The organism is Streptomyces griseoruber (assembly GCF_001514205.1).
In the GTDB taxonomy this organism is placed as follows: Bacteria; Actinomycetota; Actinomycetes; order Streptomycetales; family Streptomycetaceae; genus Streptomyces; species Streptomyces griseoruber.
In genome coordinates this window covers 1-56,839 of record NZ_KQ948777.1, presented here as the reverse complement: position 1 = coordinate 56,839, position 56,839 = coordinate 1, and the positions used below count along the sequence as shown (strand labels likewise).

Here is a 56,839-nt window from a genome sequence, read left to right as displayed (position 1 = left end):
GACCGGATGTCGCATCTCTTCGGCGAGTTGGCCGATCAGTCCTGCTGTGCGGGCCAGCAGCGCGAAGCCGCGCAACAGCGGGATGGGCAGGTCGAGGTCGGCCAGTGCGGCTCCGCACACCCCGGCGCCGTTCAGCGGCAGGGTCCTGCCCAGGACCTGAGGGTGCGTCCGGCCGATCGCGGCGAAGAGGGACAGGTGGGGGCCGAACTGTTTCTCCTCTGCGGCGATCTCCAGGAGCCGGGGGGTGCGCGGGTCGCCGTCCTTGTGGACGTGATGGCCCAGGCCGGGTACAAAACGCCCGGCCGCCCGCTGCGCGCGGACCGTTTCGAGGGCGAGCGCATCCCACTCGGCCTCGTTGCCCGGCAGTGGGCCGTGGCGGCGTTCCAGTACGTCGTGCAGAAAGGTCCCGGTGTCCTCGGTGACCCCGAGGAAGCGGGAGCCACCGCCCAGCAGTCCGGCGGCGAGCGCGCCCTGCACCGAGTCCGGCGCCGACAGATAGGTGAGGCGGGTGACGATCGCGGTAGGGGTGAAGCCGTGATCGGCGAGCGCGGCCAGTACGGCCTCGAAGACCCGTACCTGGCCGGGGGCGGGGCGGCGCTGGGTGGCGAGCCAGTAGGCGAGTTCACCGAAGCCGACCTCGCCCATGACGTCGCGGGCCAGGTCCTGGCCGAGCAGCGTGATCGAGGTGAGGGAGGAGGCGCCCAGCGCCGTGGGGTAGGAAGCGGGCTCGTCAGCCATGGACGCCCCCCTGCGCCGCGTGCGCGCCTCGTGGTGTCGCGAGCCACTTGCGCAGTTCGGGTCCGTGCTCGTCGAGTTCGGGAGGCGGTAGCTCGTAACGGGCCGGGGTCGTCGAGAACGTGATCGGGTGACGTGCCATGGGCACGGCCCGCTCGCCCTCGCCCACCTCGACGACCGGGTCGAGTCCGAAGCGCTCCGCCAGGGCGAATCCCCCGTCGATCGTGTTGATCGGCGCGGCCGGCACCCCCGCCGCGACGAGCGCGTCGAACCATTCGGCTGCGCCGCGCGTGGCCAGCCGCTCCACCAGCAGCGGCCGCAGTTCCGCGCGGCGGGCGGTGCGGTCCTTGTTGCGCGCGAATCGAGGGTCGTCGGCCGTCCCGGGAATGCCGAGGACCTCGCACAGGCGCCGGAACTGCCCGTCGTTGGCGGCGGCGACGATCAGGTCGCGGTCCGCGGTGGGAAAGGGCTCGTAGGGGAAGACGCTCGGGTGGGCGTTGCCCATCCGATAGGGCACGGTGCCGCCGGCCACGTAGGCGGAGCTGTGGTTGACGAGGCCGGACAGCGCCGAGGACAGCAGATTGACCTCGACGTGCTGACCCCGGCCGGTCGCGTCACGGTGCCGCAGCGCCGCGAGGATGCCGATGGCGGCGTGGTTGCCGGCCATGACGTCGAAGACGGAGATGCCGGCCCGGTAGGGCTCGCCGTCCGGATCTCCCGTGAGACTCATCAGGCCCGATATCGCCTGGACCATCAGGTCGTAGCCGGGCACATGACGCCCGGCTCCGGAGCCGAAGCCGCTGATCGAGGCGTAGACCACGCCGGGGTTCGCGGCCTCGACAGCACAGAAGTCGAGGCCGTACTTGGCGAGCGTGCCCGGCTTGAAGTTCTCGATCACGACGTCCGCCCGGTGCGCCAGCTCACGGGCCGCCGCGGCGTCCTCCTCGGCGCGCAGGTCGAGCGCGATGGAGCGCTTGTTGCGGTTGACGCCGAGGTAGTACGTCGACGTCTCGCCCCGGGTCGGCGGCATCCACGTCCTGGTCTCGTCACCGCTGGGCGACTCGACCTTGACCACCTCGGCACCGAGGTCCGCCAGCAGCATGGTCGCGTACGGGCCTGCCAGCACCCGGGAGAAGTCGGCGACCAGCAGTCCCGACAGTGGTCCGGCGCCCTGGCCCGATACCGCCGATCGTGCGGGCATCTCCATGAAACCCTCCCTCCGACCGCACTGCGGACATCTGTCCGCTGGATCGGAATTGTGGCATGGCGGACCCCTCGCGGCACAGGGCACGGAGCAACTTCACGGCCGGCCCGGGCGCCCCACGGGCAGCGGGGGCGGGTCAGGGCCGCGTGATGGCCATCGCGTGCGGGACGGCGGCCAGCCGGGCGAAGTCACCGCTGATGTCACCCGCCACCTGCAGAACGAGCGGCAGGTGGTCGTCCAGCAGCGTGCGCACCGAGGTCTCGGCGGCATGGACGTTGACGTTCACAGCCGCGATCACACGGCCCTCCCCGTCGCGCAGGGGTACGGCGACGGAGCGGATGCCCAGCGCCAGATCCTCGTCGGCCAGCGCCCAGCCGCGGGCCCGCACCTCGCGCAGGGCCGCGTTCCGCTCGTCCGGGCCGGGCTGCCACCGCGGGGCGAGCCCGGAACGGGTCGGAATCGCCAGCGTCCTTTCCAGTTCCTCCGGCTCCAGCGCCGCCAGCAGCACCTTGCCCAACGAGGTCTGCAGCGCCGGGAAGCGGGTGCCGATCTGCACCGCGAGGGTCACGATCTTCGGAACGGCAACGCGTGCGACGTAGACGATGTCGCTGCCGTCGAGCTGCGCGACCGAGCAGGACTCACGCGTGCGGGCCACCAGGCGCTCCATGTGCGGCCGGGCAATGTCCCACAGTCCCAGCGAGCCGATGTACGCCGTGCCGAGGTCGAGCACACGAGGGGTCAGCGCAAAGCCCTTGTCGGAGCTCCGCACGTAACCGAGTTCTTCGAGCGTCAGCAGGATCCGCCGCGCCGTCGGCCGGGCGAGACCGGTCGCCGCCGCCACCTCTGACAGCGACATCACCGGCCGCTGCGGGGCGAAGGCGGTGATGACCTCCAGTCCTCTGGCCAGCGCTTCGATGAAATCAGGCCCGGTGCCCGTACGCGGCATCTGCTGTGCCCCTCGGTCGCTCCACTGATGGGTGTCCAGGTTACTGCCGTCTGTCCGCACTCCGGCTCCTCCTCCGGCAGCGGGCCGCCCTTGGCGCGATCGACCTTCCCGAAGGCTTGACGCCGGGAGCCGCAGGGAAGAAGGTATCGACCAGTGACCGCACAGCGGACAGATGTCCGCCAATTCACCCCCAGCGACCTTCGCGTCAAGGGAACTCAAAGGAGAGTCGACGATGACTCAGCTTTCCTCCGCTTCCTCAGCCTCCTCTTCTGAAGTCGCCTCCTCTTCTGAAGTCGCTTCCGCGACGCTGCCGTCGCGGCTGCACCACAACGCCTACGTCACTCGTGACCAGGAGGCGACCCGGGCCTTCTACGAGGACCTCATCGGCCTGCCTCTCATCGCGACCTGGAAGGAGTCGGACGAACTCTTCGGCGCGGTCCGCACGTACTGCCACACCTTCTACGGCCTCGGCGACGGCAGCGCCCTCGCCTTCTTCCAGTTCGCCGACCCCGAGGACCAGAAGCAGTTCGGTCCCGAGATGCCCCACTCGCCGTTCCAGCACATCGCACTCAAGGTCACCGAGGAGGTGCAGAACGCGATCGCCGAGCGGCTGAGGACGGCCGGCTGGCGGCCCGACGAGACCTACGTCCTGGAGCACGGCTACTGCCGCTCCCTCTACACCAGCGATCCCAACGGCCTGCTCCTCGAATTCACCCACGACGCCCCCGGCATCCACGAGAGCGACGCGGACCGCCGACGCACCGCCCACACCGACCTCGCGTCCTGGCTCAAGGGCGAGCACACCAGCAACAACACCTACCGCTGACCCCGCCTGTCGATCAGAACCCCCTCGGGCCGGCAGTCCCCCGCGGTCCGGTCCAGGCCGTCCAGCAGGTCGAACTGCGGCCCGGTCCACGGGAGCCGGATCCAGGCCGGCACGGTCGCAGGGTCTCGAGGAGGAGCAACAGCCCTGCGCCGCCGTTCATGACGGCCTTACAGCCGAGCAGGTCCAGACCCGGGCGAGGAACTCGGCACGGCGAACGGCGAGATGCCCTGCACGCCCGCCGGCCCGCCGACCCGCCCGCCCGCCCGCCCGCCCGCCCGCCCGCCCGCCGGGGATTCTTGGCGAGCACCAGGGGGACGATGTTCTCGCTGAGTTCGTGGTCGCCGGCGGAGATCCACATCAGCGAGGAGCCGGCCTGCGGCTCGGAGAGGCACATGGTGCCGAAGAAGCGGCCCTCGCCATGGGCCGCGCGCAGGCGTCGATCTGCTCCTTGCTGCCGTGCGCCTGGAGCAGGCTGGCGTCGCCGACGGTGAGGAACGGATACGCGGCGGTGCCGACGCTGGCGGCCCGGAACCAGGCCATGCAGGCGTTGGCGACCACGGTGGTCAGCTGCCGCCCACCGACCGCGTAGTCCAGGGCGGCGCCGGTCAGCCCGGCCTCCCTCACCAGGAGTCCGTACAGCGGATCCGCGGGGAGCGGCTGTCGGTCGCCACTGCCTTCGCAGCTCCCTCAGTGCAGCCCGAGACACCGCACCCCCGCCCAAGACGGCCGGTGTGCTCCGTCGAGGAGCCACGCCGCGCGTTCAGCCCCCTCCCCCGCAGCCCGGGCAGATTTCGGCTCCTGTGCATCAGATCACCGGCCAGGCGCGGTCCCTGGCAGACAAGTCGCGCTCCAGGTTGGGTAAAGGGAGCTGAGAGGACCAGTGCAAGGCGTACCACCGTCTCGGGGAAGGTCGTCACCATGTTCGACAGGATCCACAAGGCCGGTGCGAGGCTCTTCGGCGCGCGGAGCACACCGTCGCCCGACGGCCCCGGCGGGTCGCGGCCCGCCGCCGGGAAGGGCTCCGCCACCGCGAAACGCCCGCACAACCTGTTCGAGGCGGCCGCCGTGTACGTCTCCGCCCACGCGGAGGACGACCAGGACCGGATCGACGAGGCGGCGGGCTGGGTGTCGCCGGAGGCGCTGTCCTTCGGGGTCAACGAACTCGCCTGCCGTGCCGTCGTCGCCCTCGCGCGGGAGCGCGACGAGTCACCCGGGACCGTGGCGCGGGCGCTGCTGGGGCTGCCGGCCGTGTGACAGGTCGGTGAAGAGTGGCCGTTTCGCCCCGTCAGGTCGGAAAACTGCAGCTCCGGGTGTGCCGGGGAGTCGTGACAAGCGCCTTCCCGCCGCACTAGGGTGCGCGCCGTTGGACCAACGGATGGGGAGGCTGGGATGGCCGGGACGGACGAGGACACCGTCGCCGCCGCGGACGACGCGCTCTATGTGCTCACGGCGGCGCTGCTGACGCCTGCGAAGTTCCCGGCGGTACTCGGGGACGACTACCCGGAGGCCTGTGCGGCGCTCGGTCTCGCGCCGCTGGCCGACGGGTACGGCCTGGTGCTGGGCCAGGACGGCGAGGGCGCGCGGTGGACGGTCGTCATCGACGACGTGTCGCTGGTGGCGGTCGCCATCGCGTCGTGGGACTGCGGCATGGAGTACGAGCTGTCGCCCGACGAGCGCACGGTGGTCGCGGCACTGCCGGGCTGGCCTCTGGACGTCGCCGTCGCGGCGCCCGGTGTGCCCGCACCGCACGATCCCGCCCCGGAGATCGCGAACGGCCCCGCGCTGACCCCGCCGGACACGTCCGCGTGGGGTCCGGCCCAGCGGCGTCTGGGGGCTGACGAGATCGCGGTCCAGTGGAACCTGTGGCGGGATCAGATAGACGACGCCGCCTTCACGACGGAGGTCGTCGAGGCGGGGCCCGCCGAGGACTCCGGCCGGGTGGACGCGGAGGCCGGGGCGGACCCTGTCGGGAAGGACGGCGGCCCGGGCGCAGACGGCGGCACCGCCGGTGACGCGGGCGGGACCGAGGCGGCGCAGACACCGTCGGCGGGGCGCGGCGACATCCGGCGGGTGCTGGCCGAGGCCCGTGCCTATGTGGAGACTCCTCCGCCGCCGGGTCGGGTACGGTCGTCGTTCGCGCCGGGCGACGCGCGCACGCTGCGCGCCGACGGTCCGGGCTGGTCGCTCGTGGCCAGGACCGACGACATCGCGTTCCTCCTGCTGGACGCGCGGCCCGGCGAGGTGCTCCCGGTCGGCCGGGGACCGGAACTGCCGGGGCTCCTGGAGGCGCTGGACAAGATGGCCGTACGCCCCTTCTGAGGCGGTACGAGGACCGCGGCGAGGCTGCTCGGGGCATCACGCCCCGCCCGTCCCTCGGGGAGGGGCGCCCACTGCGGTCCTCGTGCCCAGTGATGGCCTCAGTGATTCCTCGGTGGCTCTCTCAGCGGCCGAGCTCCTTGCGGGAGACGCGGCGCAGCCTGCGCCGCTGTGCGGGATCCAGCGTGAGGTAGGCCGCCGCCGGAACCCCCAGCACGATCAGCAGAGCCGCCCACCAGGGCAGCCAGATCAACAGCAGAATCCCGACCGCCACACCTCCGGCGGCGATCTTCGCGTTCCTCGACATGTGCGTCGCCTCCTTCGCGGCCCCTGCCGCTCTCTGTCATGAAAACGGGTCCGGGCCGCGCGCGGTTCCGGAACCGACCCTGAAACGTCCCTGAGCTCCACCCCGAGGCAGCCCTGAGAATGCTGTACCCTCGGCGACCCCGACTCGGCTAGTCAAACTTGAGAAGTACGCTCATCGCTGCGCAGAGGGTTCCCGTGGAAACAGTGTCCGAGATCTCCGAACTGGCCGGGTGCCACACCGTGTTCGTGCCCGCCGTCCCGGCCCGCACCGGTGCCGTCGCCTTCTGGCGGCCCGACCGGGGCCGTCTCCCCTGCCTCCCCGCCCTCTCCTCCCGCCCCTCCCTCGCCTCGGCGGCCGTCGAGGATCTGCCGGTCGTCCGGCCCACCGATGCCGGGGTGGCACTCACACGCGTGCGTGCCGTCCTGATACCGGTGCGGGAGGCCCTGCCGGTTCTCACACACGCGCGTGTCGCCCAGGATGGCCACCGGGCGGCCGTGTTCTGGGGCGCGGCGTCGCTGCTGGCGCTGCGGTTCGTGGCGCGGGGGCTGCTGCTGCCCGGCCTCTCCCCGGACGACCACGACGCCTGGAGGGTCGGCCCGCTCGGGCCGGACGACGTCGAGGCCGTCCGCCGGCTGGCCGCCTCCATGCCTCCCGAGGCGCACGCCGTGCCCGTCGACGCCGCCACGCCCCTGCGGCTGCCGGATCCGGAGGGGCTGCTGCGGGCCTTCCTGGACGCGGTCGCCGACGCGCTGCCCCGCTCGCCCGCGGCACCGCTCGTGACCGGCGGACCGGCCTACGCGGCCCCTGAGCCACGGCGGCTGCCGGAGCTGCGTCCCTGGGCCGACGACGTCGCCGCGGGCCACGACGCGGGCGTCCGGCTCTCGCTGCGGATCGAGGTGTCCGGGATCGAGCCCGGCGAGTCGGAGCCGGCCCACGCGGAATCCGAGCCGGCCCACGCGGAATCGGAGCCGGTGCCCGACGAGGCCGCGGCACGGTTCCGGGCCGTGCCCCAGGTGCACAGCGTCAGCGATCCCGCGCTCGTCGTGGACGTCGCCGAGATCTGGGGCGGAGCGGGGGCCGTGAAGGGACGCTTCGGTCCACGCGCGCGCAGGGACGCACTGCTCGCGCTGCGCCGCGCGGCCCGGGCCTGGCCCGCGCTCACACCGCTGCTGTCGGCCACCGTCCCGGACGCCGTCGGTCTCCTCGAGGAGGAGGTCGCCGAACTGCTCGGGGAGGGGTCGCGGGCGCTGGCGGCGGCGGGGGTCGAGGTGCACTGGCCGAGGGGGCTGACGCCCGCCCTGACCGCCCGCGCGGTGGTCGGTCCGCCGGAGGACGGCACGGAGCGGGACAGCTTCGGCCCGGACGCCCCCTCGTTCCTGTCGGCGGACGCCCTGCTGTCGTTCACCTGGTCGTTCGCGGTGGGCGACCGGCGGCTCACACGCGAGGAGCTGGACCGGCTCGCCGAGGCCAACCGGCCCCTCGTCCGGCTGCGTGACCGGTGGGTCCTGATCGACCCGCAGGAAGCGCGCCGCGCCCGCGCGCACCAGGACGGCAAGGTGACGCCCGTCGAGGCGCTGGGCGCCGCGCTCGCGGGCTCCACGGAGGTGGACGGCCGGGTGGTCGAGGTACGGTCCACGGGGTGGCTCGCGGGCCTGCGGGAGCGGTTGACGGACCCCGGGGCGCAGGAGCCGGTGGAGCAGCCCGCCGCGCTGGACGCGACGCTGCGCGACTACCAGCGGCGCGGCCTGGACTGGCTGGCGCGGAACACCTCGCTGGGGCTCGGCTGCTGTCTGGCCGACGACATGGGGCTGGGCAAGACCATCACACTGATCAGCCTTCATCTGCACCGCCGGACGGACGCCTCGGCGGCCGGTCCGACCCTGGTGGTCTGCCCGACGTCCCTGATGGGCAACTGGCAGCGGGAGATCGAACGGTTCGCTCCGGGCACGCCGGTGCGCCGGTTCCACGGGCCGCGGCGCGAGCTGGACGCCCTGGCGGACGGGGAGTTCGTGCTGACCACCTACGGCACCCTGAGGCTGGACGCGGACCGGCTCGGCGAGGTGCCGTGGGGCCTGGTCGTGGCGGACGAGGCGCAGCATGTGAAGAACCCGTACTCGGCGACCGCACGGGCGCTGCGCACCATCGGGGCACGCGCGCGCGTGGCGCTGACGGGCACGCCGGTGGAGAACAACCTGTCGGAGCTGTGGGCGATCCTGGACTGGACGACACCGGGTCTGCTGGGCCGGCTGGGCACGTTCCGCAGGCGGTACGCGCGCGAGGTGGAGGGCGGCGGGGACCCGGCCGCGGCGGAGCGGCTGTCCCGGCTCGTGGCGCCCTTCCTGCTGCGCCGGCGCAAGTCGGACCCGGGGATCGCGCCGGAGCTGCCGCCCAAGACCGAGACCGACCGCCCGGTCGCGCTCAGCAGGGAGCAGACGGGCCTGTACGAGGCGGTGGTGCGCGAGACGCTGGCGGCGATCGCCGACACCGACGACATGGCGCGGCGCGGGCTGATCGTGAAGCTCCTGACCGGCCTCAAACAGATCTGCAACCATCCGGCGCAGTACCTCAAGGAGGAGCGTCCGGGGCCTGCCGGGCGCTCCGGGAAGCTGGAACTGCTGGACGAGCTCCTGGAGACGATCCTCTCCGAGGGGGCGGGCGTCCTGGTGTTCACGCAGTACGTGCGCATGGCGCGGCTGCTGGAGCGGCATCTGGCGGCACGCGGCGTGCCGACGCAGTTCCTGCACGGCGGGACGCCCGTGGCCGAGCGCGAGGCGATGGTGGGGCGGTTCCAGGACGGGGAGGTCCCCGTGTTCCTGCTGTCGTTGAAGGCGGCCGGGACCGGCCTCAACCTCACGCGCGCGGAGCACGTCGTGCACTACGACCGCTGGTGGAACCCGGCCGTGGAGGCGCAGGCGACCGACCGGGCGTACCGCATCGGGCAGACGCGGCCGGTGCAGGTCCACCGGCTGATCGCCGAGGGCACGATCGAGGACCGCATCGCGGACATGCTGCGCCGCAAGCAGGGCCTGGCCGACGCCGTGCTGGGCTCCGGCGAGGCGGCGTTCACGGAGCTGACGGACACCGAACTGGCGGAACTGGTCGAGCTGCGCGGGGGCACGCGATGAAGGCACACGAAGACGATCTGGAGCGTACGTTCGCGGCGTTGCCCGCCGCGCGCGGGAAGGGCTTCGCGCAGAGCTGGTGGGGCCGGGCGTGGCTGGCCGCGCTGGAGGACGGCGCGCTGGACTTGGAGCAGGTGCGGACGGGGCGCAGGCTGGCGCGGGCGGGTGCCGTGGGAGCGGTGTCGGTGCGGCCGGGGCGCATCACGGCCGTCGTACGGGGGCGCGACCGCACGGCGCATCGGGCCGATGTGACGCTCGAGGAGCTTTCGGACACGGAGTGGGACCGTTTCCTGGATCTGGCGGCGGAGCGGTCGGGGCATGTGGCCGCGCTCCTCGACCGCGAGATGCCGCCGCATCTGGTGGAGGACGCGGAGACGGCCGGTGTCGCCCTGCTGCCGGGGCTCGGCGAGTTGGAGGCCGCGTGCGACTGCGGGGCCTGGGACCACTGCGGTCACACCGCCGCGCTCTGCTATCAGGTGGCGCGGCTGCTCGACCAGGATCCGTTCGTCCTGCTGCTGATCAGGGGACGCGCCGAGCGGGCCGTACTGGACGATCTCCAGGCCCGTGGCGCGGCCGCTCCCGTCACGGCGGAACCCGCCCGGCCGGAGGGGGTGGACGCGGCCGAGGCGTATGCGGCGGGGGATGTGCTGCCGGCGTTGCCCGCCCTGCCCGAGGTTCCTTCGGAGCCGGGCGTTCCGCCCTCGCTGGACACGGACGTCCCGTCGCCGCACGGGGTGGAGCCGGCTGCTCTGCGGATCCTGGCCGCCCGGACGGCCGCAGCCGCCCGTCTGCACCTCGCGGAGGCCCTGCGCGAGGGAGCGGGATCGCCGCCCCCGGCGGAGCGGTTGACGGCCGCTCAGGACGCGGTGCGGCTGGCCGCGGGAGAGGCCGGCGAGACGGGGAGCGACGCGGTGGGCGAACGGCTCGGTGCCGGATCGGGGCGGGGCCGGGAGCAGTTGGCGCGGGCCGTACGGGCCTGGCGGTACGGCGGTGTGGCGGCCCTGTCGGTGCTGGAGGAGGAATGGACCGTGGACGGCGAGGCGCTGGCACGCGCGCGGGCGGCGCTGGAGTCGGCCTGGGAGGAGGACGAGCGGCCGCCGCTGCGGGCGCGGGGCAACCGGTGGACGGTGGTCGGGGAGTCGGGCCAGTTGCGCCTGGGGCGGGACGGTCGCTGGTGGCCGTATCGCAAGGAGGGTGGGCGCTGGACGCCGGCCGGGATCGCGGCGCGGGACCCGGCGACGGCCCTGGCCGCGGCACGGTCGGACGATGAGGGCGAGGAAGCGCTTTCCCGAACTCGCAGGGGGTGAGGCGTCGGCCCGCCGGGCGGCCGACGCCCCGTGTTCACCGGAACGTCGTGCCCCGTTCGGCGGACGGGCCAACTCTGGCCGCTGTCACCGAACTTGCACTTCAGGAGGCTTGATGTCCCCGCACTCCACCGGCCGGCGCCGCGTCCACCGTTCCGTCGCGGCGGGTGTGCCGCTCGCTGTGCTGGCCGCGCTCGTCCTGGCCGGTCCGGCGGCCGCGGACACCGCGTCCGGGCGGGCGCACGTGACACGGACCGCCACGCTCGGCGACCTCCCGCTCGGGGCGTTCAGCAACGGTCTGCTGCCGGGCACGGTGGACGACGACCGGGGTGTGGACCTCGGCGGCATCGGCAGCGACATCTACCCGACGGGCCGCAGGGGCGAGTTCTGGACGATCACGGACCGCGGACCCAACGGCCAGATCAAGATCGACGGGAAGAAGCGCCGAACGTTCCCGGTTCCCGGTTTCGATCCCGCGATCGTACGGATCCGGGTGAGTGGCGACACGGTGACGGTGCTGGACGCCATCCCGGTCACCACCTCCTCCGGGATGCCCGTCACCGGCCTGTCGAACCAGGAGGGCCGCGACGAGGCGCCGTACTCCTACGACGCGCGGACGCCGCTGGCGTACAACCCGAACGGGCTGGACACCGAGGGGATCGTGCGGGCGGCGGACGGGAGTTTCTGGCTCGTCGACGAGTACGGCCCCTCGCTGGTGCACGTCTCCGCGCGCGGGACGGTGCTGACCCGCTATGTACCCGAGGGGCTGAACCTCACGGGCGCGGACTACCCGGTGGTGGAGGCGCTGCCCTCGGTGCTGCTGCACCGCAAGATCAACCGTGGCTTCGAGGGGCTCGCCCAGCTCCCCGGCGGGGACCTCGTGCTGGCCGTGCAGAGCCCTCTGTCGCTGCCCGACACGGACGCCGGGGAGGGCTCGCTCACCACCCGGCTGCTGCGTTTCTCGCCCAGGAAGAAGGCGGTCACCGCCGAGTACGCGTACCGCTTCGACCCGGTCGACGTGGTCGACCCGAGCGAGGACGACACCTCCGAGCTGAAGATCTCCTCGGTGGTCGCGGTGGGTGGCGACCGGCTGCTGGTCGAGGAGCGGACGGACAACGCCGCGCGGTTGCAGGTGGTGCGCCTGACGCTCGGCACGAACATCCTGGGCGGCCGCTGGGACGACGACACGACCTCGCCGTCGCTGGAGCAGCTGGCCGACCCGGCGGCCTCGGGGGTCCCGGTGCTCGCCAAGCGGCTGGTGGTCGACCTGGGCAAGGTCGAAGGGGTGCCCGGGAAGATCGAGGGCGTCGCGCGCGTGGACCACGACACGCTCGCCCTGATCAACGACAACGACTTCGGGATGACGGACGGCGCGGGCGCCTTCGACGCACAGGGCCGGCTGGTGGACAGCGGCATCGAGACGACCGTGACCTACGTGCGGCTGCCGCGGGGCATCTGACGCCGTACGCGCGCGTGGGGTCTCGTACGCCTCCACGCGCGCGTGAAGGCTCAGGGCAACAGCGCCGTCAGGGACGGGAGCAGCGAGTCCAGGTCGCTCGGCAGCTCCGTCGGCAGGGTGCTCGGGAGCTGGGACGGCAGCTCGCTCGGCAGCGTGCTGGGCAGTTCCACCGGGAGGCTGATCGAGGGGGCGGGCGTGGTGCCGGTCCCGCCGGTCGGCTTGTCGTCCGGTGAGTCGTCGCCGGACGAGGCCATCAGGACGACGACGAGCACGGCACCGGCGGCGACGAGCAGCACGAGCACCGCGATGAGCGGGTTGCGGCGCCGTCGGGGGCCGCCGGGGCCGTAGCCGGGGGCGGGCGGTCCGAAGCCGCCGTGCGGCGGCGTGTCGCCCGGCGGGCCGGGCGGGTGGGGCGGTACGGGTGGCGTGGCCATACGTCCAGCCTCCCCGCGAACGGGACCGGGAACGACCTCCGCACGGAAGTTGATACCGGCTCATGCCGTGGAGGGCATGATTCCGGCGTATTCCGTGCGGAGGTCCGGTCCTGGGGCGCGTCAGCCGCGGGCACCCAGCAGGTGGTCCATCGCGAGCTGGTCGAGGCGCTCGAAGGCCATGCCGCGGGCGGCGGCCGCGTCGGCGTCGAAGTCCTCGAACGCGGTGCGGTCGGCGAGCAGGCTCTGCAGACCGTCGGCGGCGGTCGCCTGGGCCAGCTCGTCGAGGCGGGAGGCGCGCAGGGCCTCCTGGACCTCCGGGTCGGCGCGGAACGCGGCCGCGCGCTCCTTGAGGATCAGGTAGTTGCGCATGCAGCCCGCGGCCGAGGCCCACACGCCGTCGAGGTCCTCGGTGCGCGGCGGCTTGAAGTCGAAGTGCTTCGGGCCCGCGTAGCCGGCGCTCTCCAGCAGGTCGACCAGCCAGAACGCGGAGCGCAGGTCGCCGGCGCCGAAGCGCAGGTCCTGGTCGTACTTGATGCCGGACTGGCCGTTGAGGTCGATGTGGAAGAGCTTGCCCGCCCACAGCGCCTGTGCGATGCCGTGCGGGAAGTTCAGCCCCGCCATCTGCTCGTGGCCGACCTCCGGGTTGACGCCGTACAGCTCCGGGCGCTCCAGGCGGTCGATGAACGCGAGCGCGTGGCCGACGGTGGGCAGCAGGATGTCGCCGCGCGGCTCGTTCGGCTTGGGCTCGAGCGCGAACTTCAGGTCGTAGCCCTGGGAGGTGACGTACTCGCCGAGGAGGTCGAAGGCCTCCTTCATGCGGTCGAGGGCGACGCGCACGTCCTTGGCGGCACCGGACTCCGCGCCCTCACGGCCGCCCCAGGCGACGTAGATCTTCGCGCCGAGCTCGGCGGCCAGGTCGATGTTGCGGATCGTCTTGCGCAGGGCGTAGCGGCGCACGTCGCGGTCGTTCGCGGTGAACGCGCCGTCCTTGAAGACGGGATGCGTGAAGAGGTTGGTGGTGGCCATCGGCACGGTCATGCCGGTGGTGTCCAGGGCCTGGCGGAAGCGCTTGATGTGCTCCTCGCGCTCGCTGTCGGAGGACCCGAACGGGATCAGGTCGTCGTCGTGGAAGGTCACGCCGTAGGCGCCCAGCTCGGCCAGGCGCGTAACCGTCTCGACCGGGTCGAGGGCGCGCCGCGTGGCGTCGCCGAACGGGTCCCTTCCCTGCCAGCCGACGGTCCACAGGCCGAAGGTGAACCTGTCGTCAGGGGTGGGCTGGTAGCTCATTGCCGCGGCTCCTTGCTGTGCAGATGGTCGTGCGGTCGGTGGCGAACTATTTCGTCATGGCCGTTTACAAATTAGTATGCGGACGCATCTCTGGGAAGACAGATCCCGCAGAGCCGCGGAAAAACTTGAGGGAGAACCCGATGTCAGCAGCCGAGGGTCCGCTCGTCGTCGGTGTGGACTCGTCCACCCAGTCCACGAAGGCGCTGGTCGTCGACGCGGGCACCGGCGAGATCGTCGCGAGCGGCCAGGCGCCGCACACGGTCTCCGCCGGGGCCGGCCGCGAGAGCGACCCGCGTCAGTGGTGGGACGCGCTGCACGAGGCGCTGCGCCAGTGCGGTGAGGCGGCGCGCGAGGCCGCCGCGGTGTCGATCGGCGGGCAGCAGCACGGGCTGGTCACGCTGGACGAGCACGGCGAGCCGGTGCGGCCCGCGCTGCTGTGGAACGACGTGCGGTCGGCCCCCCAGGCCCGGCGGCTGACCGAGGAGCTGGGCGGCGCGAAGTTCTGGGCCGAGCGCACCGGATCCGTCCCGGCCGCGTCCTTCACGGTCACGAAGTGGGCGTGGCTCGCCGAGAACGAGCCGGAGGCGCTGCGTGCCACCAAGGCGGTACGGCTCCCCCACGACTACCTGACCGAGCGCCTCACCGGCGAGGGCACGACCGACCGCGGCGACGCCTCCGGCACCGGCTGGTGGGCGTCGGCGACGGAGGGGTACGACGAGGAGATCCTCGCGCGCGTGGGCCTCGATCCGGCGCTGCTGCCCCGCGTGGTGCGGCCCGGCGAGATCGCGGGCACCGTGCGCGACACCCATGGCCTGCCGTTCGCCAAGGGCACGCTGGTCGCCGGGGGCACCGGCGACAACGCGGCTGCCGCGCTGGGCCTCGGGCTGCGTCCGGGCACTCCGGTGCTGAGCCTCGGCACGTCCGGCACGGTGTACGCGGTGTCGAAGCACCGGCCGGCCGACCCGACCGGCACGGTGGCGGGCTTCGCGGACGCGCACGGCGACTGGCTGCCGCTGGCCTGCACCCTGAACTGCACGCTCGCCGTGGACCGCCTCGCGGCCCTGCTGGGCCTGGACCGGGAGGCCGTGGAGCCCACCGCCGACCTCACGCTCCTGCCCTACCTGGACGGCGAGCGCACCCCGAACCTGCCGAACGCCTCGGGTCTGCTGCACGGTCTGCGCCACGACACCACCGCCGGGCAGCTGCTGCAGGCCGCCTACGACGGTGCCGTGCACTCGCTGCTCGGCGCGCTCGACCTGGTCCTCGACGAGGACGCGGACCCGTCGGCTCCGCTGCTGCTGATCGGCGGCGGCGCGCGGGGCACGGCCTGGCAGCAGACCGTACGGCGGCTGTCGGGGCGGCCGGTGCAGATCCCCGAGGCCAAGGAGCTCGTCGCGCTGGGCGCGGCGGCACAGGCGGCCGGGCTGCTGACCGGCGAGGACCCGGCCGCGGTCGCCCGCCGCTGGAACACCGCGCGCGGCCCGGTCCTCGAGGCCGTGGAGCGGGACGACGCGACGCTCGCCAGGATCGCCGGGGTACTCTCCGACGCGGCCCCGCTGCTGGAGCGGAGCACGCACACGGGCTGAGCCGCGACATATCCACGCGCCGACACATCGGAGTACCGAGGTATCGGGGTACCGAGGTGCCGGGGTATCGGCGTATCGACTGATCGACGAATCGACGAATCGACGGAGGCATGACCGCACCGCTGCACGAGGCCCGCGCCACCGGCCCGGGGCGTGCGCTGCCCGACACCCAGCAGGGCATGCGCCGCCGCAACCTGGCGCGGGTGATGCACACCGTCAGCGCCGAGGGGCCGCTGTCCCGGGCCGCGGTCGCCTCCCGCATCGGCCTGACCCGTGCGGCGGTGTCCACCCTCGTCGACGAGCTGATACGCACCGGACTGCTGGAGGAGCTCGGCCCGGAGCGACCGGGCCGGGTGGGCCGGCCCGGGTCTGCGCTCGCGGTCAGCGGGCGCGGCCCGGCCGGGCTGGGCGCCGAGGTCGGCGTCGATCATCTCGCGGTGTGCGTCGTCGATCTGCGGGGCGAGGTACGCGCGCGTGCCGTGCGGCACGGAACCAACCGGGGCCGCTCCCCCGAGCCGGTGATCGAGGAACTCACCGGGCTGCTGCGCGAGGCCGTCGCCGAGGCGGAGGGCGCGGGGCTGTGGCCGGCCGGGCTCGCCGTGGCCGTCCCGGGCCTGATCGCCCGCGACGCCCGTACCGTCGTACGCGCCCCGAACCTCGGCTGGCACGACACCGACCTCGGCGCCCTGCTGCCCGCCGACTGGCCGCTGACGGTGGACAACGAGGCCAACTTCGGCGGACTGGCCGAACTCTGGCTCGGCGAGCACACCCCGCAGAACTTCCTGCATGTGTCGGCGGAGATCGGCATCGGCGCCGCGGTCGTCGTGGACGGCAGCCTGCTGCGCGGCACCCGCGGCTTCGCGGGCGAGCTCGGGCATGTGCCGGTCCACCCCGACGGGCCGCGGTGCGGCTGCGGCGGCCGGGGGTGTCTGGAGCAGTACGCCGGCGAGGAGGCGGTGCTGCGCGCGGCCGGGCTGGAGCCGGGGGGCGACCGGGTCGGCCTCCTCGCGGGTCGGGCGGCGGACGGCGATCCCGAGGTACGGCGCGCCCTGCACGAGGCGGGCAAGGCCCTCGGCATCGCCCTGACCGGTGCGCTCAATCTGCTGGACCCCGAGAGCGTCGTGCTCGGCGGCGCGCTGGCCGGGCTCGCGCCCTGGCTGCTGCCGTCGCTGGAGTCCGAACTCGCCCGGCGCACGGCGGGCCCCGCCCGCCCCGTGTACGTCTCCCGGCTGGGCCCCGAGGGTCCGTTGCTGGGGGCCGCGCACTCCGTGGTCCGGGCCGTGCTGGACGACCCGGCGGCGGTGGCGGCGGACGGCTCCTGACACCGTCGGGTGACCGGAACTCCCCGTTCGGGTGAGCGAGTTGTCCCCATCCGGACTCCCGTCCACCGAACTGCCCGACGTCCCACTGCCCGACCGGCGGTCGCCGTAGTGTGATCGACGCGGGGCGCAGCCGTCGGCCTCCGCGGAACGGAGGCCCAGCCATGACCACACCCGTGTCCCTGTCCCTTCCCACCAGACGGCGGCTGCTGCGGGGCGCCCTGCTCGCGGCCGTCCCGTACGCCCTGCTCCCGGACCCGCCGGCCGGTGCGCAGACACAGGCCGTCGACTACCGGCCCGCCGAATGGCAGCCGGCGACCGCGGCCAACTACACGGCGGCCGACCGCCCCACGTCCCATCCGGTCGACCGGGTCGTCATCCACGTCACCCAGACCGAGTTCGCCAAGACCCTGACCGTCTTCCAGAACCCCAGGAAGAGGGTGTCCGCGCACTACGTCGTGCGCTCCGCCGACGGGCATGTGGCGCAGTGCGTAAGGGAGTCCGACATCGCCTGGCACGCGGGGAACTGGGACGTCAACACCCGCAGCGTCGGCATCGAGCACGAGGGATGGGTGGACCGCCCCGCCTCTTTCACCGACGCGCTCTACGAGCGGTCCGCCCGGCTCACCGCGTCGGTCTGCGAGCGGTACGGCATCCCCCGGGACCGTGCGCACATCATCGGCCACTACGAGGTGCCGGGCACCGACCACACCGATCCCGGCCCGAACTGGGACTGGGCGCGTTACCTGAGACTCGTCAACGGCGCCTGAGGACGAACGGCGTCCGACGGGCGGCGGTTCCGGTCCGGACCGGAACCGGATGCGCGGCTTCGGACGATCCGCGTCCAAATGGTTGTCGCTCCGCACCCCCGGAGTGACGATGTCCCCAGCCGAAGTCGCCAGGCGATGTCACCAGCCGATGTCCCCCGCCGACGTCCCCAGCCGTGTCGTCTCCCGGGAGGGCCAGTTGTCGAACGATCCATGGGTGGCCCTGGAACCGGGGGCCGACCCTGCCGAGCGGGCACGGATCCTGCGCCGGGCGTACCAGACGTTCACCGAGGCGGGCACCGTCCCGAGGCCGGTGCGGGCGGTCGTGGCCGACTCGTGGCGGCGTTCGGCGCGGGCCGGTGTCGGTCCCGACGGCACCGCGAGCGTGGAGCTGACCGACGGTGATCTCGGCAGCTACCGGTCCGAGCATCCGCTGGCGCGGGTGATGCCGCTGTTCCGGGAGCTCATGGGCACGTTCGCCGCCGACGGCGAGCACCTGCTCGCGGTGTGCGACGCGCACGGCAGACTGCTGTGGGTCGAGGGCCATGCGGCGACGCGCAAGCAGGCCGGGACGATGAACTTCGTGCCGGGGGCGCGGTGGGCGGAGAGCGCCGTCGGGACGAACGCGCCGGGCACGGCGGTCGCCCTGGACCGGCCGGTGCAGGTGTTCGCCTCCGAGCACTTCATCCGGCAGGTGCAGCCATGGACCTGCGCGGCGGCGCCGGTGCACGATCCACGGACCGGGCGGGTGCTGGGCGCGGTGGACATCACCGGCGGGAACGGTCTGGCGCATCCGCACAGCCTGGGCTTCGTCCAGGCGGTCGCGCGGGCCGCGGAGTCCCAGCTCGCGCTGCTCGCCCCCGAGTTGCCGCAGCCCGACGTACCGGAGCTGACCGCGCTCGGCCGGGACGAGGCACGACTGGTCGCCGGTGGCCGGAATGTCCGGCTCAGCCGTCGGCACAGCGAGATCCTGGTGCTGCTGGCCCGTCATCCGGAGGGCCTGACCGGCGACGAGTTGCTGTGCGCGCTGTACGAGGACGAGACGGTGACGCCGGTGACCCTGCGGGCGGAACTCGCCCGGCTGCGCGGGGTGCTCGGCCCCGGGCTGCTGGCCTCGCGCCCCTATCGGCTCACGGTTCCGCTGGAATCGGACGTGGCGATCGTCGAACGGCGCCTGGCGTCGGGTGCCCTGACGGCCGCCGCGGCGGCGTACTCCGGGCCGCTGCTGCCGGCGTCGCAGGCCCCGGCGGTCGTACGGCTGCGACAGCGCCTCGCCGACGGTCTGCGGGCCGCGCTGATCGCCGGTCGGGATCCCGACCTCCTGGCGGACTGGGCGCACGCGCCGTGGGGCGAGGACGATCTGGACGTCTGGCGGGCGCTGGCGGCGGCCCGCCCGACGGCGGCGACACGGGCGCGGCTGGCGGCGCTGGAAGCGGAACTGAGGGCGCCGGACGGCTGGACCCACCCCGGGCCGGGAGCGGTGGGGATCACCGCAACGTTGCTGCAACGTCCGGGTCCCTAGCCTCCGGCGCAGAGCCGCCCAACGGCGGGCGGCCCTGCTGAGGGAGGCACACCGGCATGACCCGTTACGCGGCGCCCGGCACCGAGGGCGCGATCGTCTCCTACCAGGCGCGCTACGACCACTTCATCGGCGGCGAGTACGTGCCGCCGGCCCGCGGGCAGTACTTCGAGAACCCGTCTCCCGTCAACGGGCAGCCCTTCACCGAGGTGGCCCGTGGCACGGCGGAGGACGTGGAGCGGGCGCTCGACGCGGCACACGCGGCCGCGCCGGGGTGGGGGCGCACGTCGGCGACCGAGCGGTCCGACATCCTGCTGAAGATCGCGGACCGTATGGAGGCCTATCTGGAGCCTCTCGCGGTCGCGGAGAGCTGGGAGAACGGCAAGCCGGTCCGTGAGACGCTGGCGGCGGACATCCCGCTGGCCATCGACCACTTCCGCTACTTCGCGGGGGCGGTGCGCGCGCAGGAGGGTTCGCTCAGCGAGGTCGACGACGACACGGTGGCGTACCACTTCCACGAGCCGCTCGGCGTCGTCGCGCAGATCATCCCGTGGAACTTCCCGATCCTGATGGCCACCTGGAAGCTGGCGCCGGCGCTCGCGGCCGGCAACGCGGTGGTCATCAAGCCGGCCGAGCAGACCCCGGTCTCCCTGCACTACTGGATGAGCCTGGTCGCGGACCTGCTGCCGCCGGGCGTGGTGAACATCGTCAACGGCTTCGGCCCGGAGGCGGGCAAGCCGCTCGCGTCCAGCCCCCGGGTGGCGAAGGTGGCGTTCACCGGTGAGACCTCCACGGGCCGGCTGATCATGCAGTACGCCGCGGAGAACCTGAAGCCCGTCACGCTGGAGCTGGGCGGCAAGTCGCCGAACATCTTCTTCGACGACGTGTGGGACAAGGACGACGACCTGCGCGACAAGGCCCTCGAAGGGTTCACCATGTTCGCGCTGAACCAGGGCGAGGTGTGCACCTGTCCGTCCCGCGGTCTGATCCAGCGCGGGAACTACGGCGACTTCCTCCAGGCGGCCGTCGCCCGCACCGAGCTGATCAAGCCGGGCAACCCGCTCGACACCGACACGATGATCGGCGCGCAGGCGTCCGGCGAGCAGCTGTCGAAGATCCTCTCGTACATCGACATCGGCCGGCAGGAGGGCGCCAAGGTGCTCACCGGCGGTGAACGCACCGAGTACGACGGCGAGTTGAAGGGCGGCTACTACGTCCAGCCGACGATCTTCGAGGGTGACAACCGGATGCGTGTCTTCCAGGAGGAGATCTTCGGACCGGTCGTCTCGGTGGCCTCCTTCGACGACTTCGACGACGCCATCAAGATCGCCAACGACACCCTGTACGGCCTCGGGGCCGGTGTGTGGACCCGGGACATCAACACGGCGTACCGCGCGGGCCGGGCGATCCAGGCGGGCCGCGTCTGGACCAACTGCTACCACGCCTACCCGGCGCATGCCGCCTTCGGCGGGTACAAGCAGTCGGGGATCGGCCGGGAGACGCACAAGATGATGCTGGAGCACTACCAGCAGACGAAGAACCTGCTGGTGAGCTACTCGCCGAAGAAGCTGGGCTTCTTCTAGAGCCTGCAACGGGTTGCCCGGGTTGGTGCGGTACTTCGACGCGATGGCCTCGAGGGCGCGGCGGCGCGAGGTCGTCCGCCGGCCCGAACGGGGCGTATCCCCGAGCAGCCGCACCACACAGGTGCGCGTCAGGTCGTCAGCCGTGGCCGGCCGGTGTTCCTGTCGCCCGTCCCGGAGCCCAGCTCAGCGTGTTCCGTGTCGAGAAGGATCAGTTTGTCGTGGTCGGAGGTGCCCGGCTCCGCGAAGAACACGACGAACCGCTGCTTCTGGCTGTGCTCCAGCGGCATCGACTCGTAGCCGAGGTGGAGGTCGCCGACGTCGGGGTGGTGGAAGGTCTTGGGGTCCGGGGCGTGCGGTTTGACGTCGAAGCGGTTCCACAGGTCGGCGAAGTCCGGGCTCTTCGCCAGGAGTTCGTCGACCATGTCGGCCAGGTCCGGGGCATCCGGTCCGGTGCCGGCCAGTGCGCGCAGCCGGCCGACGCAGGCACGGGCCTGCTCGTCCCAGTCGTCGAGTACGTCGCGGGCAAGGGGGTGGAGGAAGGCGTAGCGGGCGAAGTTCCGCCGCGGCGGCGGCCAGTCGGCCAGGCAGGCGAAGAGCCGGAGCGCGCCGGGGTTGAAGGCGAGCAGGTCCAGGGTGCGGCTGACGACGTAGGCGGCGTTCGGGCGCACGGACTCGAGGAGCACCATCAGCTGTGGTCTCACGGTGTGGCCGGGGGCGGGCGTCGCTTCGGGGGCGTAGGCGGCACGGGAAGCGAGCTCGCGCAGGTGCCGGTGCTCGGACGCGTCGAGGAGCAGGGCGCGGGCGAGGGCGTCGACGACCGCGGGGCCGGGCCGGGTCTCCTTGCCGCGTTCCAGGCGTACGTAGTAGTCGATGCTGATCCCGGCGAGCGTGGCGAGCTCCTCCCGGCGCAGGCCCGGCGTGCGGCGCGGGCCGGGGGCGGCGGTCAGCCCGGCCTGCTCGGGGGTCACCTGCGCACGGCGGGCGCGCAGATGGGCGCCCAGGTCACTCGTGGCACCCGCCGTGTGGCCCTTCACCTTCTCCACTGCGCGCTCCATGTGCGTATTCTGCCTGTTTTTGGTGGTATGTGTCAGCGGGTGTGCGTCCCGGCATGGCCTGCGGGCCTCTGTTTCGGGCCCCTGCCTTCCGGATCAGGGCGATGCGTGCGGCCGGGCGCCGTTCATGGCCGGCCGCCTGCCGGGGCCGGGGTCGGGAGCGCTCATGTCCAGCAGGAGCAGGGCGTCGTGATCGGGGGTGCCGGGTTCGGCGGTGTGGGCGACGAGGCGCCGGCCCGGTGTGCCGTCCAGCTCCATGGGCTGGGCGGCCAGAGTGACTGCGCCGACCTGTGGGTGGTGGAACGTCTTGTGGGTGGCCTTGCGGCCGGTGACGTCGTAACGCTCCCACAGCTTGGCGAAGTCAGGGCTTTTGAGTACGAGTTCGCCGACGAGGGTGGTCAGGTCGGGGGCGTCGGGTGCGATGCCGGCCAGGGCGCGCAGCCGGGCGATGCAGGCGCGTACCTGGATGTCCCAGTCGGGGAACAGCTCGCGGGCCGCGGGGTGCAGGAAGAAGTAGCGGGCGAGGTTGCGCCGGCTTTCGGGCCAGTCGGCCAGGCCCGCGTACAGGGCGAGGCCGCCGGGGTTGAAAGCGAGCAGATCCATGCTGCGGCTGACGATGTACGCCGGGTTCGGGCGCATCGCCTCCAGCAGCAGCCTCAGGTGCGGGCGCACGGTCCGGCTCGGGACGGGCGGCGGCTCGGGAGCGTACCGCGCGGCGCGGGCGGCAAGCTCGCGCAGGTGCTGGTGCTCGGCGTCGTCCAGCCGCAGGGCGCGGGCGAGGGCGTCGACGACGGAGGGGCCGGGCCGGGTCTCCTTGCCGCGTTCCAGGCGTACGTAGTAGTCGACGCTGATCCCGGTGAGGGTGGCCAGCTCCTCGCGGCGCAGGCCGGGGGTGCGGCGCAGGCCGGCGCCGGCCGTGAGGCCGACCTGTTCGGGTGCGGTCCGTGTGCGGCGGGCACGCAGGAACCGGCCCAGCTCGGCGCCGCCGTCGCTGCTCTGCTCAGATGCCATGCCCTTCAGTGTCACACCGCTCTGACCTGCGTGGCAGGGATGTGAGGGGCCCTCAGCGGTACGGCACGTGTCCCCGTCCCCCGAGCGAGCCCCGGCCCTGAGCACGCGTCGACATACCCTTCCCATCGTGAGGGCCGGGGGACGCCGGGAGGCTCCCTGACCCCGCCTCCGGTGCGCGCGGTTCGGGCTGGGCGTCCCGCGTGACGGCCGGATGACCGACCTGGGGGTTGCGGCCCCGACCGCGTCCTCGTCCTCCGGTCGGAGAGGCGAGCGGGAGCGGGAGCGGCACGGGAGGGCAGCCGCACGAGCACTCAGTCGTCGTTTCTGGTGTTCTCGCTCGGCAGGAACGTCTGGCGTGCCCAGAGGCTCAGCAGCACCAACCCGCCGACCAACAGCGGCACCGGGTCACGGGCAGGGGGAGCCCACACATATCCCAGCGCCGTGACCGTGCAGACCGTCAGGGGGATGAACGCCGCCGCACCCTCCATCCCCCATCGCAACATCGGCTGAGCAGTGCCCAGGACGCTCGCCCCGCCGGGCACCCAAGGGCCGACGGCGACCACCACCAGACCCGCGGTATTGCAGGTGTCGACCAGCTGACAGGACATCGCCTCGGGGCTGTGCGGGCCGACCGTCCACAGGCGCAGGGTGTCGCCGATCAGCATGAGGGACAGCCCGACGATCCCCACCCACAAGGTGACTCTCTGGTCGCCCCGTACGAGACGGCACAGGGCGAACAGAAAGCTGAGGAACACGACCTCCGCGGTCCAGAGGACGCCGACCATCCCCGTCCCCAGCCGCCAGCCGTCACTGGCCCCCCGCAGCAGCACCCATCCCGTCATGAACACGGCCCCGGCTGTGACGACCCCGTCAAGCACACGCCGCAGCAACACGCGCCGGCCTGTGCCGGCATCGGCCGCGACCACCAGACCGGCCATCCCCAGGCCGACCGCCAGCGTCACTCCGGTGACCACGACCGAACCGAGCAGGGATCGTTCGTCCCGTCCCGAACCCGGAGTGTGGGCCGACAGCACGTTGACCGCCCCCCGGTACACACCCCCGGCCACTGCCGAACCCCCCAACAACAGCAGCCGCGTCCGCACCCGTCCGCTCGCCCCCCACGCACGGAGCACCAGGGAGACCGTCAACCCCCAGCAGCCGATGGACGGCCCGAAGGCCACCATCCGCGCCGCCGCGCTCCCGGCCGTCCACAGCCCGCTGAAAGTCAGCGCCGTTCCCACGAGACCGGCCACGCCCACCGCGCCCCAGATCCACGTCCCGGTCCGATGGCAGCGGCCCGAGCGGACGCTGAGCACGTCCGGCGACTTCCCCAACCCCGACATCAGGTGCGCCTTTCCACCGGTCCCCCTCCGGCAGGGCCTTTCCCGCCGCCCCCGGATCCATTCAGAGACGGTAAAGACTCGCCACCGGCCCCGAACTGAACAATCGGCTCATTCACTCGTACTGCGTAAGGGAGGAGGGATCACCGGCCCCCGGCGCTGCGTGGTCCCCGCCAACGGCCTCGCCACCCCCGGCACGCATAGCGAACCCGCAGGAACGGTTCCACGAGAGCACCGGGGCGCCGACACCGCTCGTCTCCGCGACGATGCCGCGCGCGGTCACCGTCGGTACCGGCATCCACGCACCCCTTGAGCGAACGGGTGGAAACGCCCCCCTCTTGTAACGCTCAGGTTACGAAATGACCCCGCGGTCTTCCCCACCTCCCGATCCCGGTTTACGTTCCAGCGAAAACCAACCACATGGTAACTGTTGGAGTCCGGGCTCAGCCGCCGCCCGGATCCGCGTCCAGCACCCGCGCCACCGGCCACCCGGGCAGGTCACACCGCCCCGGCAGCCTGCGCACCGCCGGGCCCGTCACCACCGGCACTCAGGAAGGCAGTCGACGATGACCGAACTCGCTCCCGGTTTCCTCTGGGGCGCATCCACGGCACCGCACCAGATCGAAGGCAACAACCTCAACAGCGACTTCTGGGCGAACGAGGGGCGCATCCCGGGCATGGAGCGCAGCGGTGACGCCTGCGACAGCTACCACCGGTACCGCGAGGACATGCGGTTGCTCGCGGACGCCGGGCTCAACGCCTATCGCTTCGGCATCGAGTGGGCGCGGATCGAGCCGATCCCCGGCATGGTCTCGCGCGCCGCACTCGCCCACTACCGGCGCATGATCGAAACGGCCTTCGAGCTCGGCCTGACCCCGGTCGTCACCCTGCACCACTTCACCAGCCCGCTCTGGTTCGCCCAGGAGGGCGGCTGGCTCGGCGAGCGCGCCGTCGACCGGTTCCGGACGTACGTCGAGACGGTCGCGCCCATCCTCGACGGCGTCGAGTGGGTCGTCACCATGAACGAGCCGAACATGCTGGCCATCATGGCCGGCATGGCCCGGGCCTTCCAGAACCAGCAGGCCGACGGGGAGTGGCAGAGCCCCACCCTCGACAACGAGGGCCCGCGTCCGCCGCTGCCGGCTCCCGACACGCAGATCGGCGAGCGGCTCGTCGAGGCGCACCACGCCGCGCGGGAGGTGCTGCGCGAGCGCACCGCCGCCAAGGTCGGCTGGACGGTCGCCAACCGCGCCTTCGTGGCCCGGCCCGGGGCGGAGGAGAAGAAGCGGGAGCTGGAGCACGTCTGGGAGGACCTCTACCTGGAGGGCGCGCGCGGCGACGACTTCGTGGGCGTGCAGTCGTACTCCAGCCAGTGGGTCGGCCCGGACGGCATCGAGCCCTACCCGCCGCACCCGGACAACACGCTCGTGGGGACCGCCTACCGGCCCGACGCCCTGGCCATCGCGGTGCGGCACACCGCCGAGGTCACCGGCGGCCTGCCGATCCTGATCACCGAGAACGGCATCGCCATCGGCGACGACGCCCGTCGCATCGCCTACACCGGCGAAGCCCTGGAGCACCTCGGCAAGGCGATCGCCGACGGGGTGGACGTCCGCGGCTATCTGCACTGGAGCCTGCTCGACAACTACGAGTGGGGCCACTGGGCACCGACGTTCGGTCTGGTCGCGGTCGACCGCGAGACGTTCGAGCGCCACCCCAAGCCCTCTCTCGCCTGGCTGGGCGAGACCGCCCGCCGCGGCCGGATCTGACCGCACCGTCACACACGGAGGACACACCGTGCAGGTATCCGTACCCGACGTCTCGTCCAAGTCCCTGGCCGAACTCGTCTCGTTGTCCGGGCGGCGCGCCGTCGTGACCGGCGCGGGCCGGGGGCTCGGCCGGGCCGTCGCCGAGCGGCTGGCCGAGGCCGGCGCCGACGTGCTCGTCGCGGACATCCGGGACGAGCTCGCCACCGCCGTCGCCGAGGACCTCGGCACCCGAGGTCAGGGCCGTGCCCTGGGCGCCCGTCTGGACGTCACCGACCCCGACAGCGTCGTGGCCGTCGCCGACCTCGCGGTCCGGGAGCTCGGCGGGGTCGACATCTGGGTGAACAACGCGGGGGTCTTCCCCAGCGTTTCCGCGCTGGAGATGTCCGACAAGGCCTTCGACGAGGTGTTCGCCGTCAACACCCGCGGTGTCTTCCTCGGCTCGCGGGAGGCCGCGCGCCGGATGAGCGAGGCCGGCAGCGGGGGCGTCATCGTCAACGTCGTCTCCACGGCCGGGTTCCGGGGGACGGCGCCCGGGCTCGCCGCGTACGTCGGCTCCAAGCACGCGGCCCGCGGCATCACCCGGCAGCTCGCCCTGGAGTTCGCCCCGTTCGGCATCCGCGTACTGGGCGTCGCGCCGACGTTCGTGCCGACCGAAGGAAACATGGCGGCGGCCGCGGCGGCCGGCGTCCCCCTGGACTCCGAGGCGCTCCTGTCCGTGATGCGGCCGGGCCCGCTCGGCCGGCTCGGCGTGCCCGACGACATCGCCCGCGTGGTGCTGTTCTGCGCCAGCGACCTCTCGGCGTTCATGACGGGCAGCACACTCCTCGCAGACGCCGGTGAAACGATTTAATGCGCGCCGCCTCGACCGCCCCGAGCACCCGGTAGGAATCCCATGCTCTCGCCCCGTACCAGCCCCACCCGTGACATCGCCGCCCTCGACGGCCTGTGGCGATTCGCCCTCGACACCCGCGCCGGCGCCGCCCCCTGGGCGTCACGGCTCGCCCCACCGCTCGAAGTCCCCGTGCCCGCCAGCTACAACGACCTGTTCGTGGACCCGGAGATCCGTGACCACGTCGGAGTCGTCTGGTACCAGCGCGACGTACGCGTCCCGCGCGGCTGGACCGATGAGCGCGTGGTGCTGCGCTTCGGGTCCGTCACGCACGCCGCACAGGTCTATGTCGACGAACGGCTCGTGGCCGAGCACACCGGCGGCTACACGCCGTTCGAGGCGGACCTGACCGGCATCGTCGAGCCCGGCACCGAGTTCCGGCTGACGGTCGGCGTCGACAACCGGCTGACGAACGTCACCATCCCGCCCGGCACCGTCACGACCGGCCCCGACGGCCGCGAACGGCAGTCGTATCTGCACGACTTCTACAACTACGCGGGCATCGCGCGCCCGGTACGCCTGTACAGCACGCCGAGGGTCTTCGTCGAGGACGTCACCGTCGTCACCGGACGGGACGGCGCGGCCGGTACCGTCGACTACCGGGTGGAGAGCGCCGGCGAGCACGCCGACACGGTCGCCGTGCGGGTGCGTGCGGTGGACGAGGCCGGCCGAACCGTCGCGCGGGGGGAGGGCCCCGAGGGCGTCCTGCGCATCGAGGACGTCACGCTCTGGCAGCCGGGCGCGGCCTACCTCTACGACCTCGTCGTGGAGCTGACCGTGGACGGCGAGACCGTGGACAGCTACACCCAGCCCTTCGGCGTCCGCACCGTCGAGGTCCGCGGCACCCAGTTCCTCATCAACGGCGAACCGTTCTACTTCACCGGCTTCGGCAAGCACGAGGACACCCCCGTCCGCGGCAAGGGCCACGACGACGCCTACCTCGTCCACGACTTCCAGCTCATGGAATGGACCGGCGCCAACTCCTTCCGCACCTCCCACTACCCCTACGCCGAAGAGGTCCTGGACTTCGCCGACCGCCAGGGCATCGTCGTCATCGACGAGACCGCCGCCGTCGGCCTCAACCTGGGCGTGATGGGCGGCCTCACCGGACAGGCTCCGACGCCGACCTTCGCACCCGAGAACTTCGGCGGGGCCACCGGGGACGTCCACGCCCAGCACCTTCGGGAGCTGATCGAGAGGGACAAGAACCACCCGAGCGTGGTGATGTGGTGCATCGCCAACGAGCCGGCCTCCAACGAGGAGGGCGCGCGCGAGTACTTCGAGCCGCTGGTCGAGCTGGCCCGCAAGCTCGACCCGACCCGGCCGCTGACCTACGCCGCCGTCATGTTCGCGACGCCGCAGAACGACCGGATCGGCGACCTCTTCGACGTCCTCAGCATCAACCGCTACTACGGCTGGTACCTCTTCACGGGCGATCTCGCGACCTCCGAAGGGTATCTGGAGCAGGACCTGCGCGGGTGGGTCCAGCGCTTCGGCAAGCCGGTCATGATGTCCGAGTACGGCGCCGACACCCAGCCCGGCCTGCACTCCGTGTGGGACGCTCCGTGGAGCGAGGAGTACCAGAGCGACTTCCTCGCCATGTACCACCGCGTCTTCGACCGCATCCCCGAGTTCGTCGGCGAACACGTGTGGAACTTCGCCGACTTCCAGACCTCGCACGGCATCCACCGCGTCGACGGCAACAAGAAGGGCGTGTTCACCCGCGACCGCAGGCCCAAGTCGGCCGCGTTCGCCCTGCGCCGGCGCTGGCACGGTCTGGGAGGCCACAAGCCCGGCGGGGCCACGGCCGGCTGACACCCGCGACGCCGCGCGGCACTCCGCGTGCCGCCGTTGCCGCAACGACGGAGAAAGGTCGGCCCATGCCTCCACCCCGCCGCCCTCCACGGCGCACGGCCGAACCGTCCGGGAACTCTCCGCCGACCGGGTCGCTCACGGCCCGGAGCCGGCGGCGCGGGGCCCCGGCCACCCCGGTGCGTCCACCGCAGCCCCGGTCGTCCCTCGCCGGCGTCTCCTGAGCCGACATCCCGGCGGCGCCCCGCGACACACCGCGGAATCCCGGCGCCCTGGCCCGGCACCGTCCGCGGGACCGCCCGGCGGCACGGCTCCCGCGGTCATCGTGCGGCCGACGCCCCCGGTCCCGACGGCATCGGCGACCACCGCACGCGGATTGCCGGTGCCGCACCACCACAGGACCCGTCGGCGGTACGCACCGCCCCTGCCGCCGACGGCGGCCCGGCAGCCCGGGCCGCCCCCCACCAGGGCTCCTTGCCGAGCCCGGCCGGACTGCCGTTCTCGGCCGACGCCACGGACGGCTCCCGCCCTCAGGCGGCCGGTGTTCCGATCCCTCGGCCGGTCCGGCGGTACGGAACCGCTGTGACCTTCCCTCCCCCGGCCCTGCCGCCCTGCCATGGCCACCCCCGCCACCCACCGGTCGCCGCCGCCCCTTGCGATCATGTGACAAAGGAGTCCTCATGCCCTACGACGACCGGGACGTCAGCGTGGTGGTTCCCCCTCCGACGGCGTCACCGCAGGACGCCGCCGACGGGCCCACCGAACCGCCCGCCACGCCCGAGATCGAGGCACCGCCGCTGCAGAAGGTCGGCAGGGACTACCTCGTCTGGCTGATGATCGCCAGCTTCGGTGGCTCCCTGGCCCTGATGGTCCCCCTGTCCTACTCACTCGCGGTGCGGATCTCCGATCTGGCGCCCGGGCACGAGGAACAACTCGGGTACGTCACCGGGTCCGCCCAGTTCGTCTACCTGGTCCTCAGCCCCCTGATCGGCCTCTGGAGCGACCGGACCCGTTCCCGGCTCGGCCGTCGGACCCCCTTCATGATCGGCGGCGTCCTGCTCGGCACCGTCGCGCTCGTGGGGGTCGCCCTCGCTCCGTCGGTCCCCCTGCTGGGCCTGGCGTGGGTCTTCGGCATGCTCGGCTGGTCCACGGCCGGGCAGGCCATCCAGAACGTCCAGGCGGACCGGGTGTCCGAGGAGCAGCGCGGCCGGGTCTCCGCCCTGACCAGCGTCATGACGCAGATCGCCCCGGTGATCGGCATCGGTCTCGCGTACGGGGTGGCCTCCAGCACCTTCCTGGTGTTCCTGGTGCCGGGTGTCCTGGGCGCCGCCCTGGTGGTGCTCTTCCCGGTGTTCAAGCCCGAGGGCGACTCCCGGGCGCTCGTGCACACCGGCGGCGTGACCCTGCGGGGCATGGTCGCCAGCTACGGCTTCAACCCGCGCAGGTACCCGGACTTCGGCTGGAACTGGCTCGGCCGCTTCGTCTTCTTCATGGGCCTGTACTTCAACACGACCTTCGGCACCTTCTTCTACGCGCAGCGGCTCGACCTGCCGGTCAAGGAGGTCGCCGGGATCGTGGCGGTCATCGGGACCATCGGCGTGGTGGCCGCGGCGGGCGGTGCCATCGGGGGCGGTTTCCTTTCCGACAAGCTCGGCCGGCGCAAGCTGTTCGCCCTGATCGGCTCCGCGGTGTTCGTCGCCGGGGCCGTCACCGAGGCGTTCGCGCACTCGCTGCCCCAGCTGATCGTCGGCGCGGTGCTGATGCAGTTCGCCATCGCGGTGTTCAGCGCCGTCGACCAGGCGATCGTGTTCGCCGTCCTGCCGGACCGGGCCGAGGCGGGCCGCTACCTCGCCGTCGTCGGTTTCGCGCAGAAGATCCCCAGCGCCGTCGCCCCGCTGATCGCCCCGCTCGTCATCACCCTCGGAGTCGGCGACGGCGGCGAGAAGAACTACACCCAGCTCTACCTGATCGGCGCGGTCCTGGCACTGGTCGGTGGCCTCATCGTCAAGTTCAAGATCAAGTCGGTCCGTTAGCGCCACGCCCCGGCCGGCGTCCCGAGAAGCGTCCCGTTCCACCGAGTCCCGAGAAGGCACAGCATGGACTACGCACCGTACGACCTGGGCATCGACAGCGGCGGTGACACCTTCCCCGTGTCGGGGCCCACGCCCCGGCTGTCGTGGAAGCCGCCGTCGGACGCGCCCCGCCCGGTGGCGTACGAGGCGGAGTGCACCGTCGACGGCGAGGCGCGGCCCGTCGTGAGCATCGCCGTCGGGGGGCACCGGTTCGTCCCCTGGCCGTGGGCGGCGCTGTCCAGCGGGCAACGGGTGGCCTGGCGGGTCCGGGCGCTCGGCGACGGCGACGGTTCGCCGTGGTCGCCATGGCACACGTTCGAGGCGGGTCTGCTCGCCGCCGACTGGAAGGCCCGCTGGATCAGTCCCGCCGAGTCCGGCGACGCCGGCTACGGCAGACGGCCCGCGTACGTCCTCTCGGCCCGGTTCGAGGTGCCGGCCGGGGTGCGCTCGGCGCGGCTCTACGCGACGGCGCTCGGGGTGTACGAGGCGTACGTCAACGGTGTGCGGGCCGGCACCGCCGAACTGTCGCCGGGGTCCACCTCCTACGACCGCACGCTCTACGCCCAGGCGTCCGACGTCACGGCCGCCGTCGAGGCGGGCGGCAACCGGTTCGAGATCCTGCTGTCCGACGGCTGGTACCGGGGGCAGGTGGGTGCCTTCCGCCAACCGGCCGGCTGGGGCACGGTGCCCGGCGCGCGGGCCGAGCTGCACATCGTCCACGAGGACGGCACCCGGCAGGTCGTCCGCACCGACGGGACGTGGACGAGCGCGGAGTCGGCCATCACCCGGGCCGACCTCATGGATGGGCAGACCACCGACTTCCGGTGCCGGCACGGGGCCGGCCGGCCCGTCCTGGTCGACCAGGTGGAGGCTCCGGCGATCGACTGGTCGCCGGCGCCGCCGGTGCGCGTGGTCGAGTCGCGCCCCGCACAGTCCGTGGAACAGCTCGAAGACGGCACATGGATCGCCGACTTCGGCCAGAACGCCTCCGGCCGGATCGCCCTGAGCGACCTCGGCCCGGCCGGCACCCGCACGGTCGTCGACCACGGCGAGCACCTCGGCCCCGACGGCGACCTGACCACCGCCCACCTGGACGCCACCCGCCCCGGCCAGGCCCCGATCCCGTTCGTCCAGCGCGACGAGGCCGTCTCGGCGGGCGGTGGCGAGACGTTCGAGCCGCGCCACACGGTGCACGGGTTCCGGTACGCCCGCGTCCACCGCGACGGCGCCCCGCTCGACCCGGCAAGCCTCGTCATGCGGGTCGTCCACTCGGACCTGCGCCGCACCGGCACCTTCGCCTGCGGTCACGGCGATCTCGACCGCCTCCACGAGATCGCCGAGTGGAGCTTCCGCGGCAACGCCGTCGACGTGCCCACCGACTGTCCGACCCGTGAACGTCTCGCCTGGACCGGTGACTACCAGGTCTTCGCCCCCACCGCGACCCGCCTGTACGACGTCCTGGGCTTCAGCCGCAAATGGCTGCGCTCCGTCCGTGACGACCAGCTGCCCGACGGCCGGATCGCCAACTTCTCGCCCGACGGACGCCGTATCAAACACCACCTCGACGACCAGTTCGCCATGATGACCGGCTCGGCCGGCTGGGGAGACGCCGTCGTCGCCGTCCCGTGGGAGCTGTACGAGTCGTACGGCGACCGGGAGGTCCTGGCCGAGAACTGGGAGGCGATGGTCCGCTGGGTGGAGTGGGCGCTCACCACCGCCCGCACCCTCCGCCACCCGTCCCGGACCGAACGCTCGGCCGAACCGCTGCCGCACGAGCGGTACCTCTGGGACGGCTCCTTCCACTGGGGTGAGTGGACCGAGCCCCGGGCGAAGGCGGCCGACGGCACCCGCGTCGACCCGGTCAAGGACGATCCCGTCGCCTGGTTCCTGTCCGACAAGGGCGAGATCGGCACGGCCTTCCTGTACCGGTCGACGGCGACCCTGGCCCGGGTGGCACGGGTACTGGACCACGCCGAGGAAGCGGACCGCTACGCCGTGATCGCCGAGCGGGTCCGCGACGCCTGGCGCACCGAGTTCCTCTCCCCCGACGGACGTACCGTGGGCGACACCCAGGCCGGTTATGTGCGCGCGCTGTCCCTCGGGCTCGTCCCCCCCGAACTGCGCGGGGCCGCCGCCGCGCGTCTGGTCGAGCTGATCCGCGCGGCCGGCACCCATCTCGGCACCGGCTTCCTCGCGACCGGCGATCTGCTCCCCGTCCTCGCCGACACCGGTCACCCCGACGTCGCCTACGAGTTGCTCCTCCAGCGCACCGCGCCGTCCTGGCTGTACATGCTCGACCGTGGCGCGACCACCGTCTGGGAGGACTGGGAGGGCGTCGACGGGACCGGCACGGCGCACGAGTCCCTGAACCACTACAGCAAGGGCGCGGTGGTCCGCTTCCTGCACACCCATGTCCTGGGACTGCGGCAGACACCGGGGTCGATCGCCTGGGAGTCCTTCGAGGTCGCGCCCGTCCCGCACCCGTCCGTGCCCTGGGCCCGGGGAACGCACGAGTCCCCGCAGGGCACGATCGCCGTCGAGTGGCGGACGGACGGCGACGAACTCACCGTCACGGTCGACGTCCCGCCGGCCACCACCGCACGCGTCGTCTTCCCCGACGGCGCCACCGTGGAGCCCCTCCCCCGTGGCAGGTTCAGCGCCTCCCGCCGGGTACGCAGGGCGGGGTGAGACGACCGGAGCGGGCCGTCGGCGGTGACACCGCGGGCGGTCCGCCGCCGGCCGCCCCCTGCGTGGGGGACCTCTCGGCGGCTCCTGCCGGCCACCGGTCCAGGACGGCGTGGTGATCTCCCCGCCGCCCCGCCGCCCCGCCGCCGCGGCACGCCGACCCGGTCGGCCGGGTCGGGAATCGTCGTCTCAGGAGATGGTCAGGCCACCCGCCAGGAGGGCTTCCCGGTTGGCCGCGAGCAGTTCGAAGCGGTCGGCTTCGGTCCGGTCGATCTCCGTGATGTGCCAGCGCAGATGGCTTCCCGCGCGCAACGCGGCCGGGATGTCGATGTCCCCGGTACCGATGGGCGTCTGCGGTGCGTCCAGTGCGGCGGGCCCGTCCTTGAGGTGGGCGGTCACGGCGCGTTGCCCGAGACGTTCCAGGACATCGACCGGGTCCTGGCCCGCCACGGCGGCCCAGTAGACGTCGACCTCCGCGAGGATCTCGGGGTCGAGCAGATCCCACAGCAGGTCGAAGGCGTGGGCGCCGCCCGGCAGCCGGGCCCACTCGAAGTGGTGGTTGTGGTAGCCGAGCCGGATCCCCGCCCCGGCCAGCTGCCGCGCCGCCGCGTTGAGACGGCCGGCGAAGGCGCGTACACCGTCGTGGGTCTCCAGGGACCGCTCGTCGAATCCCTCGACGAGCCATGGAATCGGCACGAAGGCGGTGTCCGTGCCCAGGATGCGGCAGGTCTCGATCGCGGATGCCTGGCTGTCGGCAGAGACGGCGATGTGCGCGGAGCCGACTCCGAGGCCGGCCTCGTCCAGATCCACGCGCAACGCGCGTGCGGAGGCGGCCAGTTCGTCGGGGGGCGTGTTCCACAGGCCGAGCGCGAACGGCTCGACGTAGCGGAAGCCGAGCCCGGCGAGGCGCGCGAGAGTGCCGGGGCGGTCGGCTCCCAGAGCGTCGATCACGCTGTACAGCTGGACGGCGAGGGTGCCAGGTCTCATGCGTCGTCCTCCGGTTCTGCGGCCTGCGGGAAGGTCATACGCATGAAGGCCCGGACCGGGCCGACGATGTCGAGATCCTGGTCGAGCAACCATTGCAGCTGCAGACCGTTGAGCACGGCTTGGAGCAGGGTGGCCGCGTGTTCGGGGGCGAGCGCCTCGTGGAGTTCCCCCCGGCGGGCCTTGCCCCGCATGCCCCGGGCGAACTGCTCGCGTCCCCAGGCGTAGCGCTGTGCGAAGTAGCCGTGCGCCGGATGCTCCGGACGTGAGGCGGCCGCCGCGAGCTCGATCCACAGACGCATCAGCTCGGGGGCCTTCTGGTGGTGGCGCAGCAGGTCGCCGAGGTACGGCGTCAGATGGTCCATGTCCGGGACCCTCGACTCGGCGTACTGCCGCTCCTCGGTGTCGCGTTCGGCGAGCACGGCGGCGAGCAGGTCGTCCTTGTTGCGGAAGTGGTGCAGCAGCCCGGCGTGGGTGATGCCGGCCCGCTCGGCGATGTCCCGCAGGGACGCCTTCGTGAACCCGTGTTCCGCGAAGCTCTCGCGTGCCGCCCGGACGATCTCCGCCCGCCTGGCCGGGGTCTTCGTGTACGGGCCGCGGGCCTTGGCCTGGGTCACCGAGCGCTTCCTCTTCCCGAATCCCGCATCACGATTCCCAAAACCTTCCAAGGCTTAGAATTTCATAACCTGCTCGGAGTCTGCGCGGTGGCCGCCTCGAGCGCAAGGGGCGGGGTGTGTCGATTTCGCGCCAAGTAACGCTCTGGTTACGAACACGGTCGCCACTCTTCCCGCGCCTTCCGCCGGGGCTTACCTTCCGAATGAAATTCGACCACGTGGTAACTCTTCGCGTGACAGGACGCACCGGCGGATCCGCGACCGCCGCAACGCCCCTGTCCACCACCGCATGCCGGCGTCACACAGGACTCCGCCACATGCGCACCCGGGCATGACCGCACCGATACCGACGCGCTGACGAACGCCTCGGCACTCCAGGTTCCAGGACGAAGGAATCCACCCATGCGCATCCGCTTCTCGCATTCCCGGCCCAGGCCACGGCAGCGTTCCCAGGCCCTGGCCGCCGCTGTGGCCGTCGCCCTGCTGGCGACCGCCACAGCGGCGTGCGACAGCACCCCGGCCGCCACGTCGAACTCCGGCGCCGACGCGACCCTCGCGCTGTCCATCCTCGGCACGCCCAACTCGTTCGACCCCGCCCAGCTCATCGAGGGCCAGCAGACCTACGTCTGGGACTCGATCTTCGACACGCTCCTGCTCCAGGACAACAAGGGCCAACTCCATCCCGGCGCCGCACAGAGCTGGTCGTACACGAAGGACGGACGCACGCTCACCCTGAAGCTCCGCCAGGGGATGACGTTCAGCTCGGGCGGCGCGGTGGACGCGAGCGCGGTGAAGGCCACCCTGGAGCGGATCCGCTCGACCCCCGGGCAGAGCCAGCTGTCGCTGGCCTCCGTCGCCTCGGTCGAGGCCCCCGACGCCTCGACGGTCGTGCTCCGGCTCAAGCAGCCGGACGCCTCACTGCTGGCCGCCCTGTCGACGGCGCCCGGTGTGATCGGCGACCCGAAGACGATGGCGAACAAGAGCACCGCCCTCAACCCCGTCGGGTCGGGGCCGTACACCCTGGACACGAAGGCCACGGTCAACGGCTCCGTCTACGTCCTCAACCGGCGCGACGACTACTGGAACAAGAAGGCGTATCCGTTCAGGACCGTCAAGATCCGTGTGATCACCGACCCCACCGCGTCGGCCAACGCCCTCAAGGCGGGTGAGACCAACGCCGGCACCGTCGACCCCTCGCAGGTGGCCGCGATCAAGGCGGCCGGCTTCCAGATCACCCATGTGCAGGCGACCGCGGGCGCCTACCTCGTCCTCGCCGACCGCGCCGGCACCAAGCTCAAGCCGCTCGGCGACCTGCGCGTACGCAAGGCCATCAACATGGCCTTCGACCGGCAGAAGATCGTCCAGCAGGCGATGGGCGGCTCCGGCCTGGCCACCGACCAGCTGTTCAACCCCAAGAGCGGGGCCTACGACAAGGCCCTCGACAAGGTGTACCCCTTCGACGTCGCCGGGGCCAGGAAGCTCCTCTCCGAGGCCGGCTATCCGAACGGCTTCTCGGTCAAGATGCCGAGCCTCGTCTTCACCAAGAGCTTCGAGCCGATCTTCACCCAGGCGCTCGCGGACATCGGCGTCAAGGTGACGTGGGAGCCGGTGCCCGCGCAGCAGACCACCACCGCCGTCGCGTCGGGCAAGTACCCGATGTTCCTGCTCGTGGAGGGTCTCGCCACCGACCCGATCATGACCCGCAGCTTCTACACCCCGGCCGGCTTCCGCAACGTGTTCCACTCCACCGACCCGAAGCTGACCGCACTCCTGGACCAGGCCGCAGGCGAACTCGACCCGGCGAAGGCCGCCGGGATCTACCGGAAGATCAACGAGTTCGGCGTCGAGAACGCGTGGCTCGCACCCGTCTTCTACATCGGCACCGACTGGGCCACCAAGAAGGGCATCACCTACCTCGGCGACGGCTCCTCCACGATGGCCACCATCCGCCAGTTCGGCGTGGCCGACTCCGCGCAGTCCCAGGGATGAGCCGCCGTCCATGACCGTCTATGTGCTGCGTCGCCTGACCGCGGGCCTCGTGCTCGCGGTCCTGGTGACCATGATCACGTTCCTGCTGCTCAGCACGACCTTCGACGACGTGGCGAGCAGCGTCCTCGGCAACGGCGCCACCCCTCAGCAGGTCACCGCCCAGAAGGCACTGATGGGACTCGACCGGCCGGTGGCGATCCAGTACAGCGACTGGCTCACCCATGCCGTCCGGGGTGACCTCGGCGCCTCGTACTTCACCAGCGAACCGGTCCGCTCGGCCCTCACCGCCCGGCTCGGCGTCACCCTGTCGATCGTGGTGGTCGCGCTGCTGGCCACCTCGGTCATCAGCGTCGCCCTCGGGGTGGCCGCCGCCGCGCGGGGCGGCGCCGTCGACCGGATCGCCCAGGGCGTCGCGATGGTCGGCTACCTCGTGCCGAGCCTGCTCGTCGCCATCGCGCTGGTCTACGTCCTCGCCATCGAGCTGCATGTGTTCCCGGCCACCGGATACACCGACTTCGGCGAGAGCCCGAGCCGTTGGGCGAGCAGCATCGCCATTCCCGTGGTCGCCCTGATGATGGGCGGGGTCGCCAGTCTGACCTCCCAGATCCGCGGCGCCATGATCGGCGAACTGCGCAAGGACTACGTCCGCACCCTGCGCACGCGCGGCGTGCCCACCCGTTCCATCGTGCTGCGGCACGCCCTGCGCAACGCGGCGGGACCCGCCCTGACGGTCCTGTCGCTGGAATTCATCCAGATGCTCGGCGGCGCCCTGATCATCGAGCAGATCTTCGCGCTGCCGGGCTTCGGCCAGTACGCGTTCAACGCCTCCCTCCAGGGCGATGTACCGATCATCATGGGCATCAGCCTCTTCGGCGTGCTGCTCGTCGTGGTCGTCAACCTCGTCGTCGATCTCCTCAATGGGTGGCTCAACCCGAAGGCGAGGACGGTCAATTGAGTCCATCGAGTACGGAGGCGCGCCGCCGGTCGCCGCTGCGGCGCCTGCTCGCCGACCCCCAGGCCGTCCTCAGCGCGAGTCTGCTCGTCCTGGTCGTCCTGCTCGGCCTGCTCACCCCGCTCCTCACCGACCACGGGCCCAACCAGGTGAACCTGGACGCGATCAACGCGGGCGTCGGCGAGCACGGCTATCTGCTCGGCGGGGACAAGAGCGGGCGCGACATCTTCGCCCGGCTGCTGCACTCCATCGACACGAGCGTGGTCTCGGCGCTCATCGGCACCAGCATCGCCCTCGCCATCGGGATCACCTCCGGGCTGGTCGGGGGGTACTTCGGGCGGCGTACGCGCGCGGTGACCGAGTGGGTGTTCAACCTGGTCATGACCTTCCCCGGGCTGCTCCTGCTGATCATCCTGATGCCGGTGACCAAGGGCGACTACAAGGCCACCATGGTCGTCTTCGGCGTGCTGCTCTCCCCCGGCATCTACCGGCTCGTCCGCAATCTCGTCCTCGGCGTGAAGAACGAGCTGTACGTCGATGCCGCCCGGGTCTCCGGACTGCCCGACCGGCGCATCCTGCGCCGGCATGTGTTCACCGTGGTGCGCGGGCCGGTGATCATCGCCACGGCGTTCCTCGCGGGTTCCTCGATCGCCGTCCAGTCGGGCCTGGCCTTCCTGGGCGTGGGCTCCAGCACGGTGCCCAGCTTCGGCGCGATGATCTCCGAGGGGTTCACCAACCTGTACGAGGAGCCGCAGCAGTTCCTGTGGCCCAGCCTCGCGCTCGGGATCATCACCGCGTCACTGGTGCTGCTCGGGAACGCGCTGCGGGACGCTCTGGAGGGCGGGCGTCCGAAGCCCTCCCGGATCGTCACCGCCACCTCGTACCGGCCGTCGGCCACGGAGGTGCCCTCCGTCGCCGGACTGCTCACGGTCGAGGACCTGGCGATCGCCTACCCGACACCGACCGGCGAACTGAAGGAGGTCGTCAGCGGCGTCACCCTGAGTGTGGCGGCCGGGGAGACCCTCGGCCTGGTCGGCGAGTCCGGCTCCGGCAAGACACAGACCGCGTTCGCCGCACTCGGCGTACTGCCCCCGGAGGCCGTCGTCACCCGCGGCTCGATCCGGCTCGACGGCCGCGAACTGCTCGGCCTGAGCGAGCGCGAACTGCGGGCGGTGCGGGGCACGTCCATCGCGTACGTGCCCCAGGAACCCATGTCCAACCTGGACCCGTCCTGCACGGTGGGCGCCCAGCTCGTCGAGGGTGTGCGCGCGGCGACACCCATGTCCGGGCGCGAGGCCCGCGAGCGGGTCCTGGCGCTCCTCGCCCGGGTCGGCATCCCCGACCCCGAGCGCACCTTCCGCTCCTATCCGCACCAGATCTCCGGCGGCATGGCCCAGCGCGTCCTCATCGCGGGCGCCGTCGCCGGCCGGCCCCTGCTGCTCATCGCCGACGAACCGACCACCGCCCTCGACGTCACCGTCCAGGCGGAGATCCTCGACCTGCTGCGCGACCTGCAGAAGGACCTGAACATGGCGGTGCTGCTCGTGACCCACAACTTCGGTGTGGTCGCGGACATCTGCGGCCGAGTCGCCGTCATGCGGGAGGGCACCGTCGTCGAGACCGGCACGACGGACGACCTGTTCGCCGCACCCCGGCACCCCTACACGCGCAAGCTCCTGGACTCGATCCTCGACGAGACCGCGCTGCGCACCGACCCTCCGACCGCCTCCGCGGGCGCGCTCGAAACGGAGACCCGATGACCACTCTGCTGGAGGTCAGCGAGCTGCGCGTCACCTACCCCGGGCGGGGTTTCAGGGCCCGCCCGCACGAGGTCCTGCACGGCGTGTCGCTCGCCGTGGGACAGGGCGAGACCCTGGGCGTCGTCGGCGAGTCGGGCTCCGGCAAGACGACCATCGGCCGGTCCGTGCTCGGCCTCGTCCCACCCAGCGGCGGCACGGTCCGCTTCCAGGGCAACGACATCACCCACGCCGGCCGCAAGGAACGCCGCGCCCTGGCCCGGGACATCCAGGTGGTCTTCCAGGACCCGTACTCCTCCCTCAACCCGGCACTGACCATCGGCGACATCCTCAGCGAACCACTGGTCGTGCAGGGCGCCGCGGCAGGCGAGGCCCGCAACCGCGTCGCGGAGCTGCTCGACCAGGTGGGGCTGCCGAAGGACGCGTCGCAACGGCTGCCGCGGGAGTTCAGCGGTGGTCAGCGGCAGCGCGTCGCGATCGCCCGCGCGCTGGCGCCCGCCCCGCGGCTCGTCGTGTGCGACGAGCCCGTCTCCGCACTCGACCTCACCACCCAGGCGCGCGTTCTCGATCTCCTGGTCGACATCCAGCGGCGCACCGGCGTCGCCTACCTCTTCATCTCGCACGACCTCGCGGTCATCCGGCACGTCAGCCATCGCGTGAGCGTCATCCACCGCGGTGACATCGTCGAGACCGGACCGGCGGGCGAGATCACCACCGCTCCCGAACATCCGTACACCCAAAGGCTGTTGCTGGCCGCGCCGGTCGCGGATCCGGCCGAGCAGCGTCGGCGGCGCTCGGCACGGCAACGCCTGTGAGCCGCTCGCCGTCCGAGGCCGATGCGGGGGACGTACCTGCTGGAACACCCCGTCAAGGGCGACCACGCGCTGATCGGCGGGCACGCCGCGGACGCGCTGGGCAAACCCGTCCACCGGGGTTCTTCCAGCGACGGGAGAAGGGCGGTCCGTCAGGCGGGTCCGGTGTTGAGGGCGCGCCCGGCGGGGTGGCGGGCGTGAGCCCATGCGGGCAGGGCGGTCAGCGCTCCGGCTGCCGTCAGGATGACGAGCGCGGTGGTGAGCAGCCACGACGCCGGGGGCGTGACCGTGTCGCCGAACAGCCGGGACAGGCCGAGCCCGGCCGGGATACCCGCCGCCGGTCCGGGCGCGGCGGAAAGGAGTTGGGCGGCGCAGAGCGCGGTGACGGCCTCGCCGGGCGCGGCGCCGAGGGCACGGGAGACGGTCAGGGCATGCCGGGCCAGCACGACGATGCCCCAGCCGAGCAGCACGGTGTTGAGGGTGGACAGTGCCCCCGCGCGAGTGTGACGGCGAGCAGTACCTGGCCGCTCTGGTCGGTCCGCACTTCACGGGGGCCGAACCGCACGGAGTCGGGGGCCGCGTTCAGCTCGGTGTGCCAGGTGAGCACCGCGGCGACCATGACGGCGGTGGCGGCCGTGCCGGCGGAGGCCGGGGCGGCGCGGCCGGGCCGGCGGGCGGGCAGCCGTACGCCGAGCGGCAGCGACGTGGGCAGGTGGGCCGTCATGGCGTTCAGCCGCGGGCGGTGGGTGAGCAGGTGCGCCGGGTCGGCCAGGGCACGTCGAGGTCGACCCCGGCGACGGCCCGCACCAGGCTCTCGTCCTCCCCGTACACCCGCGACAGACCCACACGCCTCCAGCCGGCGCAGCTCGGCCCGCAACCGGAGCGCGATGCCCTCCAGGAGCGGTCCGGCCTCCGAGTTCGTGTCATGAGCGAGGGCGGCATGCTGGGCCTCGGCGAGGTGGCGCATCAGCTCCCGCCGCGGCATGTCCACGAGTACGAGCGGCTCGGCCAGTCCCGCCTTCTCCCTTTCTCCAGCCGGGTGAGCGTGACGTAGATCTGACCCGTGTTCAGCGTTTGGCCCGGCGGTCCGAGCGTCGCCGCCAGCCGCGTACGCAGGTCGTACCCGTGCGACGGCTCCTTGACCGGCAGCGCCAGCACCACGTCCTGCGACAGACCGCCCTCCGCGGTCGCAGGGACGCACCGCCTGGCCGTTCCGGACGGCCCATACGCCCAGGCGTATCAGCCCGGTCCTGTACGGGTATTGGACGTGTCGATGCAGGTCACCTAGCGTTCGGCGCATGACAGAGCGACCGAGAGAGCGACTGGCGGAGCGACCGGCTGAGCGACCGGCGGAGCGGCGTGCGATCCTCAGCGGCTCGACGTTCGAGGAGCGGATCGGCTACGCCCGGGCCGTGGTGGACGGCGACTGGGTGCACGTCTCCGGGACGACCGGTTTCGACTACGCCGCCATGACGATCTCCGACGACGTGGTGGCGCAGGCCGAGCAGTGCCTGCGCACCATCGAGGCGGCACTGGCCGAGGCAGGCTGCACCCTCGCCGACGTGGTGAGGGTGCGGTACATGCTCCCCGACCGCGCGGACTTCGAGCCGTGCTGGCCGACCCTGCGCCGCGCCTTCGGCGGGATCCGCCCGGCCGCGACCATGCTGGTGTGCGGCCTCTCCGACCCTCGTATGAAGATCGAGATCGAGGCGTACGCCCGGCGACGGCCCACCAGGTGACGGCCCGCGCGACCGCCGGTGCCCAGGGCGTGTCCGGCACGTGATCTCGTGATCGGCGGAGCCTGCGGATCCGTGACGCGAGGCGGAGTCCGAGTCCCGCCCGGTTGGCCTTCGGGTCGGCGCGCTCCGGGACGGGCGCCCGGACGCCGCCCCGCCCCATCGGCCCGCCGCACCGCGCGGCGTCCAGCTCGTCAAGGCGCCCTCGGACGACGACCCCGCGGTGAAGGAGTTCAGGACCGCGATGGCCACGTACGCGCCAGGGCAGACCGCGGGTTTTCTCGCCCTGTGCAGAACGGCGTCCGGACATCCGTCGGCGACTTCTCCACACCCCCGGCACGCGGCCGACCGCCTGCCTCGACGCGGTGGTGCGGCCGGACACCGGCGGGAAGCCGGGGTGCCGCATGAGGAAGGCGGCCTCTGCACGGTTCGAGGCGGACTGCCCCGGTCGCGCGTGCGGTGCCGTGAGCCGTCAGGCGCTGTCCTCGCGCAGCGATTCGTGGCGCCGCTCGGGAGGTGCTCGTGGCGCTCCCGACCTCGTGCCCTCGCCCTCACGCGGTGGTGCCCGCGATGCGGTGGTGTCCGCTGCGGCGGCCGGTGCGCGGCTTCCGGTCGCCGCCCCGGACGGCGGCGCGGACGGCGGTGAGGGTGAAGGCCAGTGCCGCGGCCGCCACGATCGCGAGGAGGGCCAGGCCGGCCGCGTAGGTTCCGTACTCGCCGTACAGCGAGCCCATGACCAGCGGGGGCAGGAAGCCGCCCAGTCCGCCCGCGGCGCCCACCACACCCGTGACGGAACCGACCCGGTCGGCCGGGGTGAGCAGGGCCACCAGGGCGAAGGTCGCCCCGCTGCCCGCGCCGAGCGCGGCGGCCATGGCCAAGAACGCGACGGTGCCCACCGGCGCCAGCGCCGGGGTGAACGACTGGACGACGGCCCCCGCGACGACCACCGCCAGCGCACCGGCCAGGATCCGCACCGGACCCAGCCGGTCCGACAGCCAGCCGCCGACCGGGCGCATCGCCACCGCCAGCAGCACGAACCCGGCCATCCGGTTCGCAGCGTCCGCCTGGGTCAGGCCGTACCCGGTCTTGAGGTAGGTCGGCAGATAGACGGAGAAGGCGACATAGCCGCCGAACGCCACCGCGTAGAGCGCGGACGCCTGCCAGGTGATCCCGAGGCGGAACGTGACGGCCAGCCGACGCGCCAGCGGCTCGGCCGGCACCGTCCGTCCCGGCGCGTCACGCAGCACCGCCGCGGCGACCACGGCATACACGGCCAGCACCGCCGCGGTGATCAGGAACGGGGCCGCCATACCGCGCGCGTCGACCAGCCTCACCGTGGTCAGCGCACTGATCGCGGTACCACCCATGCCCGCACCGAAGACACCGATGCCAAGACCTCGGCGCTCCGGCGGGAACCAGGCGTTGACGAAGGGGACCCCGACGGCGAACGCGGTACCGCCGATCCCGAGGAAGAACCCGCCGACCAGCAGCGCCGCGAGCGAGGAGTGCCCGGCCAGACCGAGGGAGAGGACCGGAACGATGGTGACCGCCGACACGATCGGGAACATCACCCGCCCACCGAACCGGTCGGTCAGCGCACCCACCGGGACACGCCCCAGCGAACCGACCACCACCGGCACCGCCACCAGCAGCGACTGCTGGAACGACGACAGATCGAGACTCTCCTTGAACCGCGGGCCCAACGGACTCAGCAACGCCCACGCCCAGAAGTTGACCGCGAAACCCACCGTGGCCAGCGCCAGCATCAGCCACGCCCGGCCGGACACGGGAACGCCCGAGGGTGAGCGACCACTCTTCGACTTCACCGGCTGGACCATGGTGTCCGTCCCTTTCCTCTGCCTCATGGTGGTACGACGCCACCGGGATCACCGCCCGACGGCGCCTCCTGACCACTGTCCGGATCCGGCCCCGGCGACGGCATGGGCCATCGGTCCCTACCGGCGGACGGACGGGCCCCTCCTTCGTCCTCAGGCCGTGCCCTCGGCGTCCGGCCCTGTGCCGGGAGCGGACACGAGGTCGGCCGGCGCGCGGGGCGTACGGGCGCCGTCCGGGCCGTAGCCGAAGCGGATCAGCACCTGGGGGCAGCACCGCTGCCTCGATCCGGCCATCGCCTCCCGCAGATCCGGCCACTCCATCGCCTGGTGCAGCATCGAGGTCCGCACCCCGTGCGCGGTCGCCGTGAGCAGCACGCGCTGGAGCGCCTGCCCCGCGCGCAGCCAGTCCTCCGGCCGGTCGTGGGACGTCCACAGCAGGGCCACCTGGACGTGCCGTTCGAAGGGCAGGGTGGGCAGCCGCGGCGCGGGCAGCGCACCGACGAAGTCCCGCACGGGCACCCGCCCGGAGGCGTCCCGCGGCCCCAGGGCCGTCACGGGAATGCCGTAGGCGGCGTCCGCCCCCGGGACGGTGATCCAGGTACGCACCTCGGACGCGCGGGCCGGGTGCACGGCGTTGCGGGACTCGGCCACCGCCGTCACGCGCAGCAGACGCCGGGTCGCCACGATGTCGGGAACGTCCAGCTGCGCGCCCTCGGCCCGGGCGGCGCCGGTCATCTCGGTCACGATCGCGTCCGGCACACCGCGCCCGGTGAAGGGCATCCGGCTGGTGTGGCGTCGCTCGATCTCCCCGTACAGATCGCGCAGGGACGACTGCGCGCCCGCGGCGGTGCCGGTCAGTTGCACCGTGGCCAGCAGGTCGGGGTCGTCCGCGGCGGAACACAGCCGGACGACGGGATCCCAGCCCAGATACTCCGCGGCCACCCGGAGGTTGAGGACGGCCGCGCCCACCGACAGGTACTGGGCGCGCAGCCGGGGATCGGTCGCCGGCAGCAGTCGCCCTCGGTCGACCCGGACCAGGATCGACCTGCTCTCCGGGTCCAGGCCGAACCGCCAGGGCTGCGTGTTGTGGATCGACGGCGCGGCCACCGCCGCGGCCAGCAGAGCCTGGACGGCTGGGGCGTCGACTTCCCGGGTCTGCATCACGGCTCCTTCACCAGGTTGCCTTCCGTTCCGTCAACTCTGCGCCGCCGTCCCGTCCCGGAGGAGGGTTGACCGGCCCCCGCCGCGGGCCATGCGGCCTCGATCGCGCGCCGGACGGGGACCGGCCCGCGTTTCCCGGGTCGGCACGGCCCTTGGCGTGGGCGATGCCGTGTCCGGCCGCGGCGAGCATCACCACGACGAACAGGGCGGGTTCGGTCGCGAGCGTACGGCCGTGACCGGGTTCGGCGAGCGCGGCCCGGGTGACGCCCCGTGCCAGGCCATGGCCCAGCCGGTGGCCGGCCGCACGGGCGGGAACACCGCGCCGGTCAGCAGGCCGAACCGGCGGCCGGCCGCGGCGGTGAAGCGGTCCTCGGCCCGCAGGGCGAGGAGGTGGCGGGCCAGCGGCAGGACCACCAGGGAGACGGCCAGTTGGCCGCCGACCCACAGGGCCGCGCCCGCCACGTACGCGAACCGCACCAGGGACCACCAGCCGACGGTGTCCACCAGCTGCTCGCCTCCACCATGCCGTGCGCTCCCGCTTCGGCGTGGGGCATGTCGTGGTCGACGAACGCGTAGTGGCCCGCCTCGGGGAACGTCGTCCCGACGAACCCGCCCTGCACCGTGGCCAGGTCCAGCACCTCTGGGCCGCCCGGGTCGCCGGGCTTCAGCAGAGGGGCTCCGGCGACGGCGAGGGCCGTACCGAGCGCCGTGAGCAGGGCGCCGGTCCGCCGGTCCGCCGGTGTGATCCGTCCACGACGTGTCTGCCTTCTTTCCTGCTCTGTCGTTTCCACGGCGAAGGCTCCGGGGCCGCGCTGTTCGATCTGTGAGCGGCGGCAGCGGGTCGTGCGGGGCGAGAGGCAGCAGCGCGGGGTCACGGCCGGCTGGGCGGACCGGTGCGGGTGCGGCGGAGGGAGGGGAGGGGGCCGCGTCCGGACGCGGCAGGCGGCCGGACGCGTGATCGGACCGGGCGCCGCGCGCCGTACGCGCTCCACCCGCGGCGGCCGGGGACGGAAGAAATCGGCCGCCGGGCGGGCACGGAATGCGGTCGTGCAGAGGGGCATCCGCGGGGCGATCGGTGCCCAGCATGCACGGCCGGCCACACCCGGCCAACCGGCCGACCGGGTCCCGCCACCAAGGCCGTTGGGCCCTATGGCGACCGGGCGGACGGGGCCGGAAGGTCGCCGGGCAGGGGCCGCCGGCCCCAGGTGCCCGAGGGTGCGCGCCGCCTAGCGTTCCTCGTCATGGAGAACGATCAGAACGCAGGGCGCCAGGAGCCGCGCGCCGCGGAAGGCTGGCCGCTCGCGGCCCGTCGGCTGCTCACGCGCAGCGAGGTGTCGGCCGACGGCCGCGCGGTGTTCGGCACGGGCGATCCTCACTGGGAGGGCTTCTACCGGGACCGGTGGGCGCACGACAAGGTGGTGCGTTCGACGCACGGGGTGAACTGCACCGGTTCCTGCTCGTGGATGGTGTACGTCAAGGACGGCATCATCACCTGGGAGCACCAGGCCACCGACTACCCGTCGATCGGCGCCGACTGCCCCGAGTACGAGCCCCGGGGCTGCCCGCGCGGCGCGTCGTTCTCCTGGTACACGTACTCCCCGAGCCGGGTCCGCTACCCGTATGTGCGCGGGGCGCTGCTGAAGCTGTGGCGTGAGGCCCGGGGGCGGCTCGGCGACCCGGTGGCGGCCTGGGCCGAGATCACCGGCGACCCGGCGAAGGCCCGCGCCTACAAGCGGGCCCGGGGCAAGGGCGGTCTGGTGCGCGCCGACTGGGACGAGGTGTCCGAGCTGGTCGCCGCCGCCCAGGTCCACACGGTCAGGACGTACGGCCCCGACCGTGTCGCCGGCTTCTCCCCGATCCCGGCGATGTCGATGGCGTCCTTCGCGGCCGGCGCCCGGTACACCTCGCTGATCGGCGGCACGCTCCTCTCCTTCTACGACTGGTACGCCGACCTGCCGGTCGCCTCGCCGCAGGTCTTCGGGGACCAGACCGACGTACCGGAGGCCGCCGACTGGTGGAACGCGGGCTATCTGATCATGTGGGGGTCCAACATCCCCGTGACCCGCACGCCCGACGCGCACTTCCTCACCGAGACCCGCTACAACGGCACCAAGGTCGTCGCGGTGAGCCCCGACTACGCGGACAACGTCAAGCACGCCGACGAATGGCTCGCCCCGCATCCGGGCACGGACGGCGCGCTGGCGATGGCCATGGGGCATGTGATCCTGCGCGAGTTCCTCGTCGACCGCGAGGTGCCGTACTTCCAGGACTACCTGCGCGAGTTCACCGACGCCCCGTTCCTGGTGACGCTGCGCGAGCACGGCGAGGAGGGCCTGGTCCCGGACGGGTTCCTGACCGCCGCCGATCTCGGAGGCGACACGGAGACCGAGGAGAACGCCGAGTCGAAGACCGTTCTGCTCGACGCGGCCACCGGCGAACCGGTGGTGCCGAACGGCTCACTCGGCTTCCGCTGGGCACAGACCGACCCGGGCCGCTGGAACCTCGATCTGGGCGACACCGTGCCCGAGTTGAGCCTGCTCGGCCGGGCCGAGCGGACCGTGGCCGTGGCCCTGCCCCGCTTCGACGAGGGCGGCACCGAGGGCGGCTCGGTCATGGTGCGCGGGGTGCCCGTGCGGCGCGTCGGCGGACGGCTCGTCACCACCGTCTTCGACCTGATGCTGGCGCAGTACGGGGTGCAGCGGCCGGGTCTGCCGGGCAGCTGGCCGTCGTCGTACGAGGACGCCTCCGAGCCGTACACCCCGGCCTGGCAGGAGACGATCACCTCGGTGCCGGCCGAGCAGGCGGCCCGGATCGCCCGGGAGTTCGCCCGCAACGCCGAGCGCACCCACGGCCGGTCCATGATCGCGCTGGGTGCCGGCACCAATCACTGGTTCCACTCCGACACCATCTACCGCGCCTTCCTGGCGCTGCTCACCATGACCGGCTGTCAGGGCGTCAACGGCGGCGGCTGGGCGCACTACGTCGGCCAGGAGAAGGTCCGCCCGGTCACGGGCCAGCAGCACCTGTCGTTCGCCTTCGACTGGCAGCGGCCGACCCGGCACATGGCGGGCACCTCGTACTGGTACCTGAACTCCGACCAGTGGCGGTACGAGGCGTTCGGGCCCGAGGAGCTGGCCTCGCCGCTGGGGGAAGGGCGGTTCAAGGGCAAGGGCTTCGCGGACTGTCTGGCGCAGGCGGTGCGGCTGGGCTGGACGCCCGGGCACCCCGGTTTCAACCGCAACCCGCTCGATCTGACGGACGAGGCGGCGCGGGCCGGCCGTCCGGTCGCCGAGCACATCGTCGACGAGCTGAAGTCCGGGCGGCTGCGGTTCGCCGTCGAGGATCCGGACGACCCGGCCAACTTCCCGCGCGTGCTGACGGTGTGGCGGGCGAACCTGCTGGGCTCCTCCGGCAAGGGCAACGAGTACTTCCTGCGGCATCTGCTGGGCACCGACGCGGCGGTCCGCTCCGAGGAGACCCCGCCCGAGGGCCGCCCGAAGGACGTGGTGTGGCGGGAGGAGGCCCCCGAGGGCAAGCTCGATCTGCTGGTCTGCATGGACTTCCGGATGACGTCCACCGGTCTGCTGGCCGACGTGGTCCTGCCGGCGGCGACCTGGTACGAGAAGGACGACCTGTCCAGCACGGACATGCACCCCTTCGTGCACGCCTTCACCCCGGCCATCGCGCCGCCCTGGCAGGCCCGCACCGACTACGACACGTTCCTCACGATCGCCGACCGGTTCAGCGAGCTGGCCGCCGAGCACCTCGGCACCCGGACCGACGTCCTCGCGGTGCCACTGCTGCACGACACCCCCGACGAACTCGCCCAGCCGGGCGGGGTGGTGCGGGACTGGAAGGCCGGCGCGTGCGAGCCGGTGCCCGGGCGGACCATGCCGAAGCTGGTCACGATCGAGCGGGACTACACGGCGGTCGCGCAGAAGATGCGCGCCGTCGGTCCGCTGCTCGACACCCTGGGCACCACCACCAAGGGCGTCACCGTCCACCCGGACCAGGAGATCGAGGACCTCCGGCACCGCAACGGCACCGTCCGGGACGGTATCGCCGCCGGGCGGCCCTCGCTCGCCACCGCGAGCGACATGTGCGAGGCGATCCTCGCGCTGTCCGGCACCACCAACGGCCGTCTGGCCACCGAGGGCTTCCGGGAGCTGGAGCGGCAGACCGGCAGCGAGGGCCTGGTCGAACTCTCCGCCGAGCGCGAGGCGGAGCGGATCACGTTCGCCGACACCCGCACCCAGCCCCGCTCGGTGATCACGTCGTACGAGTGGTCGGGCTCGGAGACCGGCGGGCGCCGCTACTCGCCGTTCGTCATCAACACCGAGCACAAGAAGCCCTGGCACACCCTCACCGGGCGGCAGCACTTCTTCGTCCAGCACGACTGGATGGCCGAACTGGGCGAGCAACTCCCCGTCTACCGGCCCCCGTTGAACACCGCCAGGCACTACGGCGACGAGCATCTGCACGACCGGGGCCGTGCGGAGGTCACCGTCCGCTATCTGACCCCGCACTCGAAGTGGTCCATCCACTCGAACTACCAGGACAACAAGTACATGCTCGACCTGTCCCGCGGCGGACCGACGATCTGGATGTCCACCGCCGACGCCGAGAAGATCGGCGTCAAGGACAACGAGTGGATCGAGGCGTACAACCGCAACGGTGTCGTCGCCGCCCGCGCGGTGGTCACCCACCGTATGCCCGAGGGCACGGTGTACATGTACCACGCCCAGGACCGCAACGTGAACGTGCCGAAGACCGAGGTGAGCGGCAGGCGGGGCGGCATCCACAACTCCCTGACCCGGCTGCTGCTCAAGCCGACCCATCTGGCGGGCGGCTACGCACAGTTCACCTACGCCTTCAACTACTACGGCCCGACCGGCAACCAGCGCGACGAGGTCACCGTCATCCGCCGTCGCTCGCAGGATCTGGAGTACTGACATGCGCGTCATGGCCCAGATCGCGATGGTGATGAACCTCGACAAGTGCATCGGCTGCCACACCTGCTCGGTCACCTGCAAGCAGACGTGGACCAACCGCACCGGCGTCGAGTACGCCTGGTTCAACAACGTCGAGACCAAGCCCGGCGTCGGCTACCCGCGCCGCTACGAGGACCAGGAGCACTGGAAGGGCGGCTGGATGCTCGACAGGCGCGGGCGGCTGGTCCTGCGCTCCGGCGGGCGGATCAAGCGGCTGCTGTCCCTGTTCTCCAACCCCGACCTGCCGTCCATCGAGGACTACTACGAGCCGGTCACCTACGACTACGACAACCTCGTCAGCGCCCCCGCCGGGAAGGACATCCCGGTCGCCCGCCCCCGCTCGGTCCTCACCGGCCGGCCCACCGCCATCACCTGGGGCGCCAACTGGGAGGACGGCCTCGGCGGAGCGCCCGAGAACGCCGGCGCGGACCCCAACCTGAGCGGGGCGTGGGCGGAGAAGGTGAAGTTCGCGTTCGAGCAGACCTTCCTCTTCCATCTGCCCCGGCTGTGCGAGCACTGCCTCAACCCGGCCTGTGTGTCGGCGTGTCCGTCCGGCGCGATGTACAAGCGGGTCGAGGACGGCATCGTCCTGGCCGACCAGGACCGCTGCCGGGGCTGGCGGATGTGCGTGACGGCATGCCCGTACAAGAAGGTGTACGTCAACCACGCCACCGGCAAGGCCGAGAAGTGCACCTTCTGCTTCCCGCGCATCGAGGCCGGTCAGCCCACCGTCTGCTCCGAGACCTGCGTCGGCCGGCTGCGCTACCTGGGCCTGCTCCTGTACGACGCCGACCGCGTCGGCGAGGCCGCCGCCACCCCCGACGAGCACGACCTGCTCGACGCCCAGCGCGGTGTCTTCCTCGACCCGCACGACCCCGAGGTCCGCGCGGCCGCACGGAAGTCGGGCATCCCCGGGGACTGGCTGGACGCCGCCCGCCGCTCCCCCGTGTACGACCTGGTCATGCGGTACAAGGCGGCGCTGCCGCTGCACCCGGAGTACCGCACCCTGCCGATGGTCTGGTACGTCCCGCCGCTGTCCCCCGTGCTCGACGCCGTCGACGCGGCGGGCGGGAACCAGGACGACCCCGACCATGTCTTCGCCGCCGTCACCCGGCTGCGGATCCCGCTGGAGTACCTGGCGGAGCTGTTCACCGCGGGGGACACGGACGTCGTCGCCGGCGTGCTGATGAAACTCACCGCGCTCCGCTCGTACATGCGCGAACGCACCCTCGGCGAGACCGGGGACGAGGCGGTGCTCCAGGCCGTCGGTCTGACCGCACGCGAGGCGGAGGACCTGCACCGGCTGCTCGCCGTCGCCAAGTACGCGGACCGGTACGTCGTCCCCGCCGCCCACAAGGAGGACGCCGCGGCGCTGACCGCCATGGAGAACCGCTGCCCGGTCGAGACGTCCGGCGACGCCGAACCCCGCGAGGTCATGCTCGGCCTGCCCACCCTGCGCCGCAACCACACCGCCGGAGACCATCGATGAGCCCGCTGCCGGCAACGATTCCCGCCCTGGTCCGCACCCGTGTCCGGGCCGCCGTGCGCCGCCCGGCCCGGCTCACCCCGGAGGAGACGGCGGGCCGCGCGCTGACCCTGCGGCTCGGGTCGCTGCTCCTTCAGTACCCGGACGCCGAACTCACCTCGGCCCGGACGGAGTTGACCACCGTGACGGCGGCCCTTCCGGCCACGCCCGCGGCGGAGCACCTGGCCCGGTTCACCGACTGGTTCGCCGCCCAGGACCCCGAGGCGCTGGAGCGGCACTACGTCGAGATGTTCGACCTGCGCCGCAAGAGCAGCCTCTACCTCACCTACTACCTGCACGGCGACACCCGCCGCCGGGGCATGGCCCTGCTCACCCTCAACCAGCGCTACCGGGCCGCCGGCTGGGACACCGGCGGCGGTGAACTGCCCGACCACCTCCCGGTCGTGCTGGAGTTCGCCGCGCTGGCCGGCCCCGGCGGCGGCGAGGCACCGCTGCGCCGGCACCGGCGCGGGCTGGAACTCATCCACCGGGCACTGACCGACGCCGACTCGCCGTACCGGCATGTGCTGGCCGCGCTGCTCACCCTGCTGCCGCCGCCGACCGAGGCGGACCGGGCGGCGGTGGCCCTGCTCGTCGCCGAGGGCCCGCCGAACGAGGACGTCGGCCTGGACGCCTACGGCACGTACCCCGCCTACGGGAACGGCGAGTTCGCACCGCCGGACACCTTCGTCCCGCCCCTCACCGCCCCGATCAGCGCTCCGCACAGTCATGAGGAAGACCAGCGATGAACGATCTGCTGCTGTGGGTCGCCGTGCCCTACATCTGCCTCGCCCTGTTCGTGGTCGGGCATGTGTGGCGCTACCGGCACGACCGGTTCGGCTGGACCACGCACACCAGCCAGCTCCTGGAACACCGCTGGCTGCGCTCGGGCAGCCCGCTGTTCCATCTCGGGGCCTTCACGGTGATCGCCGGGCATGTGGCGGGCCTGGCGATACCGGCGTCCTGGACCGAGTCCGCCGGAATCAGCGAACACGCCTACCACACCACGGCCGTCTGGGCGGGTTCGGTCGCGGGGCTCGCCATGGTCACCGGGCTCGGGATGCTGTGCGCCCGCAGACTGCTGACCCGGCGGATCCGCCTCGGCACCGACCGCAGCGACAAGGTCCTCTTCCCGCTGCTGTCCGCCACCGTTCTGCTCGGCATCACCGCCACCGCCGCCCACAATGTGTTCGGCCCCGGGTACGACTACCGCTCGACGGTCTCGGTCTGGTTCCGGGGGCTGTTCGTCCTCCAGCCGCAGCCCGAGGCGATCGCCGGGGCACCCCTGCTGTTCCAGCTCCACGCCCTGACCGCCTGTCTGCTCTTCGCGGCCTGGCCGTTCACCCGCCTGGTGCACGTCTGGAGCGTCCCGGTCGGCTATCTGGTCAGGCCGTACCTGGTCTACCGGCGGCGGGCCACACCGGCTTCGGCCCCGACGGCCGGGAGCCGGACGTCTTCGGCCACCGCCCCCCGGCGAGCCGCGTGAGTCACCACCCCGCGCTCGCACCGGACGCCCCGCCCACCCGGCGACCGCGCGCGGTGGGCGGGAGCCGCCGTACGGGATGGGTGATGGTCCTCACCGGGATCGCCGGCTGGCTGGCCTCCTTCCAGCTCGCCGTGGACGACTGGCGGCTGCTGCGCGACCCCGCCTACCAGCCGCCCTGCAACATCAGCCCCGTCGTGAGCTGCGGCAGCGTCATGTCCAGTGCGCAGGGCAGCCTGTTCGGCTTCCCCAACATGCTGCTCGGCCTGGGTGCCTTCGCCGCCGTGACCGCCCTGGGCACCGCCGTGCTCTCCGGGGCGCGCCTGCACCGGCGGCTGTGGCTCGCGCTGGACGCCGGAGCGCTGCTGGGGGTGGTGTTCGCGCACTGGCTGATCGGACAGTCGCTCTACGAGCTCAACAAGATCTGCCCGTACTGCGCCGTGGTCTGGATCGCCACCATCGCGCTGTTCTGGTACGTCACCGTGCACTGCCTGGAACAGGGGGTCGTCCCCGTGCGCCGGGGTGTCCTGGAGGTCGTGCGGGACACGCACGGGATCCTGCTCGCCGCCTGGTACGGGGTGATCGCCCTCCTCGTGCTCACCCGCTTCTGGCCGTACTGGAGCAGCCTGCTGTAGTCGGCCGTCGCCGAGGGGGCCGCCGTACGGGCGGACGCCGGGGACACGGGGCTGCCGCCCGGCAGCGCCACCGTGGCGCACGTCGAGGCCATGCTGCCCGCCCCGGCACCGTCCGGAGCCGGTGGGAGCGGGCCCGGACCGGGTTCGGCGCCGTCACGGCACCCGGTGCAGCCGATGCCCGCGCAGGGCCGCCGTGTACACCTCCGCCGTGGCCGCCGCGGTCGCGGCCCAGCCGAAGGACCGGGCGTGGCGGACCGCGGCCTCGCTCATCCGGGCGGAGCGGGCCGGGTCGTCGGCGAAGGCGGACAGCGCCCGCGCGTAGTGCGCCGGATCGTGCCCCGGTACGAGGACGCCGCTCACCCCGTCCCGCACGGCCACCGGCAGACCGCCGACCTCGGCGGCGATCACCGGGGTGCCACAGGCCTGCGCCTCGACGGCCACCAGGCCGAAGGACTCGCTGTGGGACGGCACGACCAGCACGGACGCCGCCCGGTACCAGTCCGCGAGCCGGTCCTGACCGACCGGCGGCCGGAACAGCACGACGTCCGACACCCCCAGCCGGGCCGCCAGTTTCTGGAGGCCTTCCGGCCGGGTCAGACCGCTGCCGCTGGGGCCGCCCACGACCGGCACCACGAGCCGCTCCCGCAGGCCCGGCCGCTCCTGGAGCAGCCGGGCCACCGCGCGCAGCAGGACGTCCGGCGCCTTCAACGGCTGGATGCGGCCCACGAACAGCGGGATGAGGGCGTCCCGCGGCAGACCGAGCCGGGACCGGGCCGCCACCCGCCCGGCATCCGCACCGCGGGCATCGGGCCAAAAGCGCTCCAGGTCGACCCCGGGGTGCACGACGGCGACCCGGCCGGGGTCGGCGTCGTAGTGGTGGAGCAACTCCCCCGCTTCCTTCTCGGTGTTGGCTATCAGCCGGTGGGCGGCCCGCACGACCTCCGCCTCGCCGGCCACCCGGGCCGCGGGTTCGGGGGTGTCGCCGTCGGCGAGGCCGGCGTTCTTGACCTTGGCCATGGTGTGCATGGCGTGCACCAGCGGGACACCCCAGCGCTCCGCGGTGAGCCGGCCGACGTGGCCGGAGAGCCAGTAGTGGGAGTGGACCAGGTCGTAGTGGCCGGGGCGCTCCCCCGCCCAGGCCTGCGTCACGCCGTGCGCGAAGGCGCAGAGCCGGGCCGGCAGGTCGTCCTTGGCGAGTCCCTCGTAGGGGCCGGCGTCCACATGCCGGACCAGGACACCGGGCGCGAGTTCGACGCGGGGCGGGAGCGCGGCCGAGGTGGTGCGGGTGAAGATCTCCACCGCGACGCCGAGCGCGGCGAGCCGCTTGGCGAGTTCCACGATGTAGACGTTCATGCCGCCCGCGTCACCGGTCCCGGGCTGGTGCAGCGGTGAGGTGTGCACACTGAGCATGGCGACCCGGCGGGGGCGGTGCCGGCCGGCGTTCTCGCGCGGACCGAGCAGGTCGCCCTCCGGCGAGCGCAGTCCCGCGGCGGGCGGCACCCGGCCCATGGCCTCAGCACTCGATGACGTTGACGGCGAGGCCGCCGCGTGCGGTCTCCTTGTACTTGACCTTCATGTCGGCGCCGGTCTCCTTCATGGTCTTGATGACCTTGTCGAGGGAGACGTGGTGCCGCCCGTCGCCGCGCAGGGCCATCCGGGCGGCGGTGACCGCCTTGACCGCGGCCATGCCGTTGCGTTCGATGCAGGGGATCTGGACCAGGCCGCCCACGGGGTCGCAGGTGAGGCCGAGGTTGTGCTCCATGCCGATCTCGGCGGCGTTCTCGACCTGTTCCGGGCTGCCGCCGAGCACCTCGGCCAGTCCCCCGGCGGCCATCGAGCAGGCGGAGCCGACCTCGCCCTGGCAGCCGACCTCGGCGCCGGAGATGGAGGCGTTCTCCTTGAAGAGCATGCCGATCGCGCCGGCCGCGAGCAGGAAGCGGACGATGCCGTCCTCGTCGGCGCCCGGCACGAAGTCGAGGAAGTAGTGCAGGACGGCGGGGATGATGCCCGCCGCGCCGTTGGTCGGAGCGGTGACCACACGGCCGCCCGCGGCGTTCTCCTCGTTCACCGCCATGGCGTAGAGCGTCACCCACTCCATCGCGCGGACCGCCGGGTCGCCCTCGCTGCGCAGCGCCCGGGCCGCGGCGGCGGCCCGGCGACGGACCTTCAGACCGCCGGGGAGGATGCCCTCGCGGCCCAGGCCCTTGGCGACGCAGTCCCGCATGACGTGCCAGATCTCCAGCAGACCGGCGCGGATCTCCTCCTCGGTGCGCCAGGCCTTCTCGTTCTCCAGCATCAGCGCGGAGATCGACAGACCGGTCTCCTCGGTGAGGCGCAGCAGTTCGTCGCCGGTGCGGAAGGGGTGGGCCAGTGGGGTGTCGTCGGGCTTGATGCGGTCGGCGCCGACGGCGTCCTCGTCGACGACGAAACCGCCGCCGACCGAGTAGTACGTCCTCTCCGACAGCGGGACCCCTTCGCCGTCGTACGCGAAGAGGATCATGCCGTTGGCGTGGTACGGCAGCGAGCGTCGGCGGTGCAGCACCACCTGGGTCGCCAGGTCGAAGTCGATCTCGTGGGCGGGGCCGATCTCCGCGCCGAGGAGGCGGAGGCGCCCGGTGCTGCGGATCCGCTCCACGTCCCGTTCGGCCCGTGCGACGTCGACGGTGTGCGGCGCGTACCCCTCCAGGCCGAGCAGCACCGCCTTGGGGGTGCCGTGACCGTGGCCGGTGGCGCCCAGGGAACCGAACATCTCCGCCCGGACCGCGGCGGTCTGCGCCAGCAGGCCGTCCTGCTTCAGCCGGGTGACGAACATCCCGGCGGCGCGCATCGGGCCGACGGTGTGCGAGCTGGACGGCCCGATACCGATGGAGAACAGGTCGAAGACGCTGATTGCCACGCCATACTCCGTGGGTTCGAAGGGGCATGCCGAGCGGTGACGGGCATGCCCCCGTGGGAGGTTGTCGGTTACAGGCCGGGGTAGAGCGGGTGCTTGTCGGCGAGGGCCTTGACCCGGGCCTTCAG

The 56,839-nt window shown here is 72.5% G+C and carries 47 protein-coding genes (1 of these 47 cut by a window edge); 28 read left to right on the top strand and 19 right to left on the bottom strand.

Translation table 11 applies throughout. The annotated features are described in order from the left end of the window. The 3 genes from AQJ64_RS32060 to AQJ64_RS32050 all read right to left on the bottom strand — a co-directional run. Positions 1 to 738, bottom strand: the 5' portion of a protein-coding gene (locus tag AQJ64_RS32060) for a citryl-CoA lyase (protein WP_055633638.1). It extends 78 nt beyond the left edge of the window; 738 of the gene's 816 nt are visible here — the first part of the coding sequence; it begins with the start codon at positions 736 to 738; the stop codon falls past the left edge of the window. Further along, positions 731 to 1,942 (bottom strand): CaiB/BaiF CoA transferase family protein, encoded by a 1,212-nt coding sequence (locus tag AQJ64_RS32055; RefSeq protein WP_055633639.1) that lies wholly within the window; start codon positions 1,940 to 1,942, stop codon positions 731 to 733. The genes AQJ64_RS32060 and AQJ64_RS32055 overlap by 8 nt, the downstream gene beginning before the upstream one ends. A gap of 133 nt (positions 1,943 to 2,075) precedes the next feature. Then, positions 2,076 to 2,885 (bottom strand): IclR family transcriptional regulator domain-containing protein, encoded by an 810-nt coding sequence (locus AQJ64_RS32050; protein WP_055633640.1) that lies wholly within the window; start codon positions 2,883 to 2,885, stop codon positions 2,076 to 2,078. Positions 2,886 to 3,117: 232 nt separating this feature from the next. Between AQJ64_RS32050 and AQJ64_RS32045 the strand changes: the two genes are divergently transcribed. Further along, the gene (locus AQJ64_RS32045) at positions 3,118 to 3,711 is read left to right on the top strand and encodes a VOC family protein (protein WP_079062074.1); all 594 of its coding nucleotides are present in this window, start codon (positions 3,118 to 3,120) and stop codon (positions 3,709 to 3,711) included. Between the two features lie 357 nt (positions 3,712 to 4,068). Here the strand turns inward: AQJ64_RS32045 and AQJ64_RS51255 are convergent, their stop codons facing one another. Next, the gene (locus AQJ64_RS51255; RefSeq protein ID WP_055638543.1) at positions 4,069 to 4,335 is read right to left on the bottom strand and encodes a hypothetical protein; all 267 of its coding nucleotides are present in this window, start codon (positions 4,333 to 4,335) and stop codon (positions 4,069 to 4,071) included. 294 nt (positions 4,336 to 4,629) lie between these two features. On the opposite strand from AQJ64_RS51255, the gene AQJ64_RS32035 reads away from it, so the two are divergent. After that, positions 4,630 to 4,965, top strand: coding sequence for a hypothetical protein (locus tag AQJ64_RS32035; RefSeq protein ID WP_055638544.1), 336 nt, complete (start codon positions 4,630 to 4,632; stop codon positions 4,963 to 4,965). A gap of 135 nt (positions 4,966 to 5,100) precedes the next feature. After that, on the top strand, positions 5,101 to 6,030 hold the full coding sequence (locus AQJ64_RS32030) for a hypothetical protein (RefSeq protein WP_055638545.1): 930 nt from the start codon (positions 5,101 to 5,103) through the stop codon (positions 6,028 to 6,030). A gap of 121 nt (positions 6,031 to 6,151) precedes the next feature. Here AQJ64_RS32030 and AQJ64_RS32025 read toward each other — a convergent pair whose 3' ends face one another. Then, positions 6,152 to 6,334: a hypothetical protein gene (locus AQJ64_RS32025; RefSeq protein WP_059203216.1), complete on the bottom strand. Its 183-nt coding sequence runs from the start codon at positions 6,332 to 6,334 to the stop codon at positions 6,152 to 6,154. A 203-nt stretch (positions 6,335 to 6,537) separates the two neighbouring features. Here AQJ64_RS32025 and AQJ64_RS32020 point away from each other — a divergent pair, with 203 nt between their 5' ends. From AQJ64_RS32020 to AQJ64_RS32010, 3 genes are all read left to right on the top strand, one after another. Next, complete coding sequence (locus AQJ64_RS32020; protein ID WP_244902701.1) at positions 6,538 to 9,459, top strand: DEAD/DEAH box helicase; 2,922 nt, start codon at positions 6,538 to 6,540, stop codon at positions 9,457 to 9,459. Continuing rightward, the gene (locus AQJ64_RS32015; RefSeq protein ID WP_055637616.1) at positions 9,456 to 10,763 is read left to right on the top strand and encodes a hypothetical protein; all 1,308 of its coding nucleotides are present in this window, start codon (positions 9,456 to 9,458) and stop codon (positions 10,761 to 10,763) included. The genes AQJ64_RS32020 and AQJ64_RS32015 overlap by 4 nt, the downstream gene beginning before the upstream one ends. Before the next feature lie 112 nt (positions 10,764 to 10,875). Beyond that, on the top strand, positions 10,876 to 12,219 hold the full coding sequence (locus AQJ64_RS32010) for an esterase-like activity of phytase family protein (protein WP_055637615.1): 1,344 nt from the start codon (positions 10,876 to 10,878) through the stop codon (positions 12,217 to 12,219). Positions 12,220 to 12,269: 50 nt separating this feature from the next. On the opposite strand, the gene AQJ64_RS46750 is transcribed toward AQJ64_RS32010, so the two are convergent. Both AQJ64_RS46750 and xylA read right to left on the bottom strand, forming a co-directional pair. Further along, positions 12,270 to 12,653 (bottom strand): hypothetical protein, encoded by a 384-nt coding sequence (locus tag AQJ64_RS46750; protein WP_079062073.1) that lies wholly within the window; start codon positions 12,651 to 12,653, stop codon positions 12,270 to 12,272. A 120-nt stretch (positions 12,654 to 12,773) separates the two neighbouring features. After that, positions 12,774 to 13,940, bottom strand: a complete 1,167-nt coding sequence (gene xylA, locus AQJ64_RS32000) for a xylose isomerase (RefSeq protein ID WP_055635284.1) — start codon at positions 13,938 to 13,940, stop codon at positions 12,774 to 12,776. Between the two features lie 140 nt (positions 13,941 to 14,080). On the opposite strand from xylA, the gene xylB reads away from it, so the two are divergent. The 5 genes from xylB (at position 14,081) to exaC (ending at position 20,714) form a co-directional block, all read left to right on the top strand. Further along, complete coding sequence (gene xylB / locus AQJ64_RS31995; RefSeq protein WP_055635283.1) at positions 14,081 to 15,526, top strand: xylulokinase; 1,446 nt, start codon at positions 14,081 to 14,083, stop codon at positions 15,524 to 15,526. Between the two features lie 110 nt (positions 15,527 to 15,636). Beyond that, entirely contained in the window at positions 15,637 to 16,848 is a 1,212-nt protein-coding gene (locus AQJ64_RS31990) for an ROK family transcriptional regulator (protein WP_055635282.1), read from the top strand. A 161-nt stretch (positions 16,849 to 17,009) separates the two neighbouring features. Continuing rightward, entirely contained in the window at positions 17,010 to 17,615 is a 606-nt protein-coding gene (locus AQJ64_RS31985; protein WP_055635281.1) for an N-acetylmuramoyl-L-alanine amidase, read from the top strand. 148 nt (positions 17,616 to 17,763) lie between these two features. Next, positions 17,764 to 19,134, top strand: coding sequence for a GAF domain-containing protein (locus tag AQJ64_RS31980; RefSeq protein WP_055635280.1), 1,371 nt, complete (start codon positions 17,764 to 17,766; stop codon positions 19,132 to 19,134). A gap of 56 nt (positions 19,135 to 19,190) precedes the next feature. Continuing rightward, on the top strand, positions 19,191 to 20,714 hold the full coding sequence (gene exaC, locus AQJ64_RS31975) for an acetaldehyde dehydrogenase ExaC (protein WP_055635279.1): 1,524 nt from the start codon (positions 19,191 to 19,193) through the stop codon (positions 20,712 to 20,714). Between the two features lie 128 nt (positions 20,715 to 20,842). On the opposite strand, the gene AQJ64_RS31970 is transcribed toward exaC, so the two are convergent. The 3 genes from AQJ64_RS31970 to AQJ64_RS31960 form a co-directional block, all read right to left on the bottom strand. After that, positions 20,843 to 21,769, bottom strand: coding sequence for a helix-turn-helix transcriptional regulator (locus AQJ64_RS31970; protein WP_055635278.1), 927 nt, complete (start codon positions 21,767 to 21,769; stop codon positions 20,843 to 20,845). Positions 21,770 to 21,862: 93 nt separating this feature from the next. Then, the gene (locus AQJ64_RS31965) at positions 21,863 to 22,777 is read right to left on the bottom strand and encodes a helix-turn-helix transcriptional regulator (RefSeq protein WP_055635277.1); all 915 of its coding nucleotides are present in this window, start codon (positions 22,775 to 22,777) and stop codon (positions 21,863 to 21,865) included. A gap of 311 nt (positions 22,778 to 23,088) precedes the next feature. After that, positions 23,089 to 24,120: a hypothetical protein gene (locus tag AQJ64_RS31960; RefSeq protein ID WP_244902700.1), complete on the bottom strand. Its 1,032-nt coding sequence runs from the start codon at positions 24,118 to 24,120 to the stop codon at positions 23,089 to 23,091. Between the two features lie 563 nt (positions 24,121 to 24,683). Here AQJ64_RS31960 and AQJ64_RS31955 point away from each other — a divergent pair. The 5 genes from AQJ64_RS31955 to AQJ64_RS31935 all read left to right on the top strand — a co-directional run bounded on the left by AQJ64_RS31955 (position 24,684) and on the right by AQJ64_RS31935 (position 33,347). Further along, positions 24,684 to 25,886 carry a glycoside hydrolase family 1 protein gene (locus AQJ64_RS31955; protein ID WP_055638588.1) on the top strand — a complete coding sequence of 401 codons (1,203 nt, stop codon included), beginning with the start codon at positions 24,684 to 24,686 and terminating at the stop codon, positions 25,884 to 25,886. A 28-nt stretch (positions 25,887 to 25,914) separates the two neighbouring features. Then, positions 25,915 to 26,736: an SDR family NAD(P)-dependent oxidoreductase gene (locus AQJ64_RS31950; protein ID WP_055638587.1), complete on the top strand. Its 822-nt coding sequence runs from the start codon at positions 25,915 to 25,917 to the stop codon at positions 26,734 to 26,736. A gap of 42 nt (positions 26,737 to 26,778) precedes the next feature. After that, positions 26,779 to 28,590 (top strand): beta-glucuronidase, encoded by a 1,812-nt coding sequence (uidA, locus tag AQJ64_RS31945; RefSeq protein ID WP_055638586.1) that lies wholly within the window; start codon positions 26,779 to 26,781, stop codon positions 28,588 to 28,590. A 677-nt stretch (positions 28,591 to 29,267) separates the two neighbouring features. Beyond that, on the top strand, positions 29,268 to 30,620 hold the full coding sequence (locus tag AQJ64_RS31940) for an MFS transporter (RefSeq protein WP_055632165.1): 1,353 nt from the start codon (positions 29,268 to 29,270) through the stop codon (positions 30,618 to 30,620). A 63-nt stretch (positions 30,621 to 30,683) separates the two neighbouring features. Continuing rightward, on the top strand, positions 30,684 to 33,347 hold the full coding sequence (locus AQJ64_RS31935) for a family 78 glycoside hydrolase catalytic domain (RefSeq protein WP_055632164.1): 2,664 nt from the start codon (positions 30,684 to 30,686) through the stop codon (positions 33,345 to 33,347). A gap of 186 nt (positions 33,348 to 33,533) precedes the next feature. Here the strand turns inward: AQJ64_RS31935 and AQJ64_RS31930 are convergent, their stop codons facing one another. Continuing rightward, a complete protein-coding gene (locus AQJ64_RS31930; protein ID WP_059203215.1) occupies positions 33,534 to 34,331 on the bottom strand; it encodes a sugar phosphate isomerase/epimerase family protein in 798 nt (265 codons plus the stop codon). Next, positions 34,328 to 34,945 (bottom strand): TetR/AcrR family transcriptional regulator, encoded by a 618-nt coding sequence (locus AQJ64_RS31925; RefSeq protein ID WP_055633611.1) that lies wholly within the window; start codon positions 34,943 to 34,945, stop codon positions 34,328 to 34,330. The genes AQJ64_RS31930 and AQJ64_RS31925 overlap by 4 nt, the downstream gene beginning before the upstream one ends. A 399-nt stretch (positions 34,946 to 35,344) precedes the next feature. On the opposite strand from AQJ64_RS31925, the gene AQJ64_RS31920 reads away from it, so the two are divergent. Genes AQJ64_RS31920 through AQJ64_RS31905 form a run of 4 tightly spaced genes read left to right on the top strand, consistent with a single transcriptional unit; the run spans position 35,345 to position 40,455 of the window. Beyond that, positions 35,345 to 36,931 carry an ABC transporter substrate-binding protein gene (locus tag AQJ64_RS31920; protein ID WP_055633612.1) on the top strand — a complete coding sequence of 529 codons (1,587 nt, stop codon included), beginning with the start codon at positions 35,345 to 35,347 and terminating at the stop codon, positions 36,929 to 36,931. A 10-nt stretch (positions 36,932 to 36,941) separates the two neighbouring features. After that, positions 36,942 to 37,886: an ABC transporter permease gene (locus AQJ64_RS31915; RefSeq protein WP_055633613.1), complete on the top strand. Its 945-nt coding sequence runs from the start codon at positions 36,942 to 36,944 to the stop codon at positions 37,884 to 37,886. Next, on the top strand, positions 37,883 to 39,643 hold the full coding sequence (locus AQJ64_RS31910) for a dipeptide/oligopeptide/nickel ABC transporter permease/ATP-binding protein (RefSeq protein WP_055633614.1): 1,761 nt from the start codon (positions 37,883 to 37,885) through the stop codon (positions 39,641 to 39,643). The genes AQJ64_RS31915 and AQJ64_RS31910 overlap by 4 nt, the downstream gene beginning before the upstream one ends. Next, complete coding sequence (locus AQJ64_RS31905) at positions 39,640 to 40,455, top strand: ATP-binding cassette domain-containing protein (protein ID WP_055633615.1); 816 nt, start codon at positions 39,640 to 39,642, stop codon at positions 40,453 to 40,455. Before AQJ64_RS31910 ends, AQJ64_RS31905 begins: the two co-directional genes overlap by 4 nt. Before the next feature lie 149 nt (positions 40,456 to 40,604). Here AQJ64_RS31905 and AQJ64_RS31900 read toward each other — a convergent pair whose 3' ends face one another. Together AQJ64_RS31900 and AQJ64_RS51250 are read right to left on the bottom strand one after the other, a co-directional pair. Next, on the bottom strand, positions 40,605 to 40,922 hold the full coding sequence (locus AQJ64_RS31900; RefSeq protein WP_055633616.1) for a hypothetical protein: 318 nt from the start codon (positions 40,920 to 40,922) through the stop codon (positions 40,605 to 40,607). After that, the gene (locus AQJ64_RS51250) at positions 40,877 to 41,176 is read right to left on the bottom strand and encodes a hypothetical protein (protein WP_055633617.1); all 300 of its coding nucleotides are present in this window, start codon (positions 41,174 to 41,176) and stop codon (positions 40,877 to 40,879) included. The genes AQJ64_RS31900 and AQJ64_RS51250 overlap by 46 nt, the downstream gene beginning before the upstream one ends. Positions 41,177 to 41,377: 201 nt before the next feature. On the opposite strand from AQJ64_RS51250, the gene AQJ64_RS51830 reads away from it, so the two are divergent. Together AQJ64_RS51830 and AQJ64_RS31890 are read left to right on the top strand one after the other, a co-directional pair. Next, positions 41,378 to 41,506 carry a hypothetical protein gene (locus AQJ64_RS51830; RefSeq protein WP_276206646.1) on the top strand — a complete coding sequence of 43 codons (129 nt, stop codon included), beginning with the start codon at positions 41,378 to 41,380 and terminating at the stop codon, positions 41,504 to 41,506. Between the two features lie 244 nt (positions 41,507 to 41,750). Then, entirely contained in the window at positions 41,751 to 42,191 is a 441-nt protein-coding gene (locus AQJ64_RS31890; protein ID WP_055633618.1) for a RidA family protein, read from the top strand. 548 nt (positions 42,192 to 42,739) lie between these two features. On the opposite strand, the gene AQJ64_RS31885 is transcribed toward AQJ64_RS31890, so the two are convergent. From AQJ64_RS31885 to AQJ64_RS31875, 3 genes are all read right to left on the bottom strand, one after another. Next, positions 42,740 to 43,954, bottom strand: coding sequence for an MFS transporter (locus AQJ64_RS31885; protein WP_206189682.1), 1,215 nt, complete (start codon positions 43,952 to 43,954; stop codon positions 42,740 to 42,742). A 222-nt stretch (positions 43,955 to 44,176) separates the two neighbouring features. After that, a complete protein-coding gene (locus tag AQJ64_RS31880; protein WP_055633620.1) occupies positions 44,177 to 45,184 on the bottom strand; it encodes an Acg family FMN-binding oxidoreductase in 1,008 nt (335 codons plus the stop codon). Between the two features lie 189 nt (positions 45,185 to 45,373). Further along, positions 45,374 to 45,688 (bottom strand): hypothetical protein, encoded by a 315-nt coding sequence (locus AQJ64_RS31875; protein ID WP_055633621.1) that lies wholly within the window; start codon positions 45,686 to 45,688, stop codon positions 45,374 to 45,376. A gap of 23 nt (positions 45,689 to 45,711) precedes the next feature. Between AQJ64_RS31875 and AQJ64_RS31870 the strand changes: the two genes are divergently transcribed. The 6 genes from AQJ64_RS31870 to AQJ64_RS31845 all read left to right on the top strand — a co-directional run bounded on the left by AQJ64_RS31870 (position 45,712) and on the right by AQJ64_RS31845 (position 53,818). Continuing rightward, entirely contained in the window at positions 45,712 to 46,011 is a 300-nt protein-coding gene (locus AQJ64_RS31870) for a hypothetical protein (RefSeq protein WP_059203214.1), read from the top strand. 414 nt (positions 46,012 to 46,425) lie between these two features. Continuing rightward, positions 46,426 to 50,136, top strand: a complete 3,711-nt coding sequence (locus AQJ64_RS31865; RefSeq protein ID WP_055633589.1) for a nitrate reductase subunit alpha — start codon at positions 46,426 to 46,428, stop codon at positions 50,134 to 50,136. Between the two features lies 1 nt (position 50,137). Next, a complete protein-coding gene (narH, locus tag AQJ64_RS31860) occupies positions 50,138 to 51,664 on the top strand; it encodes a nitrate reductase subunit beta (RefSeq protein WP_055633590.1) in 1,527 nt (508 codons plus the stop codon). Continuing rightward, on the top strand, positions 51,661 to 52,449 hold the full coding sequence (gene narJ, locus AQJ64_RS31855; RefSeq protein WP_055633591.1) for a nitrate reductase molybdenum cofactor assembly chaperone: 789 nt from the start codon (positions 51,661 to 51,663) through the stop codon (positions 52,447 to 52,449). Before narH ends, narJ begins: the two co-directional genes overlap by 4 nt. Continuing rightward, on the top strand, positions 52,446 to 53,186 hold the full coding sequence (gene narI / locus AQJ64_RS31850; RefSeq protein ID WP_055633592.1) for a respiratory nitrate reductase subunit gamma: 741 nt from the start codon (positions 52,446 to 52,448) through the stop codon (positions 53,184 to 53,186). Before narJ ends, narI begins: the two co-directional genes overlap by 4 nt. Next, entirely contained in the window at positions 53,183 to 53,818 is a 636-nt protein-coding gene (locus AQJ64_RS31845; protein ID WP_240512586.1) for a vitamin K epoxide reductase family protein, read from the top strand. Before narI ends, AQJ64_RS31845 begins: the two co-directional genes overlap by 4 nt. Positions 53,819 to 53,971: 153 nt before the next feature. Here the strand turns inward: AQJ64_RS31845 and mshA are convergent, their stop codons facing one another. Beyond that, complete coding sequence (mshA, locus tag AQJ64_RS31840; RefSeq protein WP_055633594.1) at positions 53,972 to 55,327, bottom strand: D-inositol-3-phosphate glycosyltransferase; 1,356 nt, start codon at positions 55,325 to 55,327, stop codon at positions 53,972 to 53,974. Between the two features lie 4 nt (positions 55,328 to 55,331). Further along, positions 55,332 to 56,714: an L-serine ammonia-lyase gene (locus AQJ64_RS31835; protein ID WP_055633595.1), complete on the bottom strand. Its 1,383-nt coding sequence runs from the start codon at positions 56,712 to 56,714 to the stop codon at positions 55,332 to 55,334. Positions 56,715 to 56,839 lie beyond the last annotated feature (125 nt).

Bases quoted from the DNA above. Each gene is read 5' to 3' on its own strand.
- AQJ64_RS32055 (WP_055633639.1), bottom strand. From the start codon at position 1,942: ATGGAGATGCCCGCACGATCGGCGGTATCGGGCCAGGGCGCCGGACCA.
- AQJ64_RS32050 (WP_055633640.1), bottom strand. From the start codon at position 2,885: ATGCCGCGTACGGGCACCGGGCCTGATTTCATCGAAGCGCTGGCCAGA.
- AQJ64_RS32045 (WP_079062074.1), top strand. From the start codon at position 3,118: ATGACTCAGCTTTCCTCCGCTTCCTCAGCCTCCTCTTCTGAAGTCGCC.
- AQJ64_RS32035 (WP_055638544.1), top strand. From the start codon at position 4,630: ATGTTCGACAGGATCCACAAGGCCGGTGCGAGGCTCTTCGGCGCGCGG.
- AQJ64_RS32030 (WP_055638545.1), top strand. From the start codon at position 5,101: ATGGCCGGGACGGACGAGGACACCGTCGCCGCCGCGGACGACGCGCTC.
- AQJ64_RS32025 (WP_059203216.1), bottom strand. From the start codon at position 6,334: ATGTCGAGGAACGCGAAGATCGCCGCCGGAGGTGTGGCGGTCGGGATT.
- AQJ64_RS32015 (WP_055637616.1), top strand. From the start codon at position 9,456: ATGAAGGCACACGAAGACGATCTGGAGCGTACGTTCGCGGCGTTGCCC.
- AQJ64_RS32010 (WP_055637615.1), top strand. From the start codon at position 10,876: ATGTCCCCGCACTCCACCGGCCGGCGCCGCGTCCACCGTTCCGTCGCG.
- AQJ64_RS46750 (WP_079062073.1), bottom strand. From the start codon at position 12,653: ATGGCCACGCCACCCGTACCGCCCCACCCGCCCGGCCCGCCGGGCGAC.
- xylA (WP_055635284.1), bottom strand. From the start codon at position 13,940: ATGAGCTACCAGCCCACCCCTGACGACAGGTTCACCTTCGGCCTGTGG.
- xylB (WP_055635283.1), top strand. From the start codon at position 14,081: ATGTCAGCAGCCGAGGGTCCGCTCGTCGTCGGTGTGGACTCGTCCACC.
- AQJ64_RS31990 (WP_055635282.1), top strand. From the start codon at position 15,637: ATGACCGCACCGCTGCACGAGGCCCGCGCCACCGGCCCGGGGCGTGCG.
- AQJ64_RS31985 (WP_055635281.1), top strand. From the start codon at position 17,010: ATGACCACACCCGTGTCCCTGTCCCTTCCCACCAGACGGCGGCTGCTG.
- AQJ64_RS31980 (WP_055635280.1), top strand. From the start codon at position 17,764: ATGTCCCCCGCCGACGTCCCCAGCCGTGTCGTCTCCCGGGAGGGCCAG.
- exaC (WP_055635279.1), top strand. From the start codon at position 19,191: ATGACCCGTTACGCGGCGCCCGGCACCGAGGGCGCGATCGTCTCCTAC.
- AQJ64_RS31970 (WP_055635278.1), bottom strand. From the start codon at position 21,769: ATGGAGCGCGCAGTGGAGAAGGTGAAGGGCCACACGGCGGGTGCCACG.
- AQJ64_RS31965 (WP_055635277.1), bottom strand. From the start codon at position 22,777: ATGGCATCTGAGCAGAGCAGCGACGGCGGCGCCGAGCTGGGCCGGTTC.
- AQJ64_RS31960 (WP_244902700.1), bottom strand. From the start codon at position 24,120: ATGTCGGGGTTGGGGAAGTCGCCGGACGTGCTCAGCGTCCGCTCGGGC.
- AQJ64_RS31955 (WP_055638588.1), top strand. From the start codon at position 24,684: ATGACCGAACTCGCTCCCGGTTTCCTCTGGGGCGCATCCACGGCACCG.
- uidA (WP_055638586.1), top strand. From the start codon at position 26,779: ATGCTCTCGCCCCGTACCAGCCCCACCCGTGACATCGCCGCCCTCGAC.
- AQJ64_RS31940 (WP_055632165.1), top strand. From the start codon at position 29,268: ATGCCCTACGACGACCGGGACGTCAGCGTGGTGGTTCCCCCTCCGACG.
- AQJ64_RS31935 (WP_055632164.1), top strand. From the start codon at position 30,684: ATGGACTACGCACCGTACGACCTGGGCATCGACAGCGGCGGTGACACC.
- AQJ64_RS31930 (WP_059203215.1), bottom strand. From the start codon at position 34,331: ATGAGACCTGGCACCCTCGCCGTCCAGCTGTACAGCGTGATCGACGCT.
- AQJ64_RS31920 (WP_055633612.1), top strand. From the start codon at position 35,345: ATGCGCATCCGCTTCTCGCATTCCCGGCCCAGGCCACGGCAGCGTTCC.
- AQJ64_RS31915 (WP_055633613.1), top strand. From the start codon at position 36,942: ATGACCGTCTATGTGCTGCGTCGCCTGACCGCGGGCCTCGTGCTCGCG.
- AQJ64_RS31905 (WP_055633615.1), top strand. From the start codon at position 39,640: ATGACCACTCTGCTGGAGGTCAGCGAGCTGCGCGTCACCTACCCCGGG.
- AQJ64_RS51250 (WP_055633617.1), bottom strand. From the start codon at position 41,176: ATGACGGCCCACCTGCCCACGTCGCTGCCGCTCGGCGTACGGCTGCCC.
- AQJ64_RS51830 (WP_276206646.1), top strand. From the start codon at position 41,378: ATGAGCGAGGGCGGCATGCTGGGCCTCGGCGAGGTGGCGCATCAGCTC.
- AQJ64_RS31890 (WP_055633618.1), top strand. From the start codon at position 41,751: ATGACAGAGCGACCGAGAGAGCGACTGGCGGAGCGACCGGCTGAGCGA.
- AQJ64_RS31885 (WP_206189682.1), bottom strand. From the start codon at position 43,954: ATGCTGGCGCTGGCCACGGTGGGTTTCGCGGTCAACTTCTGGGCGTGG.
- AQJ64_RS31880 (WP_055633620.1), bottom strand. From the start codon at position 45,184: ATGCAGACCCGGGAAGTCGACGCCCCAGCCGTCCAGGCTCTGCTGGCC.
- AQJ64_RS31865 (WP_055633589.1), top strand. From the start codon at position 46,426: ATGGAGAACGATCAGAACGCAGGGCGCCAGGAGCCGCGCGCCGCGGAA.
- narH (WP_055633590.1), top strand. From the start codon at position 50,138: ATGCGCGTCATGGCCCAGATCGCGATGGTGATGAACCTCGACAAGTGC.
- narJ (WP_055633591.1), top strand. From the start codon at position 51,661: ATGAGCCCGCTGCCGGCAACGATTCCCGCCCTGGTCCGCACCCGTGTC.
- narI (WP_055633592.1), top strand. From the start codon at position 52,446: ATGAACGATCTGCTGCTGTGGGTCGCCGTGCCCTACATCTGCCTCGCC.
- mshA (WP_055633594.1), bottom strand. From the start codon at position 55,327: ATGGGCCGGGTGCCGCCCGCCGCGGGACTGCGCTCGCCGGAGGGCGAC.